The following is a 53,085-nucleotide window of genomic DNA, read 5'->3' as shown; positions in this document are numbered from 1 at the left end:
TCGAGTGCTTCCTCTGCCAGAACACCTGTCACGTCATCCGTGATCACGACGACAACAAGCCGGCGTTCTCCGGGCCCCGCTTCTTCATCCGCGTCGCCGAACTGGAGATGCATCCACTCGACACGGCCGACCGTCGTGAGGCGGCGCAGGAAGAGTTCGGCCTCGGGCTCTGTAACATCACCAAGTGCTGCACCGAGGTGTGCCCCGAAGGGATAAAGATCACCGACAACGCCATCATTCCGATGAAGGAGCGGGTGGTCGACCGACGGTACGACCCCATCGTCTGGTTGGGCAACAAGCTCTTTCGCCGCGGTTAGCGCCTCCGGCACCCGTGAGTACTTATTAACCGCGGGCGGTTGATAAGTACTCACGGGCGCGTCAGCGCACGGCGTGGAGGTTGCGGGCGGTGGGCGACTTCTCGACCGATTCGGGGTCGGGGTCGGTGCCCAGGATCCGGTCGGCGGTTCCCGAGGTGGTGACGGTGAACCAGTAGTGCTCGTTCTTGTAGTGGTGATGGCGATGGTTGCGCCAGATCGCGCGGTACAGGCGGGAGTTCGGCTTGTAGTCGCTGTGGATGAGGTAGTGCGTCCATTCGTAGAGGACACCCAGGACGCTCAGCACCACCAGGAACGTCAGTCCGAGTCCGGTGCGCGGGAACGCGAGCAGTGAGACGGCTACGAGAACCGGGATCAGCCACATCAGTGTCTGCCACGGGATGAAGACGAGCGGTACGTCCCGGGGGTCGACGTGGTGCTCGCGGTGCTTCCGGGCGAGCAGTGAATCGACGGTCAGGCCCAGGACCTTTCGGGGCTTCCAGTGCAGGATGCAGACGTGGATGACCCATTCGGCGAACGGGAACACGGCCAGCATCACCAGCGGAAGCACGGCATCGGTCAGCTGCCAGTCGCCGACGATCAGGCGGGCGGCCACCGCGGCGACCAGCATGCCGCCGATCATCCACGGGGAGGGGTGGCGGCGGAACTGGTCTGCGGCGTCGCGGAGGGTGATCGACCTGCGCTGGCGGCGATCTGCGGGAGGTTTCGTGGTCATGTGTCCTTCTCCGAATCATGTTGGTGCAGTGCGTCGATCACGGCGGTCACGGCCGCCGTGCCGAGGTCGAGGAGGGTGGTGGCGGTCTGGGCCGCGGCGACTTCGTCGTGGGCGGAGATCGCCTCCGCCAGCTGGGAGTACAGGTCGGTGCGGCCGACTTCCGCGACCATGACGGCGGCCATCGCCGTCATGGTCGGTTCGTACGCGTTGCGGAGGCTGTTGAAGATGAGCCGGAATGCGATGGAATCGGCCGTGTCGACCACGCGCTCCCAGAAGGCCAGGGCGCCGACCTGCTGCGCGACCGGGTCGCTGTCCGAGGCGAGACGATCCACGGCGACGCGGAGAGCGGCACCCGACTCGTCGGTCGCCCGGCCGGCGGCGAGCCGCGCGACCTGCACGCCGATCATCCGCCGGGCCTCGAGGACGCTGCGGACCACGGCCCAATCGGGTACGCCGTCGCGGACCAGCAGCTGGGACAGCAGTTCGGGCCCGCCGTGCTGCCGGAAGTCGCGCACCGAGGTGGCGTCGCCCTGCCGGACCTCGACGAGTCCGGCCTGGGCCAGCTTCTGGATCGCCTCCCGGACCGCGGGCCGGGACACCCCGAAGGCTTCGGCCAGACGTCGTTCGCTCGGCAGGGCGTCGCCGGCGGCGAGGTCGCCGCCCAGCACACGCGCGGTGATCTGGTCGAAGACTTCGGTGGAGGCGGATTTCCGCGCGATCGGCTCGAACATCATGACCACGACACTAAGGCGGCGATAGGTAAGAGGTCAAGTGGTCTTACCAGTGGCTCACGTGCCGAAAAGGCTCCGGACGAACGCACTGGTGTCGGGCAGGGACGCGGGCATGGTGTACAGATGGCCGGTCGGATACGTCCGGAACACGAACTGCTGCCCGTTCGCGGTGAGGTCGGCCGTGAGTTTCCAGGTGAGGGGGATGGGGACGACGTCGTCGAACAGTCCCTGTCCGATGAACAGCGGCCGGTCGTAGCCCCGCACGGGAACTCCCAGCGTGATGCGCAGCGCCGCCAGGACCGCCGGGTCGTCGAGGGGGCGGGACATCAACTGGCCGATCGAGATCCCGTCGAGTTGCGGGGCCGCCTCTTCGTAGCAGAGCGATTCGACGCGATTCAGGACGTCGACGCCGAGCGGTGTGAGGTAGCTGTCGATATCGAGGTCGGGCCGCGACGCACGCAATCCGGCGAGCGCGTACGCCACGAACACCGTGCTCCCGGTCAGGGGGAGCTGTGGGAATCCGGGGCCGACGAGCGGTGCGAGGTTCTCCAGATTGGACGGGGCGCCGGTGGCGACGGTGCCGCGGAAGTCGAGGTCGGGTGCGTACGTGGTGGCCATCGAGGCGGCGACGAGAGCGGCGTGACCGCCCTGCGATTGGCCGATTGCGACCCACCGGTTCGACAGGGACGGCGTGACGGTCCGCGCCGCGCGCACCATGTCGATCACGCTGTGCGCCTCCGTCGGGCCGTCCAGGTACGGGTGCACACCGGGTGTGCCGAGGCCGACGTAATCCGTTGCGACGACGGCGTAGCCCTGGTCGAGCCAGTGCTGGACGTACGGTCCGACGAGTTTTCCCGTCACCGTCGGCGCGCACTTGTCGGCGATGCCGACCGTTCCGTGGGCCCAGGACACGACGGGCCACCCGCCGGGCGGCGCCTCACCGGGGGGCAGTAGGACCGCGCCGGTGCTGAGCGCGGGTTCGTTCATCGGCCCCGTCGTCCAGTAGGTGACGTACGTGGCGTCGGCGACGCCCGGAGGCCGCGCGTCCGGCGCCACCGGCGTCGCGACGACGACGGCACCCGGATCGCCGCCCGCAGTCTGTGCTGCCGCCGGGGTGGGCGCGCCGAGGAGCGACAGTGCGAGTGCCGCCGCGAGAACCGTTCCGGTGCGGCGGCCGAGCGAAGACGTCATCGCGTCCGTCCCTGGGCCGTCGGAGGCGCCGCGCGGTCCTCGAGTGGCCGACGCGGCGTCGACTCAATTGTGCGCGCTCAGGGGCGGTGGGCGGAGTCTTTCAGTCGTGCGCGAATTCCGTCGACGAACAGCGACAGGCCGAAGTCGAACCGGACCGCGGGATCGCCGGCGAGGAGATCCTCGTCGTACGCCGCGATCGGGGACTGCGGGGCGTCGGGGGAGAGGGCCGCCCGGGTGAGGGCGCCGGCCGACTCCATCTGCGCCCGCGACTGCTCGTCGACCGTGTGGCCGAGGACGTAGTACAGCAGCGAGTAGGACGACAGTTCCGCGTGTTCGCGGGACAGTCCGGATCGCAGACCGACTGCGGCGAAGCTTTCCCGGACCCGGGAGTTGGTCATGCGGGACGCATACGTGGCGGAGACCAGTTCGGCGCCGTCGCGGTGGGCGAGCAGTGCGGTGCGGAGCCGGTGGGCCAGTTCGGTGAACTCCGCGTCCCAGCCGGGGGCCGTGACCGGTGCGTCGACGTCTTCGAGGATCTTGTCGGCGAGGGCCCCGAGCAGGGTCTGCTTGTTGGGGAAATGCCAGTACAGCGCACCCGGCTGCACGCCGAGGGCCGTCGCGAGTCTGCGCATCGTGAGGTCGGCGAGGCCGAACTCGTCGAGGATGGCCATTGCGCCGTCGAGTACGTCGCCGCGTCGCAACTGCACTGTGTGATCTCCCAATCTTGTCGAAAGCCCGCTTCGGCTTTGACAGTATTCCACCACGGATCTAACGTGAACACCGTTCAACTTGTACGGTGTTCAATTTTTCGGTCCAGTCGATTCACAGCACGTGATCGGCCCCGTTTTCCAGGAGATACGTGTGACATCGGCCCCGGTACAGACAGATATCCTCGCCCTCGCGCGTGAGCAGGTTCTCGAGCGCGGTGACGCGCTGAACGAGAGTCAGGTGCTCGAGGTCCTGCAACTTCCCGACGATCGGCTGGAGGAACTGCTCGCCCTCGCGCACGACGTGCGCATGAAGTGGTGCGGTCCCGAGGTCGAGGTCGAGGGCATCATCAGCCTCAAGACCGGCGGCTGCCCCGAGGACTGCCACTTCTGCTCGCAGTCCGGCCTGTTCCAGTCGCCGGTCCGCGCGGCGTGGCTCGACATCCCGTCGCTCGTGGAGGCCGCCAAGCAGACCGCCAAGTCCGGCGCCAGCGAATTCTGCATCGTCGCCGCCGTCCGCGGCCCCGACGAGCGGCTGCTCGCCCAGGTCGCTGCCGGCATCGAGGCGATCCGCAACGAGGTCGACATCCAGATCGCCTGCTCGCTGGGCATGCTCACCCAGGAGCAGGTCGACCAGCTCGCCGCGATGGGTGTGCACCGCTACAACCACAACCTGGAGACGTCGAAGTCCCACTTCCCGAACGTCGTCACCACCCACACGTGGGACGAGCGCTGGAACACCCTCCGCATGGTGCGCGAAGCGGGCATGGAGGTGTGCTGCGGCGGCATCCTCGGCATGGGCGAGAGCCTCGAGCAGCGCGCCGAGTTCGCGGCCAACCTGGCCGAACTCGAACCCGACGAGGTGCCGCTGAACTTCCTCAACCCGCGTCCTGGAACCCCGTTCGGCGACCTCGAGGTCCTGCCCGCGAGCGAGGCCCTCAAGTCGGTCGCCGCGTTCCGCCTCGCGCTGCCCCGCACCATCCTCCGCTTCGCAGGCGGTCGCGAGATCACGCTCGGGGACCTCGGAGCCAAGCAGGGCATCCTCGGCGGCATCAACGCCGTCATCGTCGGCAACTACCTCACGACCCTCGGCCGCCCGGCCGAACAGGACCTCGACCTGCTCGTCGATCTGCAGATGCCGATCAAGGCACTGAACGACACCCTGTGACGATCCGGGCCGAGGCGACCATGGGCGACCGCCCCGAGGATCGGGTCGACCGCCCCGAGGATCGGGTCGACGGCACCGAGGAGCGCTACAACCCGTACACCGGCCGCCGCGTGGTGGCCGGTGTGGACGACGCGGTCCCCACCGCCGCGCAGCTGGGGCTGGAGCCGCCCCGCTTCTGCGAGGCGTGCGGCCGCCGGATGGTGGTGCAGATCAGCCCGGACGGCTGGTGGGCGAAATGTTCCCGCCACGGTGTGTTCGACTCGATCTACGGCGGACGGCGGTAGCGTCGGACGGGTGACCACGCTCCCGCGCTTCAGGCTTCGATCTGCCGCCGGAATCTTCTGCGGGACGGTGGTGGCGAGCGCGCTCGCCGGGGTGTTGTGGGGAGTCCTCGCACCGCCCGAGCACCTGCTGGTGGTCGCCCCCGACCGTGGGGTGTCGCTGACAGGGGAGAGCCTGCACCGGTTCGACGCGATCGGGATGTTCGCCTGCGCGGGCCTGGTGGTCGGCATCCTCACCGCGGTCGCGGCGTGGACGGCGCGGACGAGTCGCGGCCCGGTGGCGCTGGGCGCGGTCCTGGCAGGCAGTGTGGTCGGGGCCGGGGTGATGGCGCTCGGTGGAATCGGCGTGGCTGCGCTGCGGTTCCCCGACCCCGACACCTCGACCGCAGGCACCGTCGTGGCGGTCGCGCCGGGAATCGGGACCCTGCTGGTGCTGATCTTCCAGCCCCTCGTCGCCTGCGCGGTGACGTTGGTGCTCGCCGCGCTCAACCCGTACGACGATCTCGGTGTCAGCGATCCCCCGGTCGAACTCGACGAGCCGGAGGAGCGCGACGCGACCGTTACCTCGTGACCGAGGTCCGCATCCGTACGTCACCGAGGAGGCGCCCGCTGGCGAGAGCGCCGATGCGGCGGGTCGCGAACCGGGTGCTGACCGACGACACCCAGTTCATCAGCCCGGAGACGACGCTCGGCGGGGTGCTGCGCCGGTCCAGGGCACGCAGCGCTGTCGTGACCACCTGATCCGCGGTCTGCATGCGGCCGACGGCGGCGTCCTCGGAGCCGACGACGTCGAAGAACTCGGTGCGGGTGGGGCCCGGGCAGACGGCGAGCACGGTGAGGCCCGTGCCTCGCGCCTCGGCCCACAACGCCTCCGTGAAATTGAGGACGAACGCCTTCGTCGCCCCGTAGACGGCCATGCCCGGAGTCGGCTGGAACGCTGCGGTGCTCGCGACGTTCACGAGTGCGCCGCGTCCCCGGAGCAGGTCGGGCAGGAACGTGTGCGACAGCTCGACGAGGGTGGTGACGTTGAGCTGGATCTCGGAGGTGAGGCGCTCCAGGTCGGCGGAAGCGAAATCTCCGTGCGTCCCGAATCCCGCGTTGTTGATCAGTGAGTCGACGCGGATGTCGCGGGCGGTGAGTTCGCTGCGCAACCGCTCGCCGGCACCTTGTGTCGCAAGGTCGAACGGGAGCACGGTGACCGACACGTGGTGCGCGGCGCGGAGTTCGGTGGCGAGTTGTTCGAGGCGGTCGGCGCGGCGGGCGACGAGAACGAGATCTGCTCCCCGCTCGGCGAACCGGCGGGCGAATTCGACACCGAGGCCCGCGCTCGCGCCGGTGATGAGGACGGTGGTTCCGGATACGTCGAAGGCCATGTCTGCTCCTAGCGGTGGGGTGCCTCGAATGTAGTCAGTGTCATCTATGTAGTCAATGACAACATTTTGCTAGGCTGGCGGCATGTCCGTCGCCGAACAGCCCTACCACCACGGGAGTCTTCGTCGGGTGCTGCTCGCGCGCGCCGAGAGCACGCTCGAGAAGGACGGTGTCGACGGACTCTCCCTCCGGCAGCTCGCTCGTGAGGCCGGGGTCAGTCACGCCGCACCCAGCAAGCACTTCCGGGACCGTCAGGCGCTGCTCGACGCACTCGCGGAGTCCGGTTTCCTGCGCCTCACCGCTGCTCTCGAACGCGCGGTCGAGGAGGCGGAACCCCACGCCCGGGCCCGCTTCGCCGCGCTCGCCGGCGCCTACGTGAGCTTCGCGCTCGAGCATCGCGAGTTGCTGGCCCTGATGTACGGCAACAAGCACGCGCCCGGAGCCGCCTCCCAGGTCGTGGAGGCCGGCCACGCCTCGATGGACCTGACGGTCCGTATCGTCACCGAGGCCCAGGCCGCGGGCGACATCGGACCCGGGGACGCGTCGCGCATCGCCCTCATCGCGTTCGCGACGTTCCACGGGATCGCGACCCTGGCCGCCGGCGGAATGCTCGACGGCGCGCCGGTGGACGAAGTCGTCACCGCCGCATCGGACACGTTCTGGCGGGGTCTCGCCCAGGCGTGAGCCCGACGCCCTGACGTGTGGAGGCGGCCTGACGCGCGGGGTCAGCTCGGCGGTCGAAGCGCCGCGAACTCGTCCGTCACCCGCAGCGTGGAGTCGGTGAACCGGTAGAGCGCGGCCGGGCGCCCACCGGTGCGGCCCGACGGTGCCGTGTTCCCGGTAGGAGTCAGCACCCCACGTCGTCCGAGGACGCGCTGGAGATTGGTCGCATCCACCTGGTACCCGAGTGCGGCGCAGTAGATCTCACGCAGCGTCGACATGGAGAACTCGTCGGGGGCCAAACCGAACGCGATGTTGGTGTAGGAGAGCTTGGCCGCGAGGCGGGTCCGGGCGTGCCGGACGACGGTGCCGTGGTCGAACGCCATCTCGGGGAGCGCGGACACCGGGTGCCACGCGGTGTCCGGCGGCAGCTGCGGGTCGGCGGGGAGGGGCACGAGCCCGAGGAAGGTCGACGCGATGGTGCGCGGGCCCGGCACTCGATGCGGATCGCTGAACACCGACAGCTGCTCGAGGTGGGAGACCTCCTGCACGTCCACCTTCTCGGCCAGCTGGCGTCGCGCGGACGTGGTGAGGTCCTCGTTCTCGTGGAGCAGTCCGCCGGGTAGGGACCAGGCGCCCGCCTGGGGATCGAGGGCCCGTTGCCACAGCAGCACGGCGAGCTCACCGGTGCCCGCCGCGTGACGCGCATCACCGCCTTGACCTGCGGTGATGTGGTCGGGGAAGTGGCGAACCTGGAACACCGCGGTAAGCACTTCATGCGTGGTGTTACTATTGGGCATGTTTTCGATCCTAAGTCGAAAACCTCGATTGCGGAAATTCGGGCCAGCCCGCCCGAGTTCACGGTGAAGGAGCAAGCCATGACGACCACGACGTTGTGGGCGGGTACCAACCCGCAGATTCAGGACGGTCCCGGCGGTTACGCGGGCGTCGAGGCGAGCGAAGAGTGGGCTGCCGAGATCAAACGGCTGGCACGTGAGCGGGGAGCGACCCTCCTTGCGCACAACTACCAGTTGCCCGCCATCCAGGACGTGGCCGACCACGTAGGCGACTCCCTGGCACTCTCGCGCATCGCCGCCGAAGCCCCCGAGGACACCATCGTGTTCTGCGGCGTGCACTTCATGGCCGAGACCGCGAAGATCCTCAGCCCCGCCAAGACCGTCCTGATCCCGGACGAGCGCGCGGGCTGCTCGCTCGCCGACTCGATCAACGCCGATCAGCTGCGGGAGTGGAAGGCGGAATTCCCCGACGCCGTCGTCGTGTCGTACGTCAACACCACCGCCGAGGTGAAGGGTCTGACGGACATCTGCTGCACGTCGTCCAACGCCGTCGACGTGGTCGCGTCGATCGACCCCGACCGTGAGGTCCTGTTCCTTCCCGACCAGTTCCTCGGCGCACACGTCAAGCGCGTCACCGGCCGGAAGAACATGCAGATCTGGGCGGGTGAGTGCCACGTCCACGCCGGCATCAACGGCGACGAACTCACCGCGCAGGCCAAGGCGCACCCCGGTGCCGAACTGTTCGTGCACCCCGAATGCGGTTGCGCCACCTCGGCTCTCTACCTGGCCGGCGAAGGGTTCGTGCCCGAGGACAAGGTGAAGATCCTCTCGACGGGCGGCATGCTCGACGCCGCCCGCGCGACCGGGGCGAAGCAGGTTCTCGTGGCCACCGAGGTCGGCATGCTGCACCAGCTGCGCAAGGCTGCGCCGGAGGTCGACTTCCAGGCCGTCAACGACCGCGCGTCCTGCCCGTACATGAAGATGATCACTCCCGCGGCCCTGCTCCGCTGCCTGCTCGAGGGCAAGGACGAGGTTCACGTCGATCTCGAGACCGCAGAGCGTGCCCGCAAGTCGGTGCAGCGCATGATCGAGATCGGAAACCCGGGCGGCGGCGAGTGAGCAGCCCGGCCCGGGGGATTTCCTGGGAAGAGCACGCCGACCTCGTGGTGGTGGGCGGTGGTGTGGCCGGACTGACGGCCGCACGCACCGCCTCGCTGCGCGGACTGACCGTGCTCACCGTCAGCAAGGGCGGGGTGACGGACACCGCGACGCAGTACGCGCAGGGTGGTATCGCGGTGGTGGGTGACGCCCTCACCGATTCGGTGGCCTCGCACGTCGCCGACACGTGCGAGGCCGGGGTGGGCCTGTGCGACGAGGACGCCGTGCGGTCGATCGTGGCGGGCGGCCGTGATGCCGTGGCCGCGTTGACCGATCTGGGCGCGGTGTTCGACCGCGGCCGCGACGGCGCCGTCTCGCGCACCCGCGAGGGCGGCCACAGCACCCGGCGGATCATTCACGCCGGCGGGGACGCCACGGGCGCGGAGGTGCAGCGCGCTCTGGGTGCCGCCGGCCTTCCGGTCCTGTTCGACAGTTGCGCCGTACGGGTGCTCACCGATGCGCGCGGCGTCACCGGCGTGCTCGTGGATTCGCCGCGCGGACTCGGCGTCGTCCACACACCGGCCGTCCTTCTGGCGACCGGCGGACTCGGGCAGCTGTACGCCTGCAGTACCAACCCGCCCGGAGCGACCGCGGACGGCATCTCTCTCGCGCTCGACGCGGGCGCAGCCGTCGCCGATCTCGAGTTCGTGCAGTTCCACCCGACCGTCCTGTTCACTCCCGGCGGTCTCGGACGGCGTCCGCTGATCAGCGAGGCCGTCCGCGGCGAGGGCGCGATCCTCGTCGACGCCAACGGCGATTCGGTGACCGCGGGTGTGCATCCGCGCGGCGACCTCGCCCCCCGCGACGTCGTGTCGCGGGCGATCGCGTCGAGGCTCCGGGACCTGGGTCACGACCACGTCTACCTCGACGCGCGTCACCTGTCCGGGTTCGCGCAGCGGTTCCCGACCGTGACGGCGTCGTGCCTGGAAGCCGGGATCGACCCGCGCGAACAGCTGATCCCGGTCGCGCCCGCCGCGCACTACTCGTGCGGCGGAGTGGTCACCGACGTCGACGGACGCACCGCAGTCCCCGGTCTCTACGCAGCGGGAGAGGTGGCCCGCACGGGGCTGCACGGAGCGAACCGGCTGGCCTCCAACAGTCTCCTCGAGGGCCTGGTGGTCGGCGAGCGGGTCGGCGGCGCGGCCGTCGACCGCGCCGGCCTCCGCGTCGAGGCAACCGCCCCCGAGCAGCGTGCCCTGCCGTCCGCACCGCGGGAGCTGGTGCAGCAGTTGATGACCGGCAACGCCTCCGTCGTCCGGGACGGTGCCGGCCTCGAGGCGGTGGCCGCCGCCCTCGCCGGCGCGCCGCGCACGGTGCCTGAGGGGGAGACCGCGCTCGAAGACGCCGCGTTGACCCTGACGGCGTCCGCGCTGGTACTCGCGGCCGCCGCGCGGACCGAAAGTCGTGGTTGCCACACCCGCAGCGACTACCCGCAGACGTCCGACGAGTGGCGCCGCAGCACGCATGTACGCCTCCGTGACGGCGAACTCGAGCTTCTCGAACCCCAACTGACAGGAGTGCTGTGATGTCCGACCATGTCCTTCCCGACGGTCTGGACGCGGCCGAGGTGCGTGCGCTCGTGCGTCTCGCCCTGGACGAGGACCTGCGGTACGGACCGGACGTGACGTCGTCGTCCACGGTCCCGGCGGACGCGATGGCGAAGGCGTCCGTGGTCTCCCGTGCGCACGGCACCGTCGCCGGCCTCGACGTGGGACTGCTGGTGCTCGACGAGGTGATCGGGGCGGGCCGCTACCAGATTCTCGACCGGGTCGCCGACGGCGCCCGCGTCGTGCCGGGCCAGGCCGTGCTGACGGTCACCGCGCCCACGCAGGGGCTGCTCACCGCGGAGCGGACGATGCTCAACCTGGTGTGCCACCTGTCCGGCATCGCCACCGCGACGTCCGCCTGGGTGGACGCGGTCGAGGGCACCGGGGCGAAGATCCGGGACAGTCGCAAGACGCTGCCGGGACTGCGCGGCTTGCAGAAGTACGCCGTGCGGGTGGGCGGCGGCGTCAATCACCGCATGGGCCTCGGCGACGCGGCACTGATCAAGGACAACCACGTCGCGGCCGCCGGTTCGGTGGTGGCGGCGCTGCGGGCGGTGCGCGCGGCGGCACCGGACATCGAGTGCGAGGTGGAAGTCGACAGCCTCGAGCAGCTCGACGAGGTGCTGGCCGAGAACGTCGAACTGGTGCTGCTCGACAACTTCCCGCTGTGGCAGACGCAGATCGCGGTGCAACGCCGCGACGCGAACGCCCCCGGCACCAAGCTGGAGTCGTCGGGCGGACTCACGCTGGACGTCGCGGCCGAGTACGCCGGGACCGGAGTCGACTACCTCGCGGTCGGCGCGCTCACCCATTCCGTCACCGTGCTGGATCTCGGCCTCGACATGTGAACCCACCCGTGAGTACTTCTCAACCGCCCGCGGTTGAGAAGTACTCACGGGTCAGACGGCGCGGCGGACTGTCGCCAGGAATGTGGCCGCGACGAAGAACAATCCGGAGAACGTCCGGTTGGTGGCGCGCTGCTGGCGTGGTGACCGCATCAGCCGCAGGACCTTCGACGCCAGCCCGGTGTATCCGGTCATGACGACGACGTCGACCGCGATCATGGTGGCGGCGATGATCAGGTACTGGGGGAGCAGGGGCGCCGACGGGGTGATGAATTGCGGGAGCACCGCGAGCATGAAGACGACGGCCTTCGGGTTGCTGGCATTGACCAGGAACCCGCGCAGGGTCATCGCGGGCCCGCTGGTCTCGGCGACCTCGCCGTCGACGCCGGACACATCGGTCGCATTCGCCCGCCACTGGCGGATGCCGAGATACACCAGGTAGGCGACGCCGAACCACTTGATCACCGTGAACGCGAGGGTCGAGTTCGCGAGCAGCGCCCCGAGTCCGGCGGCGACCACCGCGATCTGCAGCAGCAACCCCAGCTGCAGACCCGCGATGTTCCAGTAGCCGCGTCGGAGCCCGAACCGCATCCCCGTGGCCATCGACGCGATCGCGCCGGCCCCCGGGGACAGACTGATCACGCACGAGGCCCCGAGCACTGCACACCACATCTGCCACGACACCAGGTGATGGTACGTCGCGCCCCGGGCGGTACTCGTTCTACGGGGGATCGATACAGCTGAGGGGCGGATCCACGAGGGAACAGAGTGCGGCAGGGCGTTCGGGTCCGTAGCCGGGCGGGAGACCGTTCGCGACGAGGTCCCGGTAGGTGGTCACCGCTTCGGTCGGTCGCCGGGTGAGGGAGGGGTCGGTCAGCGCGTCGACGGTGAACAGACCGAACCGGGGACGGTACGTGCCCCACTCGTAGTTGTCGGTGATCGACCAGTAGTTGTATCCGATCACCGGGGCGCCGTCCGCCCGCGCCCGCTCCAGCCAGTAGACGTGATCGCGGAGATGATCGGACCGGGTGTAGCCGTCCGGGCGCGGTTTTCCGTCGTCGGTGGGCATGCCGTTCTCCACGACGTACAGCGGTAGTCCCGGGAATTTGCGGGTGTACCGCATCAGGGCGTGGTAGATGCCGTCCGGTTGGGGGCTGATGTCGTAGAAGGCGTCGGTGACCGCATTGGCCGCGGTGACGTTGTCGGGGGAGAGGCCGTAGTAGTAGTCGACGCCGAGGAAGTCGAGCTTGTCGCGGACCCGGTCGACGAAGGTGGCGTCGAGCGCGTCCATGGCGGCCGGGACGTACGCGAGGTTGCTGCTCACCCGGGCGCCCGGGTCGTTCTCGTGGATCAGGTCGTAGGCGCCGCGGTGGACCTCCACGAGCCGGTCGAGCATCTGCGGGACCCGGTCGGGGCCGACACCGCCGAACGTCAGCTCCTTCTGCACGTACACGGTCGGTTCGTTGATCGTGATCCAGAGCGCGCCGAGACCGGAATAGCGCTCGATCACCCTCTGCGCGTTCGCGAGCCAGTCGTCGACGGTGTCCGGGTTCGTCCACCCACCCTGATCGGCGACCCACCCCGGATACACCCAGTGGTCGAGCGTGATCATCGGGGTCATCCCGCGGCTGGTGATCTCGCGGACGACGTCGTCGTAGTACCGCAGTTCGGTCTCGTCCCACACGCCCGGGGCGGGCTGCACGCGGGCCCATTCGACGCCGAACCGGAAGACGTCGACACCCAGGTCCGCGGCGCGGGCGATGTCCTCGGTGTACCGGTGACGGAAGTCGACCGAGTTGCCGATCGCGTCGTGGGTCCGCCCCGAGTCGGAATACCGCCGCCAGTTGCTGTCCGGTGAGGAACCCTCCGATTGGAACCCGGACGTTGCCACGCCCCACAGGAAGTCGTCGGGGAGAGGGGCGGCGTGCGCCGCGGTGGCGGGCGCCAGCAAGCACAGCAGGACCGCGCCGGCGCCCAGGAGTCGCGAGGGAGTCCGCATCGGCCGAAGAGTAGCGGAAACGCTGTCCCGACTGCGCCGATTGGGGGATACTGATGAGTAGGACTACCCGCCAGTAGGAGGCGCGTCATGGTCGACACCTCAGCTCCGAAGGTCACCGAAGAAGAAGCACGAGCGGTCGCGGAGGAGGCGAGGGAATCCGGCTGGGACAAACCCTCCTTCGCGAAAGAACTGTTTCTGGGACGGTTCCGGCTGGATCTGGTTCATCCCTTCCCCCGCCCGGCTACCGAGGACGCCGCGAAGGCCGAGGAATTCCTCACCCGCCTCCGCGCCCACTGCGAGGAGATGGACGGCAGCGTCATCGAATCCCAGTCGCGCATTCCCGACGAATACGTCCGCGGCCTCGCCGACCTCGGCTGCTTCGGCCTGAAGATCTCGGAGGAGTACGGCGGCCTCGGACTCTCGCAGGTCGCGTACAACCGGGCGTTGATGCTCGTCGCGTCGGTGCATCCGAGCCTGGGAGCGCTGCTGTCGGCTCACCAGTCGATCGGCGTCCCCGAACCACTCAAGCTGGCAGGCACCCCCGAGCAGAAGCGCGAGTTCCTGCCGCGCTGCGCACGCGGAGCTATCTCCGCGTTCCTCCTCACCGAACCGGACGTCGGTTCCGACCCCGCGCGCCTGGCGTCCTCCGCGACCCCGATCGAGGGCGGTGCCGCCTACGAACTCGACGGCGTGAAGCTGTGGACGACCAACGGCGTCGTCGCCGAACTGCTCGTCGTCATGGCGCGGGTACCCAAGAGCGAAGGTCACCGCGGCGGCATCTCCGCGTTCGTGGTCGAGGCCGACACCCCGGGCATCACCGTCGAACGACGCAACGCGTTCATGGGACTGCGGGGGATCGAGAACGGCGTCACCCGGATGTACAAGGTCCGCGTTCCCCGCGAGAACCTGATCGGCCGGGAAGGTGACGGACTCAAGATCGCGCTCACCACCCTCAACGCGGGCAGGCTGGCGATTCCGGCGATGTGCGCCGGGGCCGGGAAGTGGTCGCTGAAGATCGCCCGCGAATGGTCCGGGGTACGGGTCCAGTGGGGCAAGCCCATCGCCGAGCACACGGCCGTCGCCAACAAACTGTCGTTCATGGCCGCGACCACCTATGCCCTCGAGGCCGTGGTGGACCTGTCGGCGCAGATGAACGACGAGGGTCGCAACGACATCCGGATCGAGGCGGCGCTCGCCAAGCTGTGGTCGTCCGAGATGGCCTGCGTCATCTCCGACGAGCTGATCCAGGTCCGCGGCGGTCGCGGATACGAGACGGCGGCGTCGCTGGCCGCCCGCGGTGAACGCGCGGTGCCGGTGGAACAGCTGGACCGCGACCTGCGCATCAACCGGATCTTCGAGGGTTCGAGCGAGATCATGCGGCTACTGGTCGCGCGCGAGGCCGTGGACGCGCACCTCACGGCCGCGGGCGATCTCGCGGACCCGCACGCCGACACGGGTGCGAAGGCCCGCGCGGCCGCCAAGGCGAGTGGGTTCTACGCGAAGTGGCTGCCGCAACTCGTGGCAGGCAAGGGGCAGGTGCCGACGTCCTACAGCGAATTCGGTGTCCTGGCCAAGCACCTGCGGTTCGTCGAACGGCACTCCCGCAAGCTGGCCCGCTCCACGTTCTACGGGATGGCCCGGTGGCAGGCGGCGCTGGAGAAGCAGCAGGGCTTCCTCGGCCGGGTCGTCGACATCGGCGCCGAACTGTTCGCGATGTCCGCCACGTGCGTCAAGGCGGAGATGCAACGCGAGGAGAACGAAGCCGAGGGCGCGGCCGCCTACGAACTCGCCGACGTGTTCTGCCGGCAGGCGGCGCTGCGGGTCGAGAAGCTGTTCGACGGTCTGTGGCACAACACCGACGACGTGGACAAGCAGGTTGCGCACTCGATCCTCGAGGGACGTTATGCGTGGCTGGAGCGGGGAGTGGTCGACCCCAGCGAAGGCACCGGTCCGTGGATCACCGAGTGGACCCCCGGCGCGTCCACCGAGGAGAACCTGGCGAGGAGGTTCCTGCACTCCACCCGCCTCTAGGCCGTCCGGTCCCCCGCCACGGCTCGGCGGTACCCTCCGAGGAGACGCGCACACCAGCGTGGCACCCGCCTGCGTTCTCGGACGCGGGCGGGACGAGCCGAGGGACCACCAGTGCGCAGCTTCATGTGTCGTAAATGCGGCCAACGACTGTCGTTCGAGAACAGTCTCTGCCTGAAATGCGACAGCGCTCTGGGATTCCACCTGCCGAGCCGGTCCATCGTCGTCCTCGACGGCGCGGACCGGGCGGTGGCGGATGGCGCGGACCGCGCGGTGGTGGATGGCGCGGACCGCGCGGTGGTGGACGGCGAGACCTGGGTGCGGTGCGCGAATGCCGGCCCGGCGAAGTGCAACTGGCTCGTCCGGAAAGACGACGTCCAGAGCCTGTGCACGTCGTGCCGGCTGACGCGGACGCGTCCCGCGGACGGTGACGACGCGGGCATGGCCGCGTTCGCGACCGCCGAGACCAACAAGAGGCGGGTCGTTCTCGAACTCGACGAACTCGGTCTCCCGATCGTCCCCAAGTTCGAGGACCCGGACACCGGGCTGGCCTTCGACCTGCTGTCGAGCGCACGGACCCGGGTGGTGACCGGGCACGCCGGCGGGGTGATCACCCTCGACCTGGCCGAGGGCGACGACGTGCACCGGGAACAGCTGCGCGTCGAGATGGACGAGCCCTATCGCACGCTCGTCGGCCATTTCCGGCACGAGATCGGGCACTACTACCAGTTGATGCTGATCCGGGGCGACGCCGAGCGCACCCGATTCGAGGACCTGTTCGGGGATCCGGACCAGGACTACCAGGCCGCGCTGAAACGTCACTACAGCGAGGGCGCGCCGAAGGGCTGGGGCCGGCTCTACGTGTCGTCCTACGCCACGATGCACCCCGCCGAGGACTGGGCGGAGACCTTCGCGCACTACCTACACATTCGTGACGCCCTGGACACCGCGGCAGCCTTCGCGATGGCGCCCGCCGGAGCGACGACGGGCAGCGAACTCAGCGGTGACGTGGGGTTCGACCAGATCATCGACTGGTGGCTGCCGCTGTCGTGGGCGCTGAACCAGATGAACAGGTCGATGGGCCACCACGACCTGTATCCGTTCGTGCTACCGGCCGCGGTGCTGGAGAAGATGCGGTTCATCCACTCACTGATCCAGCCCGCCCCGGTGTGGGACGAGCCGGCACCGGTGTCGACGGAAACCCGGTCGGCCGCCGACCGGTGAAAACGGGGTGCGCCTATCCTGGATAATCGGTGTCGAGCCCTGTTCTTCGCAGAACAGTCCGCTCGTCCGAGACACCGTGTCCCGACAGTCGCAGAGAGGACCTCTCATGCTCGCCCGCACCGACCTTCGTGGTCGTACCCCTTCCACGGCCGAACTTCGCGCCGCACTTCCTCGAGGTGGAGTGGATGTGGACGCGGTCCTGCATCAGGTTCGCCCCGTCGTCGAGGCGGTCCGGGAGCGCGGCGCCGACGCGGCGCTCGAGTTCAGCGAGAAGTTCGACGGCGTCCGTCCCGCGCAGGTGCGGGTGCCGCAGTCCGAGTTGGACCGCGCGCTCGGCGAACTCGATCCGGCCGTCCGCGCCGCCCTCGAGGTCGCGATCGAACGCACCCGCAAGGTCCACGCCGACCAGCGTCGCACCGACACCACCACCGAGGTCGTCCCGGGTGGCACCGTCACCGAACGGTGGGTGCCCGTCGACCGTGTCGGGTTGTACGTCCCCGGCGGCAACGCCGTCTACCCGTCCAGCGTCGTGATGAACGTGGTCCCGGCGCAGGCCGCCGGTGTCCGGTCCCTCGTGGTGGCGTCGCCGCCGCAGTCGGAGTTCGGTGGTCTGCCGCACCCGACCATCCTCGCCGCGGCCGCCCTGCTGGGCGTCGACGAGGTGTGGGCCGTCGGCGGCGGACAGGCCGTCGCCCTGCTCACCTACGGCGGCACCGACACGAACGGCGCCGAACTCGCCCCCGTCGACCTCATCACCGGCCCCGGCAACATCTACGTCACTGCAGCCAAGCGCCTCTGCCGTGGCCTCGTCGGCATCGACGCCGAGGCGGGCCCCACCGAGATCGCGATCCTCGCCGACCACACGGCCGACCCGGTGCACGTCGCGGCAGACATGATCAGCCAGGCCGAGCACGACGTGATGGCCGCGAGCGTGCTCGTCACCTCCAGCGTCGAACTCGCCGACGCCGTCGACACGGCGCTGGCCGCGCAGCTCGAGATCACCAAGCACAAGGAGCGCGTCACCGCCGCGCTGTCCGGCACGCAGTCGGGCACCGTCCTGGTCTCCGACGTCGAGGCCGGACTGCGGGTGGTCAACGCGTACGCCGCCGAGCACCTCGAGATCCAGACCGAGAACGCCACCGCCGTCGCCGCGAAGGTGACCAGTGCGGGTGCGGTGTTCGTCGGCCCGTGGGCGCCGGTCAGCCTCGGCGACTACTGCGCCGGGTCCAACCACGTCCTGCCCACCGCGGGCTGCGCCCGGCACTCCTCGGGTCTGAGTGTGCAGACGTTCCTGCGCGGCATCCACGTCGTCGACTATTCCGAATCCGCGCTGAAGGAGGTCTCCGGCCACGTCATCACCCTCGCGAACGCCGAGGACCTGCCCGCACACGGTGAGGCCGTGCGGCTGCGGTTCGAGGCGCTGCGGTGACCGCGGCGAACGTGCCGGGTTCGTCGATTGGGGTGGACGCCCTGCCGATCCGGGAGAATCTGCGTGGCAAGTCGGCATACGGGGCGCCGCAGCTGACCGTCCCGGTTCAGCTGAACACCAACGAGAATCCGCACCCGCCCACGAAGGCCCTCGTCGACGACGTCGCGGAGTCCGTGCGGGAGGCGGCGCGGGAACTGCACCGCTACCCGGACCGTGATGCGGTGGCTCTGCGCACCGACATCGCCGCGTACCTCGTCCGCCAGACGGGGGTGCCGGTGACGGTCGACAACGTGTGGGCGGCCAACGGGTCCAACGAGATCCTGCAGCAGCTGCTGCAGGCGTTCGGCGGTCCCGGTCGCAGCGCGATGGGCTTCGTGCCGTCGTATTCGATGCACCCGATCATCGCGGACGGCACCGAAACCGAGTGGCTGCCGATCTTCCGGCGCGCCGACTTCGCGCTCGACGTGGACGCCGCGACCGCGGCGATCGCCGAGCGCAGGCCCGACGTCGTGTTCGTGACCAGTCCCAACAACCCGACCGGGCACAGCGTCGGCATCGCGGAACTGCGCCGGGTCCTCGACGCCGCACCGGGCGTCGTGATCGTCGACGAGGCGTACGCCGAATTCTCCGACGCCCCCAGCGCCCTGACGTTGATCGACGAGTACCCGTCGAAGCTCGTCGTGTCGCGGACGATGAGCAAGGCGTTCGCGTTCGCCGGCGGCCGGCTCGGATACCTCGCGGCCGCACCGGCATTCATCGAGGCGCTGCTCCTGGTCCGGCTGCCGTACCACCTGTCGGTGGTCACGCAGGCCGCTGCCCGCGCGGCGCTGCGGCACGCGAACGAGACGCTCGCCAGCGTGCACGCTCTCGCAACGGAGCGGGTGCGGGTGTCGAAGGCATTGGAGGACACGGGGTTCCGCGTCATCCCCAGCGACGCGAACTTCATCCTGTTCGGTGAGTTCACCGACAGTGCCCGCGCCTGGCAGGCCTACCTCGACCGCGGAGTGCTCATCCGGGACGTCGGCATCCCCGGATACCTGCGCGCCACCGTCGGGCTGGCCTCCGAGAACGACGCCTTCATCGTGGCGAGCGACGAGATCGCCGCCACCGAACTCACCAGCTCAGGAGACCGAGGATGACCGACCGCATCGCCCGCGTGGAGCGCACCACCAAGGAATCCAGCATCACCGTCGAACTGAACCTCGACGGCACCGGCATCGTCGACGTCTCCACCGGGGTCCCGTTCTTCGATCACATGCTGACCGCGCTCGGCTCCCACGCGAGTTTCGACCTCACCGTCCACGCGAAGGGCGACATCGAGATCGAGGCGCACCACACGGTGGAGGACACGTCGATCGTGCTCGGCCAGGCGCTCGGTCAGGCGCTCGGCGACAAGAAGGGCATCCGCCGGTTCGGTGACGCGTTCATCCCCATGGACGAGACGCTCGCCCACGCATCGGTCGACGTGTCCGGGCGTCCATACTGCGTCCACACCGGCGAACCGGAACACCTGCTGCACGCCGTCATCGGCGGCTACCCGGGCGTGCCGTACGCAACGGTGATCAACCGGCACGTGTTCGAGTCGATCGCGCTCAACGCGCGGATCGCCCTCCACGTGCGGGTGCTCTACGGACGCGATCAGCACCACATCACCGAGGCCGAGTTCAAGGCCGTCGCCCGCGCACTGCGCGAGGCGGTCGAACCGGATCCCCGCGTCACGGGTGTGCCGTCCACCAAGGGCAGCCTGTGATCCGGGCGCATTCGTGAGTGTCGTCCTCGTCTACGTCCTGTTCATCGCCGCGGGGATCGCGGTGGGCGGCGCGTACTCCATGTGGAAGTTCAACAAACTGGCCTCGGGCGTGCTGCTGGCACTGGCGGTGCTGGCAGCCGTGGCGGGCGTTCTCAGGTTGATGTAGTGCCCGTCGCAGTGGAGTCGCGCCGCGGCCTGCTCCGCACCCGCGGCATGCCCGCCGCGATGGTGATGGGCGCCGCGGCGTTCGGCGGCTGGGCGGTGCTGCTGCCCGTCGTTCCGCTGATCGTCTCGCTGTCCGGTGGCTCGGACACGCTCGCCGGCAGCGTCACGGCCGTGTTCATGGCCGCGACCGTCGTCACGCAACTCGGTGTGCCCCGGCTCCTGCGCAGGTGGGGGCATCGCTGGGTGCTCGCCGCCGGCTGCATGCTGCTCGGGCCGCCGTCGCTGCTCCTCCTGCTGTCCACCGAGGCGATCCCGGTGCTGGCCGTCTCGGCCGTCCGGGGATCGGGCTTCGGCATGCTCACCGTCGCCAGCAGTGCGCTGGTCGCCGAACTCGTTCCCCGCGAGATGCTCGGCCGCGCCACGGGTGCGCAGGGAATCGCGGTGGCCGCCGCGCAGATGGTCGGGCTGCCCGCGGGGCTCGCGATCATGCAGCACTGGTCCGCGACCCCCGTCTTCGTGATCGGCGCTCTCATTCCCGCTCTCGCGGTGGTCGCGATCACGCGCCTCCCCGCCATCCACGCTCCCGCGGATCGCACGTCGCAGGGCCGCATCCCGCTCGCCGTCCTGCTCACGCCGTGGCTCGCGATCGCGATCTCTGCGGCCGCATTCGGCGGTCTGTCCAGCCTGCTGCCCATCGCGATCTCGGAGCGAGCCTCGCTCGCCGGGGTGATCCTCGCTGTCTCGAGCGGTGCGACGCTGATCGGGCGATACGCCGCGGGATCGTTCTCCGACCGGCTGGGGGTGGGCCGCGCCCTGGTTCCCGCCCTGACGTTCGTGTGCCTCGGCCTGGTGCTGTTCGCCGTCGCGGCGGCGACGAGTGCGCCGGTGCCGCTGCTGGTGTGCGCGGCCCTGGCCTTCGGATTCGGATTCGGGGCGGTGCAGAACGAATCCCTCGTCATGATCTTCACCGCCGCGGGACCGGCTCGTTTCGGCTCGGCGAGCGCCGGCTGGAACATCGGGTTCGACGCCGGAACCGGTTTCGGTTCCCTCGCACTCGGAGCCGTTGCGTCGGCGGCCGGGTACTCCTGGGTGTTCGCGGTCGCGGCGACGGCCGTCGCGGTGGTCCCGGCCGCCGGGATGGTCGTCGGCCGCGCCCTCGGGCGTCGTGCGGCCGCCGGATAAGGTTGTGTCATGACCGTCTCCACGATTGCCGTCCTCGACTACGGCTCCGGCAACCTGCATTCGGCCACCCGCGCTCTGGCCCGGACCGGCGCGCGCGTCGAGGTCACATCCGATCACAAGGTCGCACTCGCGGCCGACGGTCTGGTCGTTCCCGGCGTCGGTGCCTTCGCCGCGTGCATGGAGGGACTGCGCGCGGTCCGCGGGGAGCGGATCATCGGTCAGCGTCTGGCAGGCGGACGGCCGGTCCTCGGGATCTGCGTCGGCATGCAGATCCTCTTCGAACGCGGAGTCGAGTTCGGCGTCGAGGCGGAAGGCTGCGGCGAATGGCCCGGCACCGTCGAACGGCTCCAGGCCGACGTGCTGCCGCACATGGGATGGAACACGGTCGAGGCGCCGGAGAACAGCACGCTGTTCGCCGGCATCGATCCCGACACCCGGTTCTACTTCGTCCACTCGTACGCGGCCCAGTCCTGGGACATGCCGACGCCGGAGCGGCTGGCGTCCCCGGCCCTGACGTGGGCGGACCACGGCGGCAAGTTCCTCGCCGCCGTCGAGAACGGCGCGCTGTCCGCCACCCAGTTCCACCCCGAGAAGTCCGGCGACGCGGGTGCCGAGCTGCTCCGGAACTGGGTTCGCAGTCTGTGACCGAACCCGGGGACGGGCGCGGCGACCTGTCGATCGGCAGGCTCGCGGTGTACGCGATGGGCGCCGCCACCGCGGTGCTGGTCCTCGCCACCGCGATCATTCTGGTCGTGAAACCGGGCCCCGTCCTCGGACTGATCGTCGGACTGCTCGGTGTCGCAGGCGCGATCGCGGCCATGGGCTACGTGTCGAAACGCATGACCCGCAACGCCTACGGTCCCGATCCCGAGGACCCGGAGCCGGGTTCCGACCGCTGAGCGACTAGGGTTGTCGCACGTGAGCCTGGTCCTTTTGCCTGCTGTAGATGTCGTCAACGGTGAAGCTGTTCGCCTCGTCCAGGGGGAGGCAGGAAGCGAGACCGGATACGGCTCGCCTCGTGATGCCGCCCTCGCGTGGCAGAACGACGGTGCCGAGTGGGTCCATATCGTCGACCTCGACGCCGCGTTCGGCCGCGGCTCCAACCGTGAACTCCTCGCCGACGTGGTGGGCGAGCTCGACGTCCAGGTGGAACTGTCCGGTGGGATCCGCGACGACGCGTCGCTCGAGGCCGCACTGGCCACGGGCTGCGGACGCGTCAACCTCGGTACCGCCGCCATCGAGAACCCCGAGTGGTGTGCCCGCGCCATCGCCAAGTACGGCGAGAAGATCGCCGTCGGTCTCGACGTGCGTCTCGTCGACGGTGAATACCAGCTCCGCGGCCGCGGCTGGGTCACCGAGGGCGGAAACCTGTGGGAGACCCTCGCCCGCCTCGACAAGGACGGCTGCTCCCGGTACGTCGTCACCGACGTCAGCAAGGACGGCACCCTCACCGGCCCCAATCTCGAACTCCTCGCGCAGGTCTGCGCTGCCACCGACGCTCCCGTCGTGGCCTCGGGCGGCGTGTCCACCATCGACGACCTCCGGGCGATCGCCGGACTCGTCGATCAGGGGGTCGAGGGATCCATCGTCGGCAAGGCGCTGTACGCGGGGCGGTTCACCCTCCCCGAGGCGCTCGCCGCGGTCTCGGGCTGAGTTCCCGCCATGACCCTGTCCCGTGATCCCCGGGAGCTCCTCGCCGTCGCCAGTGAGCTGCTCGACGGCGTGCACGAACGGTTCGTCTCGGGCGTGGGTGCGCCCAGCGCCGTCCACAAGGGTCCCGACGACTTCGCGACCGCCGTCGACCTCGAACTCGAGAAGCGGCTGACCGGTGAACTGCGCGACCGGACCGGCATCGATGTCCACGGCGAGGAGTTCGGCGGCCCCGACCTGGGCAGCGGACCCGTGTGGGTGCTCGACCCCATCGACGGCACGTTCAACTATTCGGCCGGTCTGCCCACGGCGGGCACGCTGCTCGCGCTGCTCGACGACGGGGTTCCCGTTCTCGGTCTCACGTGGCTGCCGCTCGTCGGGCGGCGGTATGCGGCCGTCGCGGACGGTCCGCTGCTCGAAGGTGGCACGCCCCTGCCTGCGCTCGGGCGTACGTCGCTCGCGTCGTCGATCGTGGGCTTGGGCGCACTGAACATCGACAGTCGCGGGCGCATCCCCGGCGCGTACCGGCTGCAGGTCCTCGCGCAGCTCAGCCGGGTGTCGTCGCGGATCCGGATCCACGGATCCACCGGTGTCGACCTCGCGTTCACCGCGGCCGGAATACTCGGCGGCGCGGTGGTGTTCGGCCACAATGCGTGGGACAACGCCGCCGGTGTCGCGTTGGTGCGCGCCGCGGGTGGTGTGGTGACGGATCTGGGCGGCAAGCCCTGGACGGTCACGTCCGACTCGGTGCTCGCCGGAGCGCCCGGAGTGCACGGCGAAATTCTCGATATCCTCGGATCACTGGGTGATCCTCGTTCCGAGCCTTCAGGAGGGCGTACGCAATGACTCTGGCGGTTCGAGTGATCCCGTGTCTGGACGTCGATGCCGGACGCGTCGTCAAGGGCGTCAACTTCGAGAACCTGCGGGACGCGGGTGACCCCGTCGAGTTGGCTGCCGCGTACGACGCTCAGGGAGCCGACGAGCTCACGTTCCTCGACGTCACCGCGTCCACCGCGGACCGGGGCACCATGCTCGACGTGGTGAGCCGGACGGCGGAGCAGGTCTTCATTCCGCTCACGGTCGGCGGCGGTGTCCGCACCGTCGAGGACGTCGACCGGCTGCTGCGCGCCGGCGCCGACAAGGTCAGCGTCAACACGGCGGCGATCGCCCGGCCCGAGTTGCTCCGCGAACTCAGCGAACGCTTCGGCTCGCAGTGCATCGTGCTGTCGGTCGATGCGCGGACCGTGCCGCAGGGGCAGCCGGACACCCCGTCGGGGTGGGAGGTCACGACGCACGGCGGCAAGCGCGGGACCGGTATCGACGCGGTGGAGTGGGCGGTCCGCGGCGCCGAACTGGGCGTCGGGGAGATCCTGCTCAACTCGATGGACGCCGACGGCACGAAGGCCGGTTTCGATCTGCCGATGATCCGGGCGGTGCGCGCCGCCGTGCATGTGCCGGTGATCGCCAGCGGGGGAGCGGGCGCCGTCGAGCACTTCGCACCCGCGGTCGGCGCCGGCGCGGACGCCGTCCTGGCGGCCAGTGTCTTCCACTTCGGCGACATGACGATCGGCGACGTGAAGAAGTCCATGCGTGAAGAAGGGATCACCGTCCGATGAGTCTCGACCCCGCCATCGCGTCCCGGCTCAAGCGCAACGAGGCAGGACTGTTCAGTGCCGTCGCGCAGGAACGGTCGACGGGCGACGTCCTGATGGTGGCGTGGATGGACGACGAGGCCCTCGCTCGCACGCTCGACACCCGCAAGGGCACGTACTACTCCCGGTCCCGTCAGCAGTATTGGGTGAAGGGCGAGACGTCCGGTCACACGCAGTACGTCCACGAGGTGCGGCTCGACTGCGACGGCGACTCGGTGCTGCTCGTCGTCGATCAGGAGGGGGCGGCGTGCCACACGGGCACCCACACCTGCTTCGACACCGACGTGCTCCTCACCGCCGAGTAAGGCGCCTCGGCGTTCGGGCAGAGTGCCCGCCATGCCCTCGGGCAGAGGGCCCGCATGCCGTTCATGCTTGTGTATGACCGGTCAATGACCACTGTGGTCAGCCTCGGCAGGAACGATTGCTCACTGGGTCCAGCTCGCGAGGCCTGCGGGTGATGGCCCGGACTGTCTGTTCGACGAACTTCGTTGGTTGCAGGAGCGTCCAGTCAAACCGTTGCCGCTGTTCATCACACTGTTCCCGCTCAGTCGGATCGAACACCACCGTGCGCGCCAACTACCGAGCGTATGCACATCCGCCCACCCGCTTACGGTGGGGCCGTGCCCCGGAGTCCGTCCACCGCTTCCCCGAGACGGGGCGCCGCGTCTCGCGGAGGGTGAGGCGCCCCACCCGGTTTCCGGCAGGTGACAGTCACTCTCGCGTAGGCCCCCACGGCTTCGGCCGGCCCGCGTCGAACGCCACGAGCCGCCGCCCGCGCTTCCGATCCCAGGAACCGGCGTACGGCACGGCGGTGAGAAACCGTGCCGCCCCTGGGCCCGCACTTCGTGGTGGACAACCGCTCGGGCGAGCTACACGTCGACGTGTGCGACGCCGGCCGCAGCGCGCCCTCGCCCTCCGCTGACAGGGCGACACCCGCCGTGACCACGCGGATCGGGGATCGTTGAGCATGCCGTGACCTCTAAATATGAAGCGAGGCTGCTAGCGTAGGCCTCTTTACTCGGGACCCAGGAGCGCTCCGCATGAAGTACACCGTCTCGATCGAGATCGCCCTGCCGCGGGAGACAGTGGTACAGCTGCTCGCCGACTCGGCACACCTGCCGAAGTGGCTGCGGGGTCTGGTGCTGCACGAGCCGCTGAGTGGGGTGCACGGGCAGGTCGGTACCCGATCGCGGGTCGTGATGCAGATGGGGAAGCAGAAGATCGAGTGCACCGAGACCATCACGCGTCGGGAACCGGCAGACCTGCGCGGGATCCCGAAAGGGAGCGTCGTTCACTTCGACCGCGAGATCGTCGGCGAGGGCATGTGGAGCGCCGTGCGCGACCGGCTGACCGAAGTCGGTCCGGAGATGACGCTCTGGGTGAGCGAGAGCGAATACCGGTTCAGCGGCGTGTTGATGCGGCTGGTGGGGCTCCTGATGCCCGGTGCCTTCCGCAAGCAGTCGCAACAGCACATGCAGGACTTCAAGGCGTTTGCCGAGCAGGGGAACGACGTCCGCGCAGCGAAGGACTGATCTACGATCAGCGCTCGTCTCTCGAAGAGTGATGAGACGGTCATGGCCCGGCGAAGGTCATCCGGATCATCGACCAGTTGATCTCCGAGATTCCGCGGCGGTGCGGGGAGGTCGAACTCGCGGTCGCTGCAGTGGCCGGTCGACCAAATCTCCCTGTGACTGCGCTCGGGTCCGAAAGGAGAGCGGACTGACCTCGAGGCTGCTGTAGCCAGCGTGCAGCGCCTGGCGCTCGGGGATCAACGGTTGCACCGGGAGGTCGAAGCACCGAGCGGAGTTGTCGATCTCAGGTCGCGCAAGCGAACGTGAGCGACGGTCGATGAGCCGCCGAATGATTTTGTGGCACAGTTCGTCCTATGCCATTGATTCAGATCAGTCAGACGCCGGGACTCACCGCGGAGCAGAAGCGCGCCACGATCGAGGCGGTCACCAAGGCCTACGCCGACGCGACGGGCAAGGATCCCGCGAAGGTGTGGGTGACGATCACCGAGGTCCCGCGCGACAGCTGGGGTGTCGGCGGGACGCCGCTGGGGTGAGCTGCCGGGGCGCCGTTGGGGTGCGTTGCCGGGGCGCCGTTGGGGTGAGTGCTGTCAGGCTCTGCCGGTTCCCGATGCGATGCTCTTGTCGAGTTGGGTGAGCATGGCGCCGGACAGTTCGGACAGCTGACGGACCTGGTCGGCGGACAGTCCGTCGAAGATCAGGGATCGGACGGATTCGACGTGCGGGGGCGCGGCCTCGACGACCTTGGCCATGCCCTCGTCTGTGAGGACGGCGTCGGAGCCGCGGCTGCCGCGGATGCTCTCGCGGCGTACCCAGCCGGCTTTTTCCATCTTGGTGATGACGTGGGACAGCCGGGACAGGGACGCGTTGGCGCGCTGGGCGAGCAGGGACAGCTGCAGGCGCCGGTTCGCCTCGCCGGAGAGCGAGGCGAGGACGAAGTACTCGAAGTGGGTGAGTGCCGAGTCGCGTTGGAGCTGGGTGTCCAGTGCGGCGGGGAGCCGGGTGACCAGGGCGATGAGGGTGAGCCAGGCCTCCTGCTGCTCGGCGTCGAGCCATCGGGTGCCGGGCTCTGCCGGCGTGCCCTCGTCGTTACCACTCATCAGTGGTGTCCTCCATCCGTACGTCGATCCACGCGTGCAACGTGTTCAACATAGTTAGCACGTCGTGGGCCGGACCGTGCGTGGGGAATAGTTGCCGGGCCCACGCGTTGACTCGTATAGTAACTTGAAGGTTCAACATTGAGCCTCGATGTTGGATCTCGATCCGAAGGAGTCGCGATGACCGCCACCATGCCCGCACTGTTCCTCAGTCATGGTGCGCCTCCGCTGGTGGACAGCGAACTGTGGGTGTCGCAGCTGGCGAAGTGGGCAGGCGACCTGCCGCGGCCGAAGGCCATCCTCATGGTGTCGGCGCACTGGGAATCGGCGCCGCTCACGATCGGGTCCACCACCACCGGCACCCCCCTCGTCTACGACTTCGGTGGCTTCCCCGAACGCTTCTACCGGACCACGTACGAGGCGCCCGGCGCCCCCGAACTCGCGGCGCAGGTCGTGGCCCTGATGCCCGACGACGAGGCCGTGTCGCACCAGCCGCACCGCGGCCTCGACCACGGCGCCTACGTTCCGTTGACGGTCATGTACCCCGACGCCGACATCCCGGTCCTGCAGATCTCGCTGCCCACGCTCGACCCGCAACGACTGCTGCACCTCGGGGAGCGGCTGCGTCCCCTGCGCGAGCAGGATGTCCTGATCGTCGGTTCCGGATTCACCACCCACGGGCTGCCGTTCCTGCGCGACCCGTCACCCGACGCGAAGGCACCCGGCTGGTCGTCGGAGTTCGACGCCTGGGCGGACGAGCGTCTCGCCGCGGGCGACGTCGATTCGCTCATCGACTTCCGCTCGCTCGCGCCGGGCATGCCGTACGCCCACCCGACGATCGAGCACTTCGCGCCGCTGTTCGTCACGCTGGGCGCCGCGAGTGATCCCGAGCAGATCCCCCGGCAGGTCATCGACGGCTTCTGGATGGGGCTGGCCAAACGGTCGATTCAGGTGGACTGACGCGTCCGGAGGAAGGCCAGCGCCTGGTCGCCGTGCGTGTTGGCGCGGAACTCGCTCGAGATGACCTCGAGCACGGTGCGGTCGGTGTCGATGACGAACGTCGACCGCTTGACCGGGGCGAGCTTGCCGAGCAGTCCGCGGCGGACACCGAACTTCTCCGCGACGGCTCCGTCGGCGTCCGACAGCAGTGGGTAGTCGAACGACTGCTCCTGCGCGAACGACGCCTGCTTCTCCACCGCGTCGGTGCTGATCCCGGCGCGGGACGCGCCCACTGCGGAGAACTCGACTCCGAGGTCACGGAAATGGCAGGCCTCGGCGGTGCACACCGGCGTCGACGCCGCAGGGTAGAAGAACAGCACCAGAGGGCCGTCCTCGAGAAGGCTCGACAGAGATCGCGCGATGCCGTCCTGATCGGGCAGGGTGAATTCCGGTGCGAGCTGACCTGGCTTCATGACAGCCGAGGCTACCCGCGCACGCAGACACGACGAGTGCGCCTGGGATGATGGTCGGCATGCACGGCGAGCCCACCACGATTCCCGCACCCGAGTCCGCCGCCACCCCGGCCGACGGCGGGTCCGACTCGACCACCACGCGCGAGCAGTTCCACGCTCTCGCCGCCGAACACCGGGTGGTCCCGGTGACGCGCAAGGTGTTGGCTGACGCGGAAACTCCGCTGTCGGCGTACACCAAGCTGGCGGCGAACCGGCCGGGGACCTTCCTGCTCGAGTCGGCGGAGAACGGCCGATCGTGGTCGCGGTGGTCGTTCATCGGCGCGGGCAGTCCCGCTGCGCTCACCGTCGTCGACGGCGAGGCCGCGTGGTACGGCAACGTTCCCGCGGGCGCACCGTCCGGCGGCGATCCGATCGCGGCCCTCGGCCAGACGCTGGAACTGCTCCGCAGCGAGCGGCTGCCCGACCTGCCGCCGCTGACCGGCGGAATGGTCGGCTTCCTCGGATACGACGCGGTGCGCCGGATCGAGCGAATCGGCGAGCACGCCACCGACGATCTGCAGATCCCCGAGATGGTCATGTTGCTGGCGACGGACCTCGCGGCCGTCGACCACCACGAGGGCGCCATCACCCTGATCGCCAACGCGGTCAACTGGGACGGCACCGACGAACGCGTCGACGAGGCCTACGACTCCGCGGTCGAGCGGCTAGACCGGATGACGCACGCCCTGTCGGCCCCGGCGTCGTCGACCGTGTCCACGTTCGCAAAGCCCGCCCCCGACTACCGGCGTCAGCGCACCACCGAGGGCTTCGGCGCCGACGTGCAGAAGCTCGTGGGAGACATCGAGGCGGGCGAGGCCTTCCAGGTCGTGCTGTCGCAGCGCTTCGAGATCGACTGCACCGCGGACCCGATCGACGTCTACCGGATGCTGCGCGCCTCCAATCCCAGCCCGTACATGTACCTGCTCAACGTGCCGAACGGCGACGGCGAAACGGCGTTCTCCATCGTCGGTTCGAGCCCGGAGGCCCTGGTGACCGTGTCGGAAGGCGTCGCCACCACGCACCCGATCGCGGGAACCCGCTGGCGCGGGCACACCGAGGAGGAGGACATCCTGCTCGAGAAGGACCTGCTCGCCGACGAGAAGGAGAACGCGGAGCACCTGATGCTCGTGGATCTGGGCCGCAACGATCTCGGGCGCGTGTGCGAACCGGGCACGGTGAAGGTCCACGACTACCGCCACATCGAGCGGTACAGCCACGTGATGCATCTCGTCTCCACCGTCACGGGTCACCTCGCGGACGGCAAGCATGCCCTGGACGCCGTCACCGCGTGCTTCCCGGCGGGCACCCTGTCGGGCGCGCCGAAGGTCCGGGCGATGCAGCTGATCGAGGAACTCGAACCCACGCGCCGGGGCATCTACGGCGGCATCATCGGGTACCTCGACTTCGCCGGCGACGCCGACACCGCCATCGCGATCCGGACCGCGCTGATCAAGGACGGCATCGGGTACGTCCAGGCGGGTGCGGGTGTCGTCGCCGACTCGAACCCCGAGTACGAGGACACCGAGGCGCGGAACAAGGCGATGGCGGTGCTCAGCGCGATCGCGGCGGCACACACGCTCCGGACCCTGGGAGGCGACACGCAGTGAGTGACGCGTCGGAGACGGCCCGGGAACCCGGGCAGGCGGGACGTCGCCGGTCGATGATCTCGGTGCTGCTGCTCGCGGTCGCCGCGGTGTGCCTGTGGGGTGCCTCCCGGATGACGTGGGTGGAGGTCACCTCCTCCGACGGACTCGGTGAGGAGCGCACGTCGGCGCTCGTCGGCGGCACGTGGGCCGCGGCGCTCACGCCGCTGGCGCTGACCCTGGTCGCCGCGATCGCCGCGTCGTTCGCCGTGAAGGGCTGGGCGCTGCGGGTGCTCGGTGTCCTCGTCGCGGTCGTGGCCGTCGCGGCCGCGGTCCCCGCGGTGGGGTTGATCGTCTCGGGCGCCTCCGGCGACGAGGCGGGCCGGCTGGCCGAGTTGCCGGGCCGCGCCGAGGTCCAGTCGGTGTCCGTGCACGTCGGTCCCGCCGTTCTCGCGCTGGTGGGCGCCCTGGCGGCGCTTGCCGCCGCGGTGGAACTCGTCCGCCGTCCGCGGGTGCGGGCCGGGCTCTCCTCCAAGTACGACAGCCCCGGTGCGCGTCGGGACGCGGCGAAGAAGGCCGGCACCGATTCCGCCGAGGGGCCCGTTACCCAGCGCATGCTCTGGGATGCCCTGGATGCGGGGGAGGACCCCACGGTGGAAGACAAGAAAGCCGAACCTGTCGACCAAGTTGACGGACCGGACAAAGACCCGGGGACCCGAACGTAAACAGAATCAGAGTGCCATCTAGGCTGACTTCACCCCTGATGATGTTCCTCACATCGGGTTTCTGCCCAGAAAGGACTCGGGCCACGATGACCGTTCTCGACTCGATTCTCGACGGGGTGCGCGCCGACGTCGCCGCCCGCGAAGCCGTCCTTGACTTCGCCGCAGTCAAGGCTGCCGCCGCTGCCGCACCGCCGGCCCTCGATGCCGCGGCCGCCCTGCTCGAGCCGGGCATCGGAGTCATCGCCGAGGTCAAGCGGGCCAGCCCCTCGAAGGGCGCGCTCGCCGACATCACCGATCCCGCCGAGTTGGCCGCCGCCTACCAGGCCGGTGGTGCCCGGGTGATCAGCGTGCTCACCGAGGAGCGCCGGTTCCAGGGGTCCCTCGCGGACCTCGACGCGGTCCGCCGCGCGGTGAGCATCCCGATCCTCCGCAAGGACTTCATCGTCGGGCCGTATCAGATCCACGAGGCCCGCGCGCACGGCGCCGACGTCGTGCTGCTCATCGTCGCCGCCCTCGAGCAGGACGCGCTCGCGTCGCTGATCGACCGCACCGAGTCGCTGGGCATGACGGCCCTCGTCGAGGTCCATACCGAGGAAGAGGCCAACCGTGCGCTCGAGGCGGGCGCAAAGGTCATCGGTGTCAACGCCCGCAATCTCAAGACGCTCGAGGTCGACAAGAACACGTTCGGCGAGATCGCTCCCGGGCTGCCCACCGAGACCATCAAGATCGCCGAGTCCGGTGTGCGCGGCACGGCCGACCTGCTGGCCTACGCCGGTGCGGGAGCCGACGCGGTGCTGGTCGGCGAAGGCCTCGTCACCAGCGGGGATCCGCGCAAGGCGGTGGCCGATCTGGTCAACGCCGGCGCTCACCCGTCCTGCCCCAAGCCGTCACGCTGACGTTGCGCCGGAGGAACTGACCCGGACGGCGGCGGAACCCGGCGTTGGGGCAGACTGGACCTGTGACTTCACGTAATCAGGAAACCGTCTTCAAGGGTGGCAATCTGCCGACTGCCAGCGCCGGAATCGCCGAGCGCACGACGCACGACCCCGACGCCGGAGGACACTTCGGCGTGTACGGCGGACGGCACGTGCCCGAGGCCCTGATGGCAGTGATCGAGGAGGTCACCGCCGAGTACGAGAAGGCCCGCGCCGACGACGCGTTCCTGAACGAACTCGATCGTCTCCAGCGCGACTACACCGGCCGTCCGTCCCCGATCTTCGAGGCGACACGGATGAGCGAGTTCGCCGGTGGGGCGCGGCTCATCCTCAAGCGCGAAGACCTCAACCACACTGGCTCGCACAAGATCAACAACGTGCTCGGTCAGGTGCTGCTCGCCAAGCGCATGGGCAAGACCCGCATCATCGCGGAGACCGGCGCCGGCCAGCACGGTGTCGCCACCGCCACCGCCTGCGCGCTCCTCGGCCTCGAATGCGTCATCTACATGGGTGCCGTCGACACCGAGCGGCAGGCGCTGAACGTCGCCCGCATGCGGTTGCTGGGCTCCTCGGTGGTGTCGGTCGAGTCGGGGTCGAGGACCCTGAAGGACGCCATCAACGAGGCGCTGCGCGACTGGGTCACCAACGCCCACAACACGTACTACTGCTTCGGCACTGCTGCCGGGCCGCACCCGTTCCCGACCATCGTCCGCGACTTCCAGCGCGTGGTCGGCCTGGAGGCGCGTGCCCAGGTGCAGGCGCTGACGGGCCGGCTGCCCGACGCGGTGACGGCGTGCGTCGGCGGCGGTTCCAATGCCATCGGCATCTTCCACGCGTTCCTCGACGACCCGGCCGTGCGGCTGGTCGGCTACGAGGCCGCCGGTGACGGCGTCGAGACCGGGCGGCACGCCGCCACGTTCGCGGCGGGCACCCCGGGCGCGTTCCAGGGCGCGTACTCGTACCTGTTGCAGGACGAGGACGGCCAGACCATCGAGTCGCACTCGATCTCCGCGGGCCTCGACTACCCCGGTGTCGGACCGGAGCACGCGCTCCTCAAGGACATCGGCCGCGCCACCTACGAGCCGGTCACCGACACGGAGGCCATGGACGCGCTGCGTCTGCTGTCCGAGCGTGAGGGCATCATCCCCGCCATCGAGTCCGCCCACGCCGTCGCCGGGTCGCTGCGACTGGGCCGCGAACTGGGGGAGGGCGCGATCATCGTCATCAGCCTGTCCGGGCGCGGCGACAAGGACATGGACACGGCCGCCAAGTGGTTCGGACTGTTCGATCCCGACGATTCGACCGAGACCACCACGACTGACAAGGAAGGTTCGGCCAAGTGAGCGAACGACTCTCGCGCCTCGCCCCGACGTTCGCGCAGTGCCGCGAGGAGAAGCGCGCCGCGCTCGTCGGGTACCTCCCGGCCGGTTTCCCCACCGTGCAGGAGTCCATCGACGTGTTCAAGGCGATGGTCGAATCCGGTTGCGACATCGTCGAGGTCGGCATCGCCTACTCCGACCCGGTGATGGACGGGCCCACCATCCAGGCGGCGGCCGAGACGGCGCTGCGGAACGGTGTCCGGGTGCGTGACGTGTTCACCGTCGTCGAGGCGATCGCCTCCGTGGGCGGCAAGGCCGTCGTGATGACGTACTGGAATCCGGTCCTGCAGTACGGGGTCGACAAGTTCTCCCGCGACCTGGCGAGCGCGGGTGGCCTCGGCCTGATCACGCCCAACCTGATCCCCGAGGAGGCCGGCGAGTGGATCGCCGCGTCGAAGGAACACGACCTCGACCGGATCTTCCTGGTGGCGCCGTCGTCGACCGAGGAACGCCTCGCGATGACCCTCGACGCCAGCAGCGGCTTCGTGTATGCCGCGTCCACGATGGGCGTCACCGGCGCCCGTGACGCGGTGTCGTCGATGGCACCCGAGCTGACGGCCCGCATCCGCGCCCACTCGGACATCCCGGTGGGTGTCGGACTGGGTGTCCGCTCCGGCGCGCAGGCCGCCGAGATCGCCGCGTACGCCGACGCGGTCATCGTCGGATCTGCGCTGGTCACGGCCGCGGAGAGCGGTCTGGACGCGGTGCGCTCGCTCACGAAGGAACTCGCCGAGGGCGTTCGCTCCGCTACCGTGGCGTCGTGACTTCCACTGTGGACGTACTGGCCTACATTCCGAGTCCGCCTCAAGGTGTCTGGTATGTCGGACCGGTGGCCCTGCGCGCGTACGCGCTGTTCATCATCGTCGGGATCGTCGTCGCGATCGTGTGGGGTGACCGTCGCTGGGTCGCCCGCGGTGGCGAGAAGGGCACCGTCCTCGACATCGCCATCTGGGCGGTGCCGTTCGGCCTGATCGGCGGCCGTCTCTACCACGTGATGACCGATTGGCCGACGTACTTCGGGGAGGGCGGCGACCCCGTCGACGCCCTGAAGGTGTGGCAGGGCGGCCTCGGCATCTGGGGCGCCGTGGCGCTCGGCGGCGTCGGCGCCTGGATCGGTTGTCGTCGCCGCGGCATCCCGCTGCCTGCGCTCGGCGACGCGGTCGCGCCCGCAATCCTGCTGGCGCAGGCGATCGGCCGGCTCGGAAACTACTTCAACCAGGAACTCTACGGTCGCGAGACCGACGTGCCGTGGGGGCTCGAGATCTTCGAGCGGCGCAACGACGTGGGCCAGGTGTCACCGCAGCTGATCGACGGGGTGTCGACCGGCGAGGTCGCGTTCGTGGTGCATCCGACGTTCCTGTACGAGGCGCTGTGGAACGTGCTGATCGTTCTCCTGCTCGTGTGGGTCGATCGCCGCTTCCGCATCGGTCACGGCCGCCTCTTCGCCCTGTACGTGGCCGGATATTGCGCCGGCCGCTTCTGGATCGAACTGATGCGCAGCGATCATGCGAGCCTCATCGCCGGTGTCCGCGTGAACTCGTTCACCTCCGCCCTGGTGTTCGTCGCGGCCCTGGTGTACTTCTTCGCCGCGACGAAGGGCCGTGAGGACCCGGCCGAATTGCGGCCTGCCGACGGCGAACCGGTCGACAGCGAGACCATGGAGAAGGAGCCCGAGAAGAACGTCGAGGACGAGGGCACGGACGAGGACGCGCCCGCATCGGAGCCGGTATCGGACGACAAGGCCGCGAGTACTGCGAGTACCGGAGGCGAGGCGCGCACGAAGACCATCGACAGCAAGAAGGATGACGCGAATGACTGAACCGGGGAAAGCATCCGACGATTCCGGCAAGGGTGCATCCGAGGACGCACACAAGGTCGACCTGGGGAAGAGCAGCGACGGCACCGAGAACAGCACCGAGTCGAGCCCGCCGCCCGAGTTCGGCTCACCCTTCGATTACGACGCCACCGCCGAGGCCTCGCTGTCCCAGCCGCCGGCCACGTCGGACGCGACACCGTCACCGGGTTCATCCGGCACCGGACCGGGCTGGGACACCTACTCCGGTGTCGGTAACGGCCCGGGCTGGGGGTCCACGCCCACCTACCCGTCGCCGAGCGGCACCGAGCCGACGGCCCCGTTCCCGAACGTGGGCGAGCCGACTTCGCCGACAGCGCCCTACACCGGGTACGAGAAGCCCCAGCAGCAACCGGACGGTCCCACCTACGGCGCACCCGACCCCAACTACGGCGCGCAGTACGGGGCGGCTCCGCAGTCGTCGCAGGACTACCAGCAGCCCGGGTACCAGCAGCCGGGGTACGGACAGCAGCCGGGTTACCCCCAGCAGGGGTTCCCGCCGCCCGGATACGCCCCCGCCGGCTACAACGCGTACGCCGATCCGTCGGCGCCGTTCGGCAGGCACCCGCTGACGGGTGAGCCGTACTCCGACAAGTCCAAGCTGACCGCCGGCCTGCTGCAGATCTTCCTCGGCGGTTTCGGAGTCGGACGGTTCTACCTGAACCAGCCCGGCATCGCCGTGGCGCAGATCGCCGTCACGTGGCTCACCTGTGGAATCGGCGGAATCTGGCCGCTGGTCGACGGCATCATGATGCTGACCGGAAGCGTGAAGGACAAGTACGGACGACCTCTGCGGGAGCAGTGACGATCCCCGACCGAACTGTGGCCCGTGTTGCTGATGCGACACGGGCCACAGTGCTGTCCGGGGCCGGATTCGGCATATCTTGCGAGGTATCGGTCCTGGTAAGCTGAGCGCGCCGGGTGTATGTCCGGTTACAACCTTCACGGGCCGATGCTGTCCCGGTAGACCCCCGAAAAGCAGTTAGCGCCCGTCGTGGCGACCCCGCTAGCGGAGGCCGCCGACAGCACGTGCGGAGCGCACACACTGGTGGTCTTCCTGGCCGATGTGGAGGTATATCGGTGCTGTTCTCTCAGTTGCCTGGTCCCCAGGGCTTGTACGACCCGGACCAGGAAGTCGATTCCTGCGGCGTCGCCATGGTCGCGGACGTGCACGGCCGCCGCTCACACTCCATCGTCTCCGACGGACTCCTCGCACTCGAGAATCTCGAGCACCGCGGTGCGGCAGGATCGGAACCGAACAGCGGCGACGGCGCCGGCATCCTCCTCCAGCTCCCCACCGAATTTTTCGGGGACGTCGTCGACTTCGATCTCCCGGCGCCGCTCGAGGACGGCGGCAGCACGTACGCGGCGGGAATCTGCTTCCTCCCGCAGGACGCGCAGGCACGGGCGGCGGCGCAACGACGCGTGTCCGACCTCGCGGCCGAGGAGGGGCTCGAGATCCTCGGCTGGCGTCGGGTGCCCGTCGATCCGGACGGCGCGGACGTCGGCTCCACGGCCCGGGCCTGCGCGCCGCACATGAGCCAGTTGTTCGTCACCGCACCCGCCGTCGGCGGGATCCGGCCCGGCGGGCTGGCACTCGACCGCCTGGTCTACGCGCTGCGTAAGCGGGCCGAGCAGGTCACTCCCGAGGTCGAGTCCGAGGGCAGCGGCGTGTACTTCCCGTCCCTGTCGAGCCGGACCGTCGTCTACAAGGGAATGCTGACCACGTCCCAGCTGTCCCGTTACTTCCCGGACCTGCGCGACCCGCGGATGGCGAGTGCGATCGCGATCGTGCACAGCCGGTTCTCGACCAACACGTTCCCGTCCTGGCCGCTCGCGCATCCGTTCCGGTTCGTCGCGCACAACGGTGAGATCAACACGGTCCGCGGCAACCAGAACCGGATGCGCGCCCGCGAGGCGTTGCTGTCGAGTTCGGTGATCCGGGGCGACCTGCGCAGGTTGTATCCGATCTGCACCCCCGACGCGTCGGATTCGGCGTCGTTCGACGAGGTCCTCGAATTGCTGCACCTCGCCGGCCGCAGCGTGGCGCACGCGGTGATGATGATGGTGCCGGAGGCGTGGGAGAACGACACGTCGATGTGCCCCGAACGCCGGGCGTTCTATCAGTTCCACGCGTCGCTGATGGAGGCGTGGGACGGACCGGCGTGTGTGACGTTCACCGACGGGACCGTGGTCGGCGCCGTGCTGGACCGTAACGGCCTGCGTCCGGGACGCTGGTGGCAGACCGTCGACGGGCGGGTGGTCCTCGCGAGCGAGAGCGGTGTCCTCGACGTCCCGCAGGCGGAGGTCGTGGCGAAGGGCCGCCTCGAACCGGGGCAGATGTTCCTGGTCGACACGTCCGAGGGCCGGATCGTGCCCGACGAGGAGATCAAGATGCGGCTCGCGGCGGAGCGGCCGTACGCGGAGTGGCTGTACGCCGGTCTGCTCGAACTGAAGACGCTGCCGGATCGCCCGCACGCGCAGCACAACCACGAGTCGGTGGTGCGACGGCAGGTGGCGTTCGGGTACACCGAGGAGGATCTGCGGATCCTGCTCGCGCCGATGGCCGCGTCCGGCGGCGAGCCCCTCGGCTCGATGGGGACGGACACCCCGATCGCCGTCATGTCGCAGCGTTCGCGGCTGCTCTACGACTATTTCGTCGAACTGTTCGCGCAGGTCACGAATCCGCCGCTCGACGCGATCCGTGAAGAGATCGTGACGTCGCTGTCGCGGGTCATGGGACCGGAGCAGAACCTGCTCGAGCCGACCGCGGCGTCGTGCAGGCAGATCGTGCTGCCGTGGCCGGTGCTCGACAACGAAGAGCTGAACAAGATCATCAACGTCAACGCGGACGGCAACCATCCGGGGCTGGCCGCGGCGGTGCTGCGCGCGCTGTACGACGTGGAACGCGGCGGTGCGGGGATGGCCGAGGCGATCGAGGAAGTGCGGGCTCAGGCGAGCGCCGCGATCGCGGACGGCTATCGGACGCTGGTGATCTCGGACCGTGACTCCGACCACACCCGCGCGCCGATCCCGTCGCTGCTCGCGGTCGCCGCGGTGCACCATCACCTGGTGCGGACCAAGGAACGCACCAAGGTGGCGCTGGTCGTCGAATCCGGTGACGCCCGCGAGGTCCACCACCTGGCGCTGCTCATCGGGTACGGGGCCGCGGCCGTCAACCCGTACCTCGCGATGGAGTCGATCGAGGACCTCGTGTCCGAGGGCGAACTCACCGGCGTCGAGCACACGATCGCCGTGCGGAACTATCTCACCGCTCTCGGCAAGGGTGTGCTCAAGGTGATGTCGAAGATGGGCATCTCCACCGTCGGCTCGTACACCGCGGCGCAGGTGTTCGAGGCGATCGGCCTGGACCGCGATCTCGTCCACGAGTACTTCACGGGCACCGTCAGCAAGCTGGGCGGCGCCGGTCTCGACGAGATCGCCCGCGAGGTCACCGTCCGTCACCGGCAGGCGTACCCGGACAACCCGGCCGAGTTCGCCCACCGGCGGCTCGAGGACGGCGGCGAGTACCAGTTCCGCCGCGACGGCGAACTGCACCTGTTCACCCCGGAGACGGTGTTTCTGCTGCAGCACGCCACCCGCACCGGTCAGCACACGGTGTTCGCGAAGTACAGCGAGGAGGTGAACCGCCTGGCCGAGGCCGGTGGCGCACTGCGCGGCCTGTTCACGTTCCGGGAGGGTGTGCGCCCGCCGGTGCCGCTGGGCGAGGTGGAACCGGTCGAGCGGATCGTCACCCGGTTCAACACCGGCGCGATGAGTTACGGCTCGATCTCCGCCGAGGCTCACGAGACGATGGCCGTCGCGATGAACAATCTCGGCGGACGCTCCAATACGGGCGAGGGCGGCGAGAACGTCGACCGTCTCTACGATCCGTCGCGCCGCAGCGCCGTCAAGCAGGTGGCGAGCGGGCGGTTCGGTGTCACCAGCGACTACCTGATCAACGCCAGCGACATCCAGATCAAGATGGCGCAGGGCGCCAAGCCCGGTGAGGGCGGCCAGTTGCCGGCGTACAAGGTGTACCCATGGGTCGCGGAGACAAGGCACTCGACGCCGGGGGTCGGGCTGATCTCGCCGCCACCGCACCACGACATCTACTCGATCGAGGATCTCGCCCAGCTGATTCACGACCTGAAGAACGCCAACGACCGGGCCCGGGTCCACGTGAAGCTGGTCAGCTCGGTGGGTGTGGGAACGGTCGCCGCAGGCGTCAGCAAGGCACACGCCGACGTGGTCCTGATCTCCGGGAACGACGGCGGAACCGGCGCCACCCCGCTGACGTCGATGAAGCATGCCGGGGCGCCGTGGGAGATCGGGCTGGCCGATGCCCAGCAGACACTCGTGCTCAACGGTCTCCGCGACCGCATCACCGTCCAGTGCGACGGCGGGATGCGCACCGCGCGGGACGTCGTGGTCGCGGCGCTCCTGGGTGCGGAGGAGTTCGGGTTCTCGACGGCCCCGCTGATCGTGGCGGGCTGCATCATGATGCGGGTCTGCCACCTCGACACCTGCCCGGTCGGTGTCGCCACCCAGAACCCGGAACTCCGCAAGCGGTATACCGGCAAACCGGAGTTCGTGGAGGAGTTCTTCCGCTTCGTCGCCGAGGACGTGCGCCGGTACCTGGCGGACCTCGGGTTCCGCAGCATCGACGAGGCCGTCGGTCACGCCGATGTCCTCGAGACCGCGCAGGGGATCGCGCACTGGAAGAATCGCGGACTCGACCTGACCCCGATCTTCGCCGTGCCCACCGGGCCGGACGGGACGCCGCTGCCGCAGCGGCGCCGGGACCGCGATCAGGACCACGGACTGGACCGGGCGCTGGACCGGACGCTCATCCAACTGGCCGAGGGTGCCCTCGAGGACGCGCACGCCGTGGAGATCGAGATGCCGGTGCGCAACGTCAACCGGACCGTCGGCACGCTGCTCGGCGCGGAGGTCACCCGCCGGTACGGCGCCGCCGGGCTGCCGGACGACACGATCCGGCTCACGTTCACCGGTTCCGCCGGGCAGTCGCTCGGCGCATTCCTGCCGCCGGGTATCACCATCGACCTGACCGGTGACGCCAACGACTACGTCGGCAAGGGATTGTCGGGCGGGCGGATCGTGGTCCGTCCCGCCGACGACGTCCTGTTCGTCCCCGAAACCCAGGTGATCGCGGGCAACACCCTGCTCTACGGCGCCACCTCGGGCGAGCTGTATCTCCGGGGCCGCGTCGGCGAACGCTTCTCGGTGCGCAACTCCGGTGCGTCGGCCGTCGTGGAGGGCGTCGGCGACCACGCCTGCGAGTACATGACGGGCGGGCGGGTCGTGATCCTCGGACCGACCGGCCGGAACATGGCGGCCGGTATGTCCGGCGGCATCGCCTACGTCCTCGACCTCGACCCCGAGGACGTGAACCCGGCGATGGTGAAGCTCCTGCAACCCGACCCGGACGACCTCGACTGGTTGTGCGGCGCGGTCACCCGCCACCACCGGTGGACCGGTTCCGCGGTGGCGGCGTCGGTGCTCGCCGACTGGCCCCGGCGCTCCGCGTTGTTCACCAAGGTGATGCCGGTGGACTACCAGCGGGTGCTGGACGCGACCCGGATCGCCAAGGCCGAGGGACTCGACGTCGACACTGCGATCATGGAGGCGGCACGTGGCTGATCCGCAGGGCTTTCTGCACATCGTCAAGAAGGAGGCGCGCAAGCGTCCGGTCGCGGAGCGGGTGCACGACTGGCACGAGGTGTACGCGCCGCAGAGTCCGGCGGAGCGGGCCGCCGAGGTGTCCGAGCAGGCCGCACGGTGTATGGACTGCGGAATCCCGTTCTGCCACTCGGGAAGTGCGGGCTGCCCGCTGGGCAACCTCATTCCGGAGTGGAACGACCTGGTGCGGCGCGGCCGCTGGTCGGCGGCCAGTGAGCGCCTGCATGCCACGAATAACTTCCCGGAGTTCACGGGGCGGGTGTGTCCGGCGCCGTGCGAGTCGGCGTGTGTGCTCGCCCTCGCCGACACCCACACGACCGGCAGCGTCACCATCAAGCGGATCGAACAGGCCATCGCCGACGTCGCGTGGGAGTCCGGCACGGTGGTGCCCAAGCCGCCGATGATCGCCACGGGCCGCAAGGTCGCGGTGGTCGGTTCCGGGCCGGCCGGTCTCGCGGCGGCACAGCAGCTGACCCGGGCGGGGCACGACGTCACCGTCTACGAGCGCGACGACCGGCTCGGGGGACTGCTGCGGTACGGCATCCCGGAATTCAAGATGGAGAAGGCGATCCTCGATCAGCGCCTGATGCAGATGCGCGCCGAGGGAACGCACTTCGTCACCGATTGCGAGGTCGGCGTCGACCTCACCGTGGAGCAGATGCGCGAGAACTTCGACGCCGTCGTGCTCGCGATCGGCGCGCTCCGGGGCCGTGACAACACGACCGTCGAAGGCAGGGAGCTGAACGGGATCCACCTCGCGATGGAACACCTCGTCACCTCGAACAAGGAATGCGAGGGTGACGGTCCCGCGACGATCACCGCCAAGGGCAAGCACGTCGTCATCATCGGCGGCGGCGACACCGGGGCCGACTGCCTCGGAACGGCGCACCGCCAGGGCGCGCTGTCGGTGACCCAGCTGGACTACAACCCGGAGTTGCCGACGGATCGGGACGAGGCCGCGACGCCGTGGCCGGCGTGGCCGATGGTGCTGCGCACGTCGCCCGCGCACGCCGAGGGCGGTGTCCGCCGGTATCAGGTCGCGGTGCAACGCTTCCTCGGTGACGCGAACGGGAACGTCCGATCCATGGTCCTCGCCGAGGTCCGGGTCACCCGCGAGGACGGCAAACGCATCATCACACCGGTCGGCGAGGAGATCGAATTGCCCTGCGAACTGGCGCTTTTCGCGATCGGATTCGAGGGTGTCGATCTCGGACCGCTGCTCGACGACTACGGGCTGTCGCCCACCCGGCGCGGATCGCTCTCCTGCGGACCGGATTGGCAGACCACCGCACCCGGGGTCTTCGTCTGCGGGGACGCGCACCGCGGCGCGTCGCTCGTGGTGTGGGCGATCGCGGAGGGCAGGTCCGCGGCGCACGCCGTCGACGTGTATCTGACCGGGGCGTCGGACCTCCCGTCGCCGGTGCATCCGACGGCGCTCCCGCTGGCAGTCGTCTAAATGGAGAAGGGCGCGCGGGACGACTAGGCTCGAGGCCGTGAACCGACGCACGAAGATCGTATGCACACTTGGACCTGCTACCGCCACCGGTGACCGTATTCGCGAGCTCGTCGAAAGCGGTATGGACGTGGCGCGGCTGAATTTCAGCCACGGCGAACACGCCGACCACGAGGAGAACTACAAACGCGTCCGGGCCGCCTCGGACGCGACGGGCAAGGCGGTCGGTGTCCTCGCCGACCTCCAGGGCCCGAAGATCCGGCTCGGCCGGTTCGCCGAGGGTCGCACCACGTGGGCCAACGGTGAGGAAGTGCGGATCACCGTCGACGACGTCGAGGGCACCCACGACCGGGTGTCGACCACGTACAAGCAGCTCGCCGAGGACGCCAAGCCCGGCGACCGGCTGCTCGTCGACGACGGCAAGGTCGGTCTCGTCGTCTCCGGTGTGGAGGGCAACGACGTGATCTGCCGGGTCACCGAGGGTGGCCCGGTCAGCAACAACAAGGGTGTGTCCCTGCCGGGGATGAACGTGTCGGTCCCGGCGCTGTCGGAGAAGGACATCGCCGACCTCGAGTTCGCGCTCGGCCTCGGCGTCGACTTCATCGCGCTGTCGTTCGTGCGGTCGCCGGCCGATGTGGAACTGGTTCACGCCGTGATGGATCGGGTCGGTCGCCGGATCCCGGTGATCGCGAAGCTCGAGAAGCCGGAGGCGATCGACAACCTCGAGGCGATCGTGCTGGCGTTCGACGCGGTGATGGTCGCCCGCGGTGACCTGGGTGTGGAGTTGCCGCTCGAGCAGGTGCCGCTGGTGCAGAAGCGGGCGATCCAGATCGCCCGGGAGAACGCGAAGCCGGTCATCGTGGCCACCCAGATGCTCGAGTCGATGATCGAGAACTCGCGGCCCACCCGCGCCGAGGCGTCCGACGTCGCGAACGCGGTCCTCGACGGTGCGGACGCGGTGATGCTGTCCGGTGAGACGTCGGTCGGTAAGTACGTGATGGAGACGGTGCGCACGATGGCGCGGATCGTCGAGGCGGTGGAGAACGAGTCCACCCAGGTGCCGCCGCTGACGCATGTGCCGCGCACCAAGCGGGGTGTCATCTCGTACGCCGCCCGCGACATCGGGGAGCGCCTGGACGCGAAGGCGCTGGTCGCGTTCACCCAGTCCGGGGACACGGTGCGCCGCCTGGCGCGGCTGCACACGCCGCTGCCGTTGCTGGCGTTCACCCCGTTGCCGGAGGTGCGCAGCCAGTTGTCGCTGACGTGGGGAACGGAGACGTTCATCGTCGACCCGGTCGACAGCACGGACGCGATGGTGCGGCAGGTCGACCACGCGCTGCTCGGGTTGGGCCGGTACCAGAAGGGTGAACTGGTGGTCATCGTGGCCGGGTCGCCGCCCGGCACCGTAGGCTCGACCAACCTGATCCACGTCCACAGAATCGGCGAAGAGGACCACTAGGTGAGCGAAGTCGCGGCGAAGACCGATCTCCAGACCCTGCTCGAACTTCTCGATCTCGAGAGGACCGGCGAGGACACGTACCGAGGTCGGCATCCCGCGCAGGTGGGGAGCCGGACGTTCGGCGGCCAGTTGATTTCCCAGGCACTGGTCGCCGCCGGCCGCACCGTGAGCGGCGAGCGCGCTGTGCACGCGATCAACGCCCACTTCATCCGCGGCGGCGACGTCAAGGAACCCATCGAATACCGCGTCGAGCGGCACCGCGACGGCCGGGCATTCGCGAACCGTCAGGTCACGGCGCTGCAGAACGGTGAGGAACTGTTCGTCATGCTGGCGGCGTTCCAGGATTGGGGCAAGGGTCTCGAGCACGCGGTCGAGGTGCCCGACGTCCCGTTCCCGGACACGCTGCCGCCGCTGGGCGACCACTTCCTGGGTTACGAGGACCGGCTGAAGATGTTCGTCGACGCCCTCAAACCGATCGACATGCGTTACGCGAACGACCCGTCCTGGATCATGAAGGGCACCGGGGAGAAGCTCACCCACAACCGGGTCTGGATGAAATCGGACGGCGACCTTCCGGACGACCCGCTGATACACGTGGCCGTGATGGGCTACTCGTCGGACACCACGGTCCTGGATTCCATCATCACCACCCACGGATTGTCGTGGGGGCTGGACCGGATCGTCGCAGCCACCGTCAACCATTCCATCTGGTTCCACCGGCCGTTCCGGTTCGACGACTGGACGCTCTACGCCACCGAGTCGCCGGTCGCCGCGGGGTCCCGCGGCCTCGCGACGGGGCGGTTCTTCTCCCTCGAGGGCGAGTTGCTGGCCACCGTCGTCCAGGAGGGTCTCATCCGCCACTTCCCGCCGCGGAAGTAGCGGCCCGTCATTCCTTTGCCACCGAACGGTTTTGAACGGTAGTTCAACTGGTGGCTGCGGCGTATGGTCGGTCTGGAATCTCCGAAACGGAACGGACGTGCACAATGAGCGCAGACGCACCCGAGCAGAAGAACTCCGGCCGACAGGCCGAGACCGAAGTGCCCCTTCCCGACGACGAGGCGCTTGCCGAAGCCAAGAAGAAGGTGGAGGAGATCGACGCCCGCTACGAGCCGGGCGCCCGCGAGACGGTAGTCCTGCCCGGCTCCGACGGCACGGTGTCGGGTACCGCCTTCGACGATTACGTCGACGACGAGGGCAACCTGAAAAAGCCTGAGCCCGAGAAGGACTCGTAGACTCCCCGTCGTCGGGGCCCGTTCTCCCTGCCCGGTGTCCCACCTGTGCGGCGAAACCGCCCAAATGGGACATCGGGCGACGTGTGTGTGCGGATCGACGCGTGTCCTGCGCGTCTCTCTCGCCGACGACCGAGGTCCGGGGTTAGACTTCGCCATCTTTTCTGGTGAGTTTCACCTCGTGATCGGGGATATGGGTCGTGGACTGGAACAACGTCGTCTGGGACAGCGCAATGTGGCTGCTCAAGGCCTACGTCATGACTGTCGTCGCGTTCGTCGTCGTAGTGATACTGCTCGCGCGGTTCACCAAATGGGGAAGGCAGTTCTGGCGCTTCGCCGCGCCGTACTTCAATCCGCGGCGCAGCCTCAAGCCGTTGACCATCCTGGCGGTGTTGCTGCTGTCGACGGTCTTCGCGGTGCGGATGACGGTGCTGTTCTCCTACTGGTACAACGACTTCTACGATTCGATCCAGAATCTGGACGAATCGGCGTTCTGGCACTTCCTCCGCGTATTCGCCCTTCTGGCGACGGTCCACGTGGTGCGGGCCCTGATCGAGTACCTGATCGGGCAGACCCTCGACATCGACTGGCGGACGTGGCTCAACCACCATCTCGTCGACGACTGGCTCGACAGCCGCGCCTACTACCGTGACCGGTTCCTGGACGACGCGATCGACAACCCGGACCAGCGCGTCCAGGCCGACATCACCAACTTCGTGACCACGTCCCGCTCGCTGCCGATGGGCGCGGTGACCGCGGTGCTGTCGATCGTGTCGTTCACGGGAATCCTGTGGGATCTGTCCGGCCCGATGACGGTGTTCGGCGTCGAGATCTCGCGGGCGATGATCTTCCTCGTCTACATCTACGTACTGGTGACCACGGTGGTGGCGTTCTGGATCGGCAAGCCGCTCATCAAGCTGAACTTCCTCAACGAGAAACTGGGCGCCAACTTCCGCTACGCGCTGATCCGGGTGCGGGAGTACGGCGAGAGCATCGCGTTCTACCGCGGCGAGAACGTCGAGCGCCGCACACTCGCCGGACGGTTCGCGGACGTCATCCGGAACATGTGGCAGATCGTTTTCCGGACGTTGAAGTTCAGCGGATGGAACCTCACCGTCAACCAGACGGCCGTCATCTTCCCGTTCCTCGTGCAGGGTCCGCGACTGTTCACCGGTCAGGTGTCGCTCGGTGACGTGATGCAGACGTCGCAGGCGTTCGGCCAGGTCCACGACTCCCTGTCCTTCTTCCGTGAGTCGTACGCCGACTTCGCGAGTTTCCGCGCCACCCTCATCCGACTCAACGGTCTGGCCAACGACAACCAGCATGCCGCCGAACTTCCGATCCTGAAGACCGGCAAGTCGGGCGACGACCTCCAGGTCGAGAAGCTGGACGTGCGCATCCCGACGGGGCAGACCCTCATCGAGGGCCTCGAGCTCACCGTGACCCCCGGGCAGTCGTTGCTGGTCAAGGGCCCGTCTGGCTCGGGCAAGACCACCCTGCTCCGCACGCTCGCCGATCTGTGGCCGTACGCCGACGGCACGGTGTCGCGGCCCGCGGGGGAGGCGATCTTCCTGTCCCAGCGCCCGTACCTTCCGCTCGGTTCGCTGCGGACCGCGCTGGCGTACCCGAAAGAGCCGACGGCGTCCGACGACATCGTGCGCGACGCGCTGTCGAAGGTGTCGCTCGGCAATCTGGGGGATCGGCTCGACGAGACCGCCGACTGGACGCGGATCCTGTCGCCGGGTGAGCAGCAGCGTCTCGCGTTCGCGCGGGTGCTGATCGCACGCCCCGCGGTGATCTTCCTCGACGAGGCCACGTCGGCCATCGACGAGGGCCTCGAATACACGCTCTACACCCTGCTCAGGACCGAACTCCCGGACAGCATCGTGGTGAGCGTGGGCCACCGCAGTACCCTCAATCAATTCCATTCCCGCGGTGTGGAACTCGAAGGGGAGGGGCGGTGGACGGAGTCGGAACTCGTGGGGTGACGAGCTACCCGGCGGCCGGTCGAGTCGTGAATTGCAGGACGCGGTAGGGGTCGCCGGTCGTCGTGTTCCATTGCGACACAAGCAGATGCAGCTCGCCCAACGTGGACCCCGGGTGGATGAATCCGCCGTAGATCTGCGCCCACGTGCCGTCCGCCGCTCCCCAGTCGCCCCCGGCGACCTGCACGGTCGGTTCCGACCACAGTCCGTCGATCCGGTCCGCGGTGCGTGTGACGATCGCGTACGCGGTGGGGTCGAAGTACGCGAGGACCCAGGTGCCGTCGATCCGTCGCAGGCACATCTCCCCGACGGGGCCCGGCAGGATCGGGGTCGCGGGCTGTCCCCACGCCCACCCCGTACCGCGGTCCCAGCCCCAGTCCTCGTAGGCACCGGGCTCGAGGATGCGCGATTCGGGGACCCGCCGGAGGATCATCCCACCCGGATTGGTGCGGTCGAACGCGCTCGAGACGACGTAGACGTAGCCGTCGTGCCGTTCCATGGTCCACAGCTGATCGAGTGACCCACCGCGGTTGTCCCAGCGGGCGGGTGAGCGGTGCCAGTTCTCGCCGCCGTCGTCGGACCAGGCGAGATACGTGAAGTTCGTCGGCCACGCACGCGACCGCCACGAGTGCACACTGACGACGGACAGATAGGTCCGGTCACCGATCGTGACGGCGTCAGCGGGAACGACGGTGAACTCGCTGCCCGCAGATTCCCGGTCGGGGAGTTCGCGGACGTCGTGCGCGTTCGGCAGGATCTCTGTCGCCGTCCGGCCGCCGGCCGCGGATTCGAACTCGATGCCGCCCCGGAGATCGGTTGTGGTGGAGCGCAACATCACGGGGCTGCGCCACCGTCTACCGCTTCGGCCGCGTGAGCTGAACGTGTCGCCGAAGAAGAACGCGACTCTGCCGTCGGCCAGGCGTGTGGGACAGCCGAGGTCGGTGCCGTGCACACCCCAACGCCGCGTCGCCTCGCCGGTGACCTCCTTGACGAACGTCGCTGCCGGTGTGGTCGTGCTGCCCGGGATACGCACTCCTCCCGTCGGTGAATCCGGTGGTCAGGACGTCTTGCGGTACGACGCCGCGAGTTCGTCGGCCCGATCCCACGGGGACCAGTCGACTTCGCGGCCGTCCAGTTGCGCTTCGACCACCTCGAGTCCCGCGTGCCAGCCGGCGGCGTGAGCGTAGGCGGATTCCTCTTCTTCCACGGTGTGGGTGAGCGTCAGCCAGCAGCCTCCGCTGCCGTCGGGGACGAGTTCCCAGTGCAGGGTTTCGGCGTCCCACAGGTATTCGAGGATGTGCGCGGGATGCACCGAGATGACCGTCCCCGTGGTGGTCTGATCTGCGGGCAATCCGAATCGGCGCACCTGCTCCGGCGTCACACGGAAGACGAGTTCGGCACCCGGAGTGAGGTCGAACTCGACGTCGGCGGGGAACCAGGCCTTCAGGTACTGCGGGTCGGTGAGAACACGCCACACCTTCTCCGGCGAGTGCGAGAGCGCTTGCTGGAATCGAAGGGCTACCCGCCCGTCGTAGGTGAAAGTGACGGTGCCGAGCTCCATGGGTGACCTCCGTGCTCGAGGGCGTACCTGTCCCACCATGGTACTGGCAGGACGGCTCAGATCCCCAGGATCGGGCACAAAAAACCGCCGCTACCTGCGGGGTCGTCAGTCGCCTACGGAAGAGAGTCCGAGACGCTGCAGGCGGTGCGGGTCGGCGAGGATGTCGATCCGGGCGATCTTCCCACCTGCGACGGTGAAGGCCATGACCGACATGGCCTTTCCCTCGGGTGCGGTCACGACTCCGGCGGCGCCGTTCACCAGGGCGAGCCGGGCGAACGGAGCGAAGCGCGAGAAGGTGAGGGCCTGCTCGCTGACGGCGCGGGCTCCGCGCACGAGAGAGGATCCGTCAGCGCCGCCGTCGGCCCGCAGGACGATGTCCGGGTCGAGCAGGGCGAGGAGGTCGTCGAACCGGCCGGCCCGCGAGGCGGCCATGAACGCCTCGACCACCTCGCGCTGCCGGGTCGGGTCGGTATCCGGAACGGGCCCCGACCCCTGGACACGGCGGCGCGCGCGGCTCGCGAGCTGACGGGACGCGGCGGGGGTGCGTCCGGCGATCGGGGCGATCTCGTCGAAGGACAGGGCAAACATGTCGTGCAACACGAATGCGAGCCGCTCGGCGGGTGTCAGCGTGTCGAGAACGACCAGCAGCGCGAGTCCGACCGAGTCGCCGAGCACCGCCTCGTGCTCGGGATCGGCCACGTCCAGCTCACTCACGCTCGGATCCGGCACATGGACGTCGAGTGGCTCCTCGCGGCGAGTCTTCCGTGACCGGAGCATGTCGAGGCATACCCGGGCGACGACCGTCGTCAGCCAACCACGCAGGTTCTCCACATCCGACGTATCGGCACGGCTGAGCCGGAGCCAGCCCTCCTGCACGGCGTCCTCCGCTTCGCTGATCGAGCCGAGCATCCGATAGGCGACCGCCGACAGGTGCGTCCGGTTCTCCTCGAAGCGATGCGCCAGAACTTCGTTGTCGGTCATCTGTCACATTCTGCCGTCGCGGTTCGTCATGTCAGTGAGAACGAAAATCAGCCGGTGTGACATCACATCACCCGAATACCTTTGGAGGCAGGCAATCATGAAAGCCCGGATGACCAACCCCGCGATGATCGTTCCCGACGCCATGAAGTCTCTGCTGGCGCTGGGAAAGGCTGCGTCGAACGCGGACGTGCCGCCGGTGACCCACGCTCTCGTCCATCTGCGGTCGAGCCAGATCAACGGCTGCAGCGTGTGCGTGGACATGCATTCGCGTGAGTTGGAGAAGGAAGGGGAGACCAACGAGCGGATCTTCGCGGTGGCGGCGTGGCGGGAGGCTCCATACTTCAGCGACGCCGAACGCGCGGCCCTGGCGCTGGCCGAGTCGATGACCCGGTTGAGTGATCGTCCGGATCCGGTGCCCGACGACGTGTGGAACGAGGCCGCCCGGCACTACGACGAGCAGGCGCTCGCGTCGCTGGTCCTGTCGATCGCCACCGTGAATCTGTGGAACCGGCTCAACGCCGCCACCCGGCAGGTCGCGGGCGGCCAGTGGTGACGAGGACACCGTAACGGGGGACGAGATGCGAATCGCAGGTCGGAGTAAGTATCCGACCTGCGATTCGCGGAGAAATCCTGGCAGTGCCCTCGGTGAGACTCGAACTCACACTGGACGGGTTTTGAATCCGTTTCCTCTGCCAATTGGGATACGAGGGCGTGTTGCGCTGTACCACTGTAGAAGATCGCCGTCGGGAGTCAACCACCGGTACCCTTCTAACGTTCGCTCCCCGTGCCGGGGTCGTCCGAGCAGAGGAGAATGGTGGCCATGAACGCTCCCCAGCAGCAAGGTGTGCCGTCGCAGCCGCGACGGGTCGTGGTGGCCGAGGACGAGGCGCTGATCAGGCTCGATCTGGTCGAGATGTTGCGGGAAGAGGGCTACGACGTCGTCGGTGAGGCGGGGGACGGGCAGGCCGCCGTCGACCTGGCGGTGGAGCTCAAACCCGACCTCGTGATCATGGACGTGAAGATGCCCCGTCGCGACGGCATCGATGCGGCCTCGGAGATCGCGGCGAAACGCATTGCGCCCGTGGTCATTCTCACAGCGTTCAGTCAGCGCGAGCTGGTGGAGCGGGCCCGCGACGCCGGGGCGATGGCCTATCTCGTCAAGCCGTTCTCCACAGCCGACCTGGTGCCCGCTGTCGAGTTGGCGGCCAGCCGGTTCAAGGAAGTGACCGCGCTCGAGCGGGAGATCTCCGATCTGTCCGAGCGTCTGGAGACCCGCAAGATCGTCGAGCGGGCCAAGGGCGTGTTGATGGAGAAGCAGTCCCTGACCGAGCCCGAAGCGTTCAAGTGGATCCAGCGGGCCGCGATGGACCGCCGGTCGACCATGAAGGCGGTCGCGCAGGTGGTACTCGAGACCCTCGGTGGGGAAGCTCCCACCAGCTGACCCGCGAGATCGGCTACAGCCGATGCGCTTTCGACGCGTCAGGCGCCGGTGGGGAAGTCCGCGGATCGGCTGACGTCGGCCCACCGGTGGGCCTCGGCGGCGCGTTCGCGGGACGACTTCTCGGCCATCTCGACGGCACCGGCCCCGAGCAGCAGGCGCAGCGGGGCGTCCTCGGCGGCAACCACATCCATGATGATCCGAGCGGCCCGGGCGGGGTCGCCGGGCTGGGTGCCGTCGGTGGTCTCCCGGTAGTGGTTCATCGCGCCGACCGTTGCCTCGTAGTCGGGGCCGACCGAGCTGCGTGTCATCGACGAACCCTGCCAGTCGGTGCGAAATGCGCCGGGTTCCACGATGAGCACCTTCACACCGAACGGCTCCACCTCCGCCGCCAGGACTTCGGAGAATCCCTCGACGGCGAACTTCGCTGCCTGATACGCGCTCAGCCCCGGCGTGCCACCGACGCGGCCTCCGACGGAGGAGGACTGCACGAGGCAGCCGCCGCGCTGTTCGCGCAGGATCGGCAGTGCCGCGCGGGTGACGTTGACGACGCCGAAGAAGTTGGCCTCGACCTGCTGGCGGAAGTCCTCGTCGTCCATTTCCTCGATCGGGACGCTGTTGGCGTAGCCGGCGTTGTTCACCACCACGTCGAGGCCCCCGAACTCGTCGACGGCGGTGGCGACCGCCGCCCGGGCGGCCGCGGCGTCGGTGACGTCCAGGGCGACCGCCCGAACCCGGTCGCCGTACGTGTCGACCAGGCCGATCAGCTGTTCGGGCTGCCGGGCGGTGGCTACCAGGTTGTCGCCGCTGCCGAGGATTGCTGTCGCGAGTTCCCTGCCGAAACCGCGTGAGGTTCCGGTGACGAGCCACGTCTTCGCCATGGTGTACTCCATCCGCTGGTTGCAACTGACTGGTTGGATGCTTACGAAATCCATGGAACACCCGCCGGGAGGAACTGTCAACCAACTATTTGGTTGATACTCTGGACGCATGGTGCGCGATGCAGAGGCAACGAAGAAGCGACTACTCGACGCGGCGGCGGCCGAGTTCGCCGAGTTCGGCATCGCCGGGGCGCGGGTCGACCGCATCGCCCTGGCCGCCAAGGCGAACAAGTCGATGATCTACGCGTACTTCGGCGACAAGGGGCAGCTGTTCGACGCGGTCTTCTCCGCCCACGTGGTGGCCTTCACCGAGCAGGTGCGGTTCGACGCCACCGACCTCCCTGGTTACGCGGGGCGCTCGTTCGACCTGTACGAGGACAACCCGGCGACGCTCCGGCTCGCCACCTGGTACCAGCTGGAGCGGCCCGACGGTGAGCCGCTCCAGGTGGTGGTCGCGTCCAACCGGTCGAAGCTCGCCGACATCGAGCGAGCGCAGAGAAGTGGTGTGCTGCCAACCCGATTCGAACCCGTGGAACTGCTCACCGTCGTCCGGTCCGTCGCGATGTCCTGGCACACGCAGACACCGGAACTCGGCGCCTCGGCCCCCGCGGACCGGGCCCGCCGGCGCCAGGTTGTCGTCGACTCCGTGCGCCTTCTCGTCGGCGGCTGAGGCTCGCCACGCTACGACCGCGTAAACACTCGTCGTATTCAGATCACAGTAAGGTCACGAGCCTTTCCGGACGGATCGCGAAAGCCGCCGGACCGCTAGCGTCTGATCCCACAGCGGACGCCAACTCGGGTGGCGCCCGCACTCAGGTGATCTAAGGAGAGTTTGGATGGCTAAACGGACCCTCGTGCGGGCGGCCGCGGTTCTCGGCGCGGCATCACTCGCACTGGCAGGTTGTAGTTCGGACAGTGGCGACGACTCCGCGAGCGGGAGTGACAGCTCTGCCTCGGCCACCACTGTTTCCACCGATTGCACGCCCGAAGCGGCGGCGGCAGCGGGTGCCCCGTCCACAGCGCCGCTGAAGATCGGCACTCTGCTTCCCGACACGGGAAGCCTCTCCTTCCTCGGACCGCCGATGGTGGCGGGCACCCAACTCGGTGTCAACGACGTCAATGCGGCCGGTGGAGTTCTCGGCCAGCCCGTTCAACTGATCCCCGGCGACTCGGGCGACACCACCACCGACACGGCGAACACCACCGTGGACCGGGAACTCGCCGCGGGCACCCAGGTGATCATCGGCGCGGCGTCGTCC

At 68.8% G+C, this 53,085-nt stretch carries 54 protein-coding genes, 1 tRNA gene and 1 pseudogene (1 of these 56 cut by a window edge); 41 read left to right on the top strand and 15 right to left on the bottom strand.

Annotated features, from left to right (window positions below; genetic code table 11):
* Positions 1 to 317: pseudogene (locus tag HGB39_RS29045) on the top strand (4Fe-4S dicluster domain-containing protein); the annotation flags it as partial.
* 61 nt (positions 318 to 378) lie between these two features.
* Here the strand turns inward: HGB39_RS29045 and HGB39_RS29040 are convergent.
* From HGB39_RS29040 to HGB39_RS29025, 4 genes are all read right to left on the bottom strand, one after another.
* Positions 379 to 1,050 (bottom strand): sterol desaturase family protein, encoded by a 672-nt coding sequence (locus tag HGB39_RS29040; RefSeq protein WP_005260281.1) that lies wholly within the window; start codon positions 1,048 to 1,050, stop codon positions 379 to 381.
* A complete protein-coding gene (locus tag HGB39_RS29035) occupies positions 1,047 to 1,784 on the bottom strand; it encodes a FadR/GntR family transcriptional regulator (protein ID WP_007297412.1) in 738 nt (245 codons plus the stop codon). The genes HGB39_RS29040 and HGB39_RS29035 overlap by 4 nt, the downstream gene beginning before the upstream one ends.
* A gap of 54 nt (positions 1,785 to 1,838) precedes the next feature.
* A complete protein-coding gene (locus HGB39_RS29030) occupies positions 1,839 to 2,972 on the bottom strand; it encodes a lipase family protein (RefSeq protein ID WP_005568727.1) in 1,134 nt (377 codons plus the stop codon).
* 77 nt (positions 2,973 to 3,049) lie between these two features.
* Positions 3,050 to 3,679 carry a TetR/AcrR family transcriptional regulator C-terminal domain-containing protein gene (locus tag HGB39_RS29025; protein WP_005568724.1) on the bottom strand — a complete coding sequence of 210 codons (630 nt, stop codon included), beginning with the start codon at positions 3,677 to 3,679 and terminating at the stop codon, positions 3,050 to 3,052.
* A gap of 154 nt (positions 3,680 to 3,833) precedes the next feature.
* Here HGB39_RS29025 and bioB point away from each other — a divergent pair, with 154 nt between their 5' ends.
* Genes bioB through HGB39_RS29010 form a run of 3 tightly spaced genes read left to right on the top strand, consistent with a single transcriptional unit; the run spans position 3,834 to position 5,699 of the window.
* Positions 3,834 to 4,847 carry a biotin synthase BioB gene (gene bioB, locus HGB39_RS29020; RefSeq protein ID WP_005260291.1) on the top strand — a complete coding sequence of 338 codons (1,014 nt, stop codon included), beginning with the start codon at positions 3,834 to 3,836 and terminating at the stop codon, positions 4,845 to 4,847.
* Positions 4,844 to 5,131: a biotin synthase auxiliary protein BsaP gene (bsaP, locus tag HGB39_RS29015; RefSeq protein ID WP_005568723.1), complete on the top strand. Its 288-nt coding sequence runs from the start codon at positions 4,844 to 4,846 to the stop codon at positions 5,129 to 5,131. The genes bioB and bsaP overlap by 4 nt, the downstream gene beginning before the upstream one ends.
* Positions 5,132 to 5,141: 10 nt before the next feature.
* On the top strand, positions 5,142 to 5,699 hold the full coding sequence (locus HGB39_RS29010) for a DUF2567 domain-containing protein (protein WP_064080634.1): 558 nt from the start codon (positions 5,142 to 5,144) through the stop codon (positions 5,697 to 5,699).
* On the opposite strand, the gene HGB39_RS29005 is transcribed toward HGB39_RS29010, so the two are convergent.
* Positions 5,689 to 6,501 (bottom strand): SDR family NAD(P)-dependent oxidoreductase, encoded by an 813-nt coding sequence (locus HGB39_RS29005; RefSeq protein WP_005568835.1) that lies wholly within the window; start codon positions 6,499 to 6,501, stop codon positions 5,689 to 5,691. The genes HGB39_RS29010 and HGB39_RS29005 overlap by 11 nt on opposite strands.
* Positions 6,502 to 6,583: 82 nt before the next feature.
* Here HGB39_RS29005 and HGB39_RS29000 point away from each other — a divergent pair, with 82 nt between their 5' ends.
* Positions 6,584 to 7,183 (top strand): TetR/AcrR family transcriptional regulator, encoded by a 600-nt coding sequence (locus HGB39_RS29000; protein WP_005568834.1) that lies wholly within the window; start codon positions 6,584 to 6,586, stop codon positions 7,181 to 7,183.
* Positions 7,184 to 7,224: 41 nt separating this feature from the next.
* Here HGB39_RS29000 and HGB39_RS28995 read toward each other — a convergent pair whose 3' ends face one another.
* Complete coding sequence (locus HGB39_RS28995) at positions 7,225 to 7,959, bottom strand: NUDIX hydrolase (protein ID WP_007297405.1); 735 nt, start codon at positions 7,957 to 7,959, stop codon at positions 7,225 to 7,227.
* A 78-nt stretch (positions 7,960 to 8,037) separates the two neighbouring features.
* Between HGB39_RS28995 and nadA the strand changes: the two genes are divergently transcribed.
* From nadA to nadC, 3 genes are read left to right on the top strand one after another with little or no spacing between them, the layout of a single operon-like run.
* Positions 8,038 to 9,075 (top strand): quinolinate synthase NadA, encoded by a 1,038-nt coding sequence (gene nadA / locus HGB39_RS28990; protein ID WP_005260307.1) that lies wholly within the window; start codon positions 8,038 to 8,040, stop codon positions 9,073 to 9,075.
* Entirely contained in the window at positions 9,072 to 10,640 is a 1,569-nt protein-coding gene (locus tag HGB39_RS28985) for an L-aspartate oxidase (RefSeq protein WP_064080633.1), read from the top strand. Before nadA ends, HGB39_RS28985 begins: the two co-directional genes overlap by 4 nt.
* A complete protein-coding gene (gene nadC / locus HGB39_RS28980) occupies positions 10,640 to 11,509 on the top strand; it encodes a carboxylating nicotinate-nucleotide diphosphorylase (protein WP_043788438.1) in 870 nt (289 codons plus the stop codon). The genes HGB39_RS28985 and nadC overlap by 1 nt, the downstream gene beginning before the upstream one ends.
* 51 nt (positions 11,510 to 11,560) lie before the next feature.
* Here the strand turns inward: nadC and HGB39_RS28975 are convergent, their stop codons facing one another.
* Together HGB39_RS28975 and HGB39_RS28970 are read right to left on the bottom strand one after the other, a co-directional pair.
* Positions 11,561 to 12,190 carry a LysE family transporter gene (locus HGB39_RS28975; protein ID WP_005260313.1) on the bottom strand — a complete coding sequence of 210 codons (630 nt, stop codon included), beginning with the start codon at positions 12,188 to 12,190 and terminating at the stop codon, positions 11,561 to 11,563.
* A gap of 37 nt (positions 12,191 to 12,227) precedes the next feature.
* Positions 12,228 to 13,505 (bottom strand): glycoside hydrolase family 1 protein, encoded by a 1,278-nt coding sequence (locus tag HGB39_RS28970; protein WP_005564083.1) that lies wholly within the window; start codon positions 13,503 to 13,505, stop codon positions 12,228 to 12,230.
* 87 nt (positions 13,506 to 13,592) lie between these two features.
* Here HGB39_RS28970 and HGB39_RS28965 point away from each other — a divergent pair, with 87 nt between their 5' ends.
* The 15 genes from HGB39_RS28965 to HGB39_RS28895 all read left to right on the top strand — a co-directional run bounded on the left by HGB39_RS28965 (position 13,593) and on the right by HGB39_RS28895 (position 26,650).
* On the top strand, positions 13,593 to 15,536 hold the full coding sequence (locus tag HGB39_RS28965) for an acyl-CoA dehydrogenase family protein (protein WP_005260317.1): 1,944 nt from the start codon (positions 13,593 to 13,595) through the stop codon (positions 15,534 to 15,536).
* Positions 15,537 to 15,647: 111 nt separating this feature from the next.
* A complete protein-coding gene (locus HGB39_RS28960) occupies positions 15,648 to 16,757 on the top strand; it encodes a zinc-binding metallopeptidase family protein (protein ID WP_005564085.1) in 1,110 nt (369 codons plus the stop codon).
* A gap of 106 nt (positions 16,758 to 16,863) precedes the next feature.
* Complete coding sequence (gene hisD / locus HGB39_RS28955) at positions 16,864 to 18,186, top strand: histidinol dehydrogenase (RefSeq protein WP_005260320.1); 1,323 nt, start codon at positions 16,864 to 16,866, stop codon at positions 18,184 to 18,186.
* Positions 18,183 to 19,325, top strand: coding sequence for a histidinol-phosphate transaminase (locus tag HGB39_RS28950; RefSeq protein ID WP_005564087.1), 1,143 nt, complete (start codon positions 18,183 to 18,185; stop codon positions 19,323 to 19,325). The genes hisD and HGB39_RS28950 overlap by 4 nt, the downstream gene beginning before the upstream one ends.
* Complete coding sequence (hisB, locus tag HGB39_RS28945) at positions 19,322 to 19,936, top strand: imidazoleglycerol-phosphate dehydratase HisB (RefSeq protein ID WP_005247522.1); 615 nt, start codon at positions 19,322 to 19,324, stop codon at positions 19,934 to 19,936. Before HGB39_RS28950 ends, hisB begins: the two co-directional genes overlap by 4 nt.
* 13 nt (positions 19,937 to 19,949) lie before the next feature.
* Positions 19,950 to 20,102 carry a CG2302 family histidine operon protein gene (locus tag HGB39_RS28940; protein WP_005564089.1) on the top strand — a complete coding sequence of 51 codons (153 nt, stop codon included), beginning with the start codon at positions 19,950 to 19,952 and terminating at the stop codon, positions 20,100 to 20,102.
* Positions 20,102 to 21,283, top strand: a complete 1,182-nt coding sequence (locus HGB39_RS28935) for an MFS transporter (RefSeq protein WP_005260329.1) — start codon at positions 20,102 to 20,104, stop codon at positions 21,281 to 21,283. The genes HGB39_RS28940 and HGB39_RS28935 overlap by 1 nt, the downstream gene beginning before the upstream one ends.
* Positions 21,284 to 21,292: 9 nt before the next feature.
* Positions 21,293 to 21,928, top strand: a complete 636-nt coding sequence (gene hisH, locus HGB39_RS28930) for an imidazole glycerol phosphate synthase subunit HisH (RefSeq protein WP_005564092.1) — start codon at positions 21,293 to 21,295, stop codon at positions 21,926 to 21,928.
* Positions 21,925 to 22,182 carry a membrane protein gene (locus HGB39_RS28925; protein ID WP_005247513.1) on the top strand — a complete coding sequence of 86 codons (258 nt, stop codon included), beginning with the start codon at positions 21,925 to 21,927 and terminating at the stop codon, positions 22,180 to 22,182. The genes hisH and HGB39_RS28925 overlap by 4 nt, the downstream gene beginning before the upstream one ends.
* A 19-nt stretch (positions 22,183 to 22,201) precedes the next feature.
* Entirely contained in the window at positions 22,202 to 22,936 is a 735-nt protein-coding gene (gene priA, locus HGB39_RS28920; protein WP_005247511.1) for a bifunctional 1-(5-phosphoribosyl)-5-((5-phosphoribosylamino)methylideneamino)imidazole-4-carboxamide isomerase/phosphoribosylanthranilate isomerase PriA, read from the top strand.
* 9 nt (positions 22,937 to 22,945) lie between these two features.
* On the top strand, positions 22,946 to 23,779 hold the full coding sequence (locus HGB39_RS28915; RefSeq protein ID WP_005260332.1) for an inositol monophosphatase family protein: 834 nt from the start codon (positions 22,946 to 22,948) through the stop codon (positions 23,777 to 23,779).
* Positions 23,776 to 24,549 carry an imidazole glycerol phosphate synthase subunit HisF gene (gene hisF / locus HGB39_RS28910; protein WP_005247506.1) on the top strand — a complete coding sequence of 258 codons (774 nt, stop codon included), beginning with the start codon at positions 23,776 to 23,778 and terminating at the stop codon, positions 24,547 to 24,549. The genes HGB39_RS28915 and hisF overlap by 4 nt, the downstream gene beginning before the upstream one ends.
* Positions 24,546 to 24,890, top strand: coding sequence for a phosphoribosyl-AMP cyclohydrolase (gene hisI, locus HGB39_RS28905; RefSeq protein WP_005564095.1), 345 nt, complete (start codon positions 24,546 to 24,548; stop codon positions 24,888 to 24,890). Before hisF ends, hisI begins: the two co-directional genes overlap by 4 nt.
* 735 nt (positions 24,891 to 25,625) lie before the next feature.
* Complete coding sequence (locus tag HGB39_RS28900; RefSeq protein WP_005564097.1) at positions 25,626 to 26,117, top strand: SRPBCC family protein; 492 nt, start codon at positions 25,626 to 25,628, stop codon at positions 26,115 to 26,117.
* Between the two features lie 353 nt (positions 26,118 to 26,470).
* Positions 26,471 to 26,650, top strand: a complete 180-nt coding sequence (locus HGB39_RS28895) for a tautomerase family protein (RefSeq protein WP_005247502.1) — start codon at positions 26,471 to 26,473, stop codon at positions 26,648 to 26,650.
* A gap of 54 nt (positions 26,651 to 26,704) precedes the next feature.
* Here HGB39_RS28895 and HGB39_RS28890 read toward each other — a convergent pair whose 3' ends face one another.
* Complete coding sequence (locus tag HGB39_RS28890) at positions 26,705 to 27,214, bottom strand: MarR family winged helix-turn-helix transcriptional regulator (RefSeq protein WP_005260338.1); 510 nt, start codon at positions 27,212 to 27,214, stop codon at positions 26,705 to 26,707.
* Positions 27,215 to 27,391: 177 nt separating this feature from the next.
* Between HGB39_RS28890 and HGB39_RS28885 the strand changes: the two genes are divergently transcribed.
* The gene (locus HGB39_RS28885) at positions 27,392 to 28,171 is read left to right on the top strand and encodes a dioxygenase family protein (RefSeq protein ID WP_005564099.1); all 780 of its coding nucleotides are present in this window, start codon (positions 27,392 to 27,394) and stop codon (positions 28,169 to 28,171) included.
* On the opposite strand, the gene HGB39_RS28880 is transcribed toward HGB39_RS28885, so the two are convergent.
* Positions 28,159 to 28,623, bottom strand: a complete 465-nt coding sequence (locus HGB39_RS28880) for a peroxiredoxin (RefSeq protein ID WP_005260343.1) — start codon at positions 28,621 to 28,623, stop codon at positions 28,159 to 28,161. The genes HGB39_RS28885 and HGB39_RS28880 overlap by 13 nt on opposite strands.
* A 59-nt stretch (positions 28,624 to 28,682) precedes the next feature.
* Here HGB39_RS28880 and HGB39_RS28875 point away from each other — a divergent pair, with 59 nt between their 5' ends.
* The 13 genes from HGB39_RS28875 (at position 28,683) to HGB39_RS28815 (ending at position 46,968) form a co-directional block, all read left to right on the top strand.
* Entirely contained in the window at positions 28,683 to 30,269 is a 1,587-nt protein-coding gene (locus tag HGB39_RS28875) for an anthranilate synthase component I (RefSeq protein ID WP_039951282.1), read from the top strand.
* Positions 30,266 to 30,970 carry a TIGR02234 family membrane protein gene (locus HGB39_RS28870; RefSeq protein ID WP_005564104.1) on the top strand — a complete coding sequence of 235 codons (705 nt, stop codon included), beginning with the start codon at positions 30,266 to 30,268 and terminating at the stop codon, positions 30,968 to 30,970. Before HGB39_RS28875 ends, HGB39_RS28870 begins: the two co-directional genes overlap by 4 nt.
* 86 nt (positions 30,971 to 31,056) lie before the next feature.
* Positions 31,057 to 31,866, top strand: a complete 810-nt coding sequence (trpC, locus tag HGB39_RS28865; protein ID WP_005260348.1) for an indole-3-glycerol phosphate synthase TrpC — start codon at positions 31,057 to 31,059, stop codon at positions 31,864 to 31,866.
* Between the two features lie 62 nt (positions 31,867 to 31,928).
* Positions 31,929 to 33,248 (top strand): tryptophan synthase subunit beta, encoded by a 1,320-nt coding sequence (gene trpB / locus HGB39_RS28860; RefSeq protein WP_005260350.1) that lies wholly within the window; start codon positions 31,929 to 31,931, stop codon positions 33,246 to 33,248.
* Complete coding sequence (gene trpA / locus HGB39_RS28855; protein ID WP_005247486.1) at positions 33,245 to 34,048, top strand: tryptophan synthase subunit alpha; 804 nt, start codon at positions 33,245 to 33,247, stop codon at positions 34,046 to 34,048. The genes trpB and trpA overlap by 4 nt, the downstream gene beginning before the upstream one ends.
* The gene (lgt, locus tag HGB39_RS28850; RefSeq protein WP_043788440.1) at positions 34,045 to 35,103 is read left to right on the top strand and encodes a prolipoprotein diacylglyceryl transferase; all 1,059 of its coding nucleotides are present in this window, start codon (positions 34,045 to 34,047) and stop codon (positions 35,101 to 35,103) included. Before trpA ends, lgt begins: the two co-directional genes overlap by 4 nt.
* A complete protein-coding gene (locus HGB39_RS28845) occupies positions 35,096 to 35,941 on the top strand; it encodes a TM2 domain-containing protein (RefSeq protein WP_005564108.1) in 846 nt (281 codons plus the stop codon). Before lgt ends, HGB39_RS28845 begins: the two co-directional genes overlap by 8 nt.
* A gap of 275 nt (positions 35,942 to 36,216) precedes the next feature.
* Positions 36,217 to 40,800, top strand: a complete 4,584-nt coding sequence (gene gltB, locus HGB39_RS28840; protein WP_064080632.1) for a glutamate synthase large subunit — start codon at positions 36,217 to 36,219, stop codon at positions 40,798 to 40,800.
* Positions 40,793 to 42,295: a glutamate synthase subunit beta gene (locus HGB39_RS28835; protein WP_005565505.1), complete on the top strand. Its 1,503-nt coding sequence runs from the start codon at positions 40,793 to 40,795 to the stop codon at positions 42,293 to 42,295. The genes gltB and HGB39_RS28835 overlap by 8 nt, the downstream gene beginning before the upstream one ends.
* A gap of 37 nt (positions 42,296 to 42,332) precedes the next feature.
* A complete protein-coding gene (gene pyk / locus HGB39_RS28830; RefSeq protein ID WP_005565503.1) occupies positions 42,333 to 43,751 on the top strand; it encodes a pyruvate kinase in 1,419 nt (472 codons plus the stop codon).
* Entirely contained in the window at positions 43,752 to 44,630 is an 879-nt protein-coding gene (locus HGB39_RS28825) for an acyl-CoA thioesterase (protein ID WP_005260362.1), read from the top strand.
* 104 nt (positions 44,631 to 44,734) lie between these two features.
* Positions 44,735 to 44,983 carry a hypothetical protein gene (locus HGB39_RS28820; RefSeq protein ID WP_005260364.1) on the top strand — a complete coding sequence of 83 codons (249 nt, stop codon included), beginning with the start codon at positions 44,735 to 44,737 and terminating at the stop codon, positions 44,981 to 44,983.
* Positions 44,984 to 45,180: 197 nt separating this feature from the next.
* Positions 45,181 to 46,968, top strand: a complete 1,788-nt coding sequence (locus tag HGB39_RS28815) for an ABC transporter ATP-binding protein/permease (RefSeq protein WP_064080631.1) — start codon at positions 45,181 to 45,183, stop codon at positions 46,966 to 46,968.
* Positions 46,969 to 46,972: 4 nt separating this feature from the next.
* Here the strand turns inward: HGB39_RS28815 and HGB39_RS28810 are convergent, their stop codons facing one another.
* The 3 genes from HGB39_RS28810 to HGB39_RS28800 all read right to left on the bottom strand — a co-directional run bounded on the left by HGB39_RS28810 (position 46,973) and on the right by HGB39_RS28800 (position 49,507).
* Positions 46,973 to 47,998, bottom strand: a complete 1,026-nt coding sequence (locus HGB39_RS28810) for a glycoside hydrolase family 183 protein (protein WP_005565498.1) — start codon at positions 47,996 to 47,998, stop codon at positions 46,973 to 46,975.
* 24 nt (positions 47,999 to 48,022) lie between these two features.
* Entirely contained in the window at positions 48,023 to 48,526 is a 504-nt protein-coding gene (locus HGB39_RS28805) for an SRPBCC family protein (RefSeq protein ID WP_005260370.1), read from the bottom strand.
* A 105-nt stretch (positions 48,527 to 48,631) separates the two neighbouring features.
* On the bottom strand, positions 48,632 to 49,507 hold the full coding sequence (locus HGB39_RS28800) for a sigma-70 family RNA polymerase sigma factor (RefSeq protein ID WP_005565495.1): 876 nt from the start codon (positions 49,505 to 49,507) through the stop codon (positions 48,632 to 48,634).
* Positions 49,508 to 49,604: 97 nt separating this feature from the next.
* Between HGB39_RS28800 and HGB39_RS28795 the strand changes: the two genes are divergently transcribed.
* Positions 49,605 to 50,060: a carboxymuconolactone decarboxylase family protein gene (locus HGB39_RS28795; protein WP_005260372.1), complete on the top strand. Its 456-nt coding sequence runs from the start codon at positions 49,605 to 49,607 to the stop codon at positions 50,058 to 50,060.
* A gap of 84 nt (positions 50,061 to 50,144) precedes the next feature.
* On the opposite strand, the gene HGB39_RS28790 is transcribed toward HGB39_RS28795, so the two are convergent.
* Positions 50,145 to 50,218: transfer RNA gene (locus HGB39_RS28790), tRNA-Leu, on the bottom strand.
* Positions 50,219 to 50,318: 100 nt separating this feature from the next.
* Between HGB39_RS28790 and HGB39_RS28785 the strand changes: the two genes are divergently transcribed.
* Positions 50,319 to 50,948: an ANTAR domain-containing response regulator gene (locus tag HGB39_RS28785; RefSeq protein WP_005260374.1), complete on the top strand. Its 630-nt coding sequence runs from the start codon at positions 50,319 to 50,321 to the stop codon at positions 50,946 to 50,948.
* 38 nt (positions 50,949 to 50,986) lie between these two features.
* Here HGB39_RS28785 and HGB39_RS28780 read toward each other — a convergent pair whose 3' ends face one another.
* Positions 50,987 to 51,826: an oxidoreductase gene (locus HGB39_RS28780; RefSeq protein ID WP_043789107.1), complete on the bottom strand. Its 840-nt coding sequence runs from the start codon at positions 51,824 to 51,826 to the stop codon at positions 50,987 to 50,989.
* 109 nt (positions 51,827 to 51,935) lie between these two features.
* On the opposite strand from HGB39_RS28780, the gene HGB39_RS28775 reads away from it, so the two are divergent.
* Positions 51,936 to 52,496 (top strand): TetR/AcrR family transcriptional regulator, encoded by a 561-nt coding sequence (locus tag HGB39_RS28775; protein ID WP_005260378.1) that lies wholly within the window; start codon positions 51,936 to 51,938, stop codon positions 52,494 to 52,496.
* Positions 52,497 to 52,662: 166 nt separating this feature from the next.
* Positions 52,663 to 53,085, top strand: the 5' end (the start) of a protein-coding gene (locus HGB39_RS28770; RefSeq protein WP_043789103.1) for an ABC transporter substrate-binding protein. It continues 900 nt past the right edge of the window; only the first 423 of its 1,323 coding nucleotides appear in the window; its start codon is at positions 52,663 to 52,665; the stop codon falls past the right edge of the window.

Source organism: Rhodococcus opacus, assembly GCF_012396235.1.
In the GTDB taxonomy this organism is placed as follows: domain Bacteria; phylum Actinomycetota; class Actinomycetes; order Mycobacteriales; family Mycobacteriaceae; genus Rhodococcus_F; species Rhodococcus_F opacus.
This window is presented reverse-complemented; position numbering and strand designations above follow the sequence as displayed.

Excerpts from the sequence above, each read along its gene's own strand:
- HGB39_RS29040 (WP_005260281.1), bottom strand. The coding sequence starts at position 1,050 with ATGACCACGAAACCTCCCGCAGATCGCCGCCAGCGCAGGTCGATCACC.
- HGB39_RS29035 (WP_007297412.1), bottom strand. The coding sequence starts at position 1,784 with ATGATGTTCGAGCCGATCGCGCGGAAATCCGCCTCCACCGAAGTCTTC.
- HGB39_RS29030 (WP_005568727.1), bottom strand. The coding sequence starts at position 2,972 with ATGACGTCTTCGCTCGGCCGCCGCACCGGAACGGTTCTCGCGGCGGCA.
- HGB39_RS29005 (WP_005568835.1), bottom strand. The coding sequence starts at position 6,501 with ATGGCCTTCGACGTATCCGGAACCACCGTCCTCATCACCGGCGCGAGC.
- HGB39_RS29000 (WP_005568834.1), top strand. The coding sequence starts at position 6,584 with ATGTCCGTCGCCGAACAGCCCTACCACCACGGGAGTCTTCGTCGGGTG.
- HGB39_RS28995 (WP_007297405.1), bottom strand. The coding sequence starts at position 7,959 with ATGCCCAATAGTAACACCACGCATGAAGTGCTTACCGCGGTGTTCCAG.
- nadA (WP_005260307.1), top strand. The coding sequence starts at position 8,038 with ATGACGACCACGACGTTGTGGGCGGGTACCAACCCGCAGATTCAGGAC.
- nadC (WP_043788438.1), top strand. The coding sequence starts at position 10,640 with ATGTCCGACCATGTCCTTCCCGACGGTCTGGACGCGGCCGAGGTGCGT.
- HGB39_RS28970 (WP_005564083.1), bottom strand. The coding sequence starts at position 13,505 with ATGCGGACTCCCTCGCGACTCCTGGGCGCCGGCGCGGTCCTGCTGTGC.
- HGB39_RS28965 (WP_005260317.1), top strand. The coding sequence starts at position 13,593 with ATGGTCGACACCTCAGCTCCGAAGGTCACCGAAGAAGAAGCACGAGCG.
- hisD (WP_005260320.1), top strand. The coding sequence starts at position 16,864 with ATGCTCGCCCGCACCGACCTTCGTGGTCGTACCCCTTCCACGGCCGAA.
- hisB (WP_005247522.1), top strand. The coding sequence starts at position 19,322 with ATGACCGACCGCATCGCCCGCGTGGAGCGCACCACCAAGGAATCCAGC.
- hisH (WP_005564092.1), top strand. The coding sequence starts at position 21,293 with ATGACCGTCTCCACGATTGCCGTCCTCGACTACGGCTCCGGCAACCTG.
- HGB39_RS28915 (WP_005260332.1), top strand. The coding sequence starts at position 22,946 with ATGACCCTGTCCCGTGATCCCCGGGAGCTCCTCGCCGTCGCCAGTGAG.
- hisF (WP_005247506.1), top strand. The coding sequence starts at position 23,776 with ATGACTCTGGCGGTTCGAGTGATCCCGTGTCTGGACGTCGATGCCGGA.
- hisI (WP_005564095.1), top strand. The coding sequence starts at position 24,546 with ATGAGTCTCGACCCCGCCATCGCGTCCCGGCTCAAGCGCAACGAGGCA.
- HGB39_RS28900 (WP_005564097.1), top strand. The coding sequence starts at position 25,626 with ATGAAGTACACCGTCTCGATCGAGATCGCCCTGCCGCGGGAGACAGTG.
- HGB39_RS28895 (WP_005247502.1), top strand. The coding sequence starts at position 26,471 with ATGCCATTGATTCAGATCAGTCAGACGCCGGGACTCACCGCGGAGCAG.
- HGB39_RS28890 (WP_005260338.1), bottom strand. The coding sequence starts at position 27,214 with ATGAGTGGTAACGACGAGGGCACGCCGGCAGAGCCCGGCACCCGATGG.
- HGB39_RS28885 (WP_005564099.1), top strand. The coding sequence starts at position 27,392 with ATGACCGCCACCATGCCCGCACTGTTCCTCAGTCATGGTGCGCCTCCG.
- HGB39_RS28880 (WP_005260343.1), bottom strand. The coding sequence starts at position 28,623 with ATGAAGCCAGGTCAGCTCGCACCGGAATTCACCCTGCCCGATCAGGAC.
- HGB39_RS28875 (WP_039951282.1), top strand. The coding sequence starts at position 28,683 with ATGCACGGCGAGCCCACCACGATTCCCGCACCCGAGTCCGCCGCCACC.
- trpC (WP_005260348.1), top strand. The coding sequence starts at position 31,057 with ATGACCGTTCTCGACTCGATTCTCGACGGGGTGCGCGCCGACGTCGCC.
- HGB39_RS28845 (WP_005564108.1), top strand. The coding sequence starts at position 35,096 with ATGACTGAACCGGGGAAAGCATCCGACGATTCCGGCAAGGGTGCATCC.
- HGB39_RS28820 (WP_005260364.1), top strand. The coding sequence starts at position 44,735 with ATGAGCGCAGACGCACCCGAGCAGAAGAACTCCGGCCGACAGGCCGAG.
- HGB39_RS28805 (WP_005260370.1), bottom strand. The coding sequence starts at position 48,526 with ATGGAGCTCGGCACCGTCACTTTCACCTACGACGGGCGGGTAGCCCTT.
- HGB39_RS28800 (WP_005565495.1), bottom strand. The coding sequence starts at position 49,507 with ATGACCGACAACGAAGTTCTGGCGCATCGCTTCGAGGAGAACCGGACG.
- HGB39_RS28795 (WP_005260372.1), top strand. The coding sequence starts at position 49,605 with ATGAAAGCCCGGATGACCAACCCCGCGATGATCGTTCCCGACGCCATG.
- HGB39_RS28785 (WP_005260374.1), top strand. The coding sequence starts at position 50,319 with ATGGTGGCCATGAACGCTCCCCAGCAGCAAGGTGTGCCGTCGCAGCCG.
- HGB39_RS28780 (WP_043789107.1), bottom strand. The coding sequence starts at position 51,826 with ATGGCGAAGACGTGGCTCGTCACCGGAACCTCACGCGGTTTCGGCAGG.
- HGB39_RS28775 (WP_005260378.1), top strand. The coding sequence starts at position 51,936 with ATGGTGCGCGATGCAGAGGCAACGAAGAAGCGACTACTCGACGCGGCG.